The following is a 46163-nucleotide window of genomic DNA, read 5'->3' as shown; positions in this document are numbered from 1 at the left end:
ATCTCTCAGCCCTAGCCCGTCAGCTAACTTCGTAGGCATTGAGAGGAGACTGAAGAGACGGCATTTTTTTTATAATGTTCCGATCTCATCGGTGTCCAAGGCTGGTACTGCTCGGATTCTTTGTACCTGCACTTAAATCTGTTGAGGTTGTAAATGATATTCCAATTAAATTTAGCAGCGATCGCTGCGATCGCTGGACAAGCTGCTTGGAAAAAGACAAAACCTGTCGTCGTTAGAGATGTCTTCTTTCTACCTGTGTTGGGGTTCTTGGGAATAATTGTGCTGTGGTGGATTGTTGCACTTGCCAACCATGAATTGATGCCCACCCCACCAGAAGCGTTAATTGCTAATCTAGACTACATCTTAAATCCCTTCTACCAGCGAGGCCCAGGGAACTTGGGAATTGGTTGGTTGTTAATAGCAAGTCTGCGCCGGGTATTAGTAGGCTTTTTGTTGGGTGCGGTAGTAGCGATTCCTCTGGGGTTTCTAATTGGGATGTCCAGACCGGCAATGCTAGCGCTCAATCCGATCATTCAAATTTTTAAACCTGTATCGCCCCTAGCTTGGCTACCCATCGCCTTAGCAATTTTCAATTTAGCAGATCCTTCAGCCATTTTTGTCATCTTTATTACTTCCTTATGGCCAACAATTATTAATACCGCTTTAGGAGTTTCTAGCGTTCCCAAAGATTATTTAGATGTGGCACGAGTGTTGGAAATGCCACGTTGGCGGCGGATTACAAAAATCATTTGGCCTGCAAGTTTGCCGTATATTTTTACAGGTTTACGAATTAGTTTAGGCATAGCTTGGCTGGTAATCGTCGCCGTGGAAATGCTCACAGGCGGTATTGGTATCGGCTTCTTTGTCTGGGATGAATGGAGTCGCTTAAACTTGAGTTCAGTCTTTTTAGCTGTGTTGGTAATTGGTGTAACTGGGTTAATTCTAGATTTTGCCGTGGACAAAATCCAAGAATTAGTAACCCATCGCCCTAAAACTTCCAACTAACAAAATTCGGCTGCTATCAAAACAGCAAGATGTAACATGACTCTGTGCCTGGAACGTGATAATTCATCACCAATGGAGCTACAAGAATGGGTGATATTAATTGGACTCGACGAGATATTATTAAAGGAATAGGAGCAACAACGGCGGGAATGGCGCTGTCCTCCTGTGGGATTTCAGGAGATAGATCAGCTAAAGGATTGACAGAAGAAGCCTTAGCTGTGCAACCAGTAGTTAAAAGCGGCGACCTAGAAAAAGCCGATCTGACAGTTGGTTACGTTCCCGTTAATGATTGTGCGCCATTTGCGATCGCCTGGAAAAAAGGCTTCTTCCGCAAGTATGGTTTGAACGTTACACTCAACCGCGAAGCCAGTTGGGCCACCTCCCGCGATGGTGTAATTTTTGGTCGCCTAGATGCTTCACCTGTGGTATCTGGTGCAGTTACTAATGCCAGAATTGGTGCTGAAGGCGCACGCCATGCCCCCTTGTGTGCAGCCATGACCATCCACCGCCACGGTAACGCCATGACCATGAACAAAGCCATGTGGGATTTTGGGCTACGTCCGTGGTACGAGTATCAAGAAAAATATGGCGATGGTGCTTTAGAAGCCTTTGGGCGCGATTTCCGAGGTTACTTTGACAAGCAACCGCCAGAAAACAGAGTTTGGGCAGTAGTATTAAGTTCCTCCATTTACGAATACTTTATCCGTTACTTATCCGCTGCCGCAGGTGTTGATCCCCTTAAAGAGTTTCGCGTCATCATCGTTCCACCCCCCCAAATGGTGACAAATGTGCGGATTGGTGCAATGCAAGCTTACATGGTTGCAGAACCTTGGAACACAAGGGCAATAACAGGTAACGAAAACATCGGCTTCACCTTTGCACAAGGCAAAGAAGTCTGGTTGGGACATCCAGATCGGCTTTTGGGCGTGATGGAATCTTTCATCAAGAAATATCCCAAAACCTATCGTTCTTTAGTCAAGGCGATGATTGAAGCCTGTCAGTATTGCAGCAAAGCAGAAAACCGCCAAGAAGTCGCCGAACTGATAACAGACCGTTCCTTTACAGGTGCTAGACCTAAAAAGAAAAATGCCCCAATTGCGAAATTTACAGGTCCGGCAATTCTCGGCGATTACAACTATGGCGGCTTTGACGGTAAAGACCGCACCATCAAAGCTGCTGACACCACGATTTTCTTCGATATTCCTGACAACATTCCCAAACAGCCAGGAGAACACTCCACATTCTTATGGAGATCCAGAAGTATGTGGTTGATGACACAAGCAGCGCGGTGGGGACAAATAAAGGAATTCCCCAAAAATGCCGATAAACTAGCAGAACTTGGCTGGAGAGCAGATTTATATCGGGAGATAGCATCTGAAATGGGCATTCAGTGTCCCAAGGATGATTACAAGGTCGAACCACCAGAAGTATTTATAGATAAGAAAAGCTTCGACCCCAGCGATCCGGTGGGCTATCTAAATAGTTTTGCCATCAGGGCTAATGCTCCTACTAAGTTTTTCATGTCTTAAATTCCAAGTTCAAATATTGACTGATGACTAAATTATTTCTGGAGCATTTTGATGATGGAATATACCTCATTACCTATTAATACTCAGACCAAAGTTATGCCCCGCCGCGGATTTTTAGAAATTGAAAATTTAGTCAAGTCTTATCCGACACCTGATAAAGATAACTTTGTCGTTTTAGATGGCGTTAATCTAACGATTGATGAAGATGAATATATTTCTGTAATTGGTCACTCTGGTTGTGGAAAATCAACTCTACTAAAGATAGTAGCGGGTTTAGAAAAAGCGACTTCCGGCTCAGTGCGGCTAGATGGAAAAGAAATCCGTGAGCCAGGAGCCGAACGGATGATGGTATTTCAGAATTATTCGCTGTTACCTTGGTTAACAGTGCGAGAAAATATCCGTTTAGCTGTCGATGAAGTGTTAAAAAATGCTAATCGATCTGAGAAAATTAGCATTGTAAATGAACACTTGGCAATGGTAAACTTGACGGCGGCGGCTGACAAATATCCCGATGAAATTTCTGGAGGTATGAAACAACGAGTAGGTATTGCCAGAGCTTTAGCAATTCGTCCCAAAATGTTGCTAATGGATGAACCTTTTGGGGCACTAGATGCGCTAACTCGTGGTAAATTGCAGCGGCAGGTATTGGATATTTGGGAAAATAATCGTCAGGCAGTGATGATGATTACCCACGATGTAGATGAAGCAATTTATATGTCCGATCGCATCGTCTTGATGACTAATGGTCCAGCTGCTAGTATAGGAGAGATATTAGAAGTTCCTTTTGAGCATCCACGCGATCGCGCCGCCATGCGAAACTCAAAAGAGTATTTTGAACTCCGCAACCACGCCCTAAATTTCCTCGATCGATATTTTGCCCAAGACGAGTAAATTAGATTATCATTTTTTTAGTGGGTAGCCTAATTCAAATTCATGAAAGCTGAATTTGGAACGGAGGAACCAATGTTTGGGGCTAATCTTGCAGAGAGCGGCAATTTAAGAGTAAAAAGTTTTAACTCAGCACTCACCACTCAGCACTCAGCACTCCTAAGAGAGAGACACCTTCCAGTCTTAGCCCGTCAGCTAACTCCGTAGGCAATGGAAGGAACCCCCAAGACTTTGGCTGTAATACAGTTATTATTGGGGTTTCCTTGACTGATTTAAGATTTGAAATTTTGGTTCTCGTCACTCAATCTAAAATCCAAAATCCTTCGACTGAGTGTAGCCGAAGCCCAAAATCTAAAATTGGTCGCCCTGCTTCTCATTACTAATTCATTTCATTGGGAGAAGTAAAGCTGTGCAAATTAAGCCAATGTTAGCGCGTCTGCAAAGTGCCACAGGTCGAGATGACTTAATTGAACAAATGGTACTGTTGCCAGAACCAAAAAAACCTTTTTCTCAAAAACCTCAAAGCTCAAAAGCAATTAACTTAATTGTTGCTTATGACGCATCTCCTAAAAGTCATACAGCATTAGATATTGCTTTTTGGATTGCCCATCAAACGCGTTTAGCCACTAATGCAGAAGTTACGGTTCAAGCCGTTTATGTAATAGAAGATAATCAAAGTAGTCAGTATCCAAATATCTTGACTTTTCCACAACAACAGCCTTCATTGGAATGTGAAGTTAATCTGGTATCAAAGTCTGTCACACAGGTATTAACTCAACCCAAGTTACAGACAGCTATCACTCCCCTACAACAAGCAGATATAATTCTCTGGCAAGCACGGAGTTTGGCTGAAGAATGGCAAGGTTCCTTTAAATCTCACCTGCGGTTTGGCTCCATTGCTATAGAACTTAACAAAGTTGTTGAATCAGAAGCTGCTGATATTCTATTTCTAGGTTGCAACTCTGTTAATCATCCCATGATTGAGGGTTTAGGTTCTAATTTCCCCTGTGCTGTTCTGGGTATTCCCAGTTGTATTGAGGAATAATTGCTGTTTGAAATTTAAGTAATTTTTATTATAGATAAGCCACCTAGTTTTAGGTGGCTTTTTCACTACTATGCAATAGACCTCTTGCAAAAATCCTTGAATCACCCCTCCCCAACCCTCCCCTTGTGAAGGCTACGGTGTACACAAAAGTCGAATTACCCCCCTTAATCCCCCCTTATAAATGGGGGGAAATCAGATATTTTGTTCCCTCCCCTTTATAAGGGGAGGGTTAGGGTGGGGTAAAACCTTGGTTAATCAACTATTTCAGACTTATGTATACACAAGGGGGGTCGATTCAACTTATGCAAGAGGTCTAATTAATTAAACTCAGGAAAGTAAGTGTAGAAGATTAACACTGTTATATTCTGCTGTAACATCTGGTAAATCATATCATGTTCGCATAATTAGTTATGATTTCCACAGTCATTGCACCCCACCCCTTAATCCCCTCCCCGCTTGCGGGGAGGGGAGACAAAGTGTAGTTTTGGCGGGGTGGGGTTCTTCGGGTTTAATAAGTAATCAAGCGAACATGATATCAGTACAAGAGCAAGTTGCTCCATATCTTGGTAAGTTCGTAATCAGAACTTAAGTCCTGACTACGAACTTAATTAACATGTCATAATCCGTGTGGCATACTAGTAGCCAATCAGATGTAAAACGTCGCGCAGGACGCTATAACCAGCTAAATCCCAAAGTAAATAAGCAAGGAATCCAATTGCCGCCAAGCGACCATTCCATATTTCCGCTTGAGGAGTCCAACCAAACAAAAATGCATTGCGGTCTATACCGTTGTATTCAGGTGCTACAACTGGTAAATCGGTAGAAGGACGAGTTTCTTGAGTTGCCATTTTTTTCTCCAAATTCTACTAACTTTTTAAGTCTTTAGTTTCTAGTAGCCAATCAGATGTAAAACGTCACGTAGGACGCTATAACCAGCTAAGTCCCAAAGTAAATAGGCAAGAAAGCCAATGGCTGCCAAGCGACCATTCCAAATTTCAGCTTGGGGAGTAAAACCAAACAGAAATTCATTGCGATCGCGGCCATTGTAAGCTTTAGCAATAGGTGGTAAATCAGTAGATGAACGAGTTTCCATTGTTTGTCCCTTCCAAATCAAGTTGGTTTGCTATTCTTTAAATGCTTTCCTAACTAATCAAGCGCAAAATTTCATGCAGAACCCTATAGTCAACTAAGCCCGAAAGTAAATACGCAATAAAGCGAATTATTGCCAAACGACGGTTCCATATCTCGGCTTGAGGAGTTTGGGCAAACAGAAAATCGTTGCGATCGCAACCATTGTATTCTGTTCAAATTATTGGCAAATGTCTGGAAAACCAAGTTGCCATTTTTTGACCTCAACGATTCGTTTGTTAACTTTAATGTAGCTATTCAGAACTAGAATTATTTCTGCCTGTAGGTAGAAACCACAAGCATTTCTTATGGACGACGAGCACAAAGGTATTGTTAAAAATAAATCCACCTAGAGAGGGTGATAAAAAATAGATATTTAAATAAGTTTAAACTATTATCTGAAAGCAAACTAGTATTTAAATAGAGTTACTCGCTACAAAGTAAGCAGTTAAAATTAAAAATTAGCCTTACATAGTAAATAATAATTGCTAATTTTATTAATTATTAATCCTGAGATACCTAAAAGTTATATCTTCCGCTGGATACGGTTTTCAGCCCTTGGAGAGATGCTTTAAGGAGCTAAATTCTACGATTCTGATCTAAAGAGTTAGGTATTGCCATAGGTAGAAACATAAATACTAAGAGTTGCTTCTCAAGAAATTCTTAATTCCCCCAAATTTAAACTTAGTAGGTAGAAGGAAATACAATGTTCCAAAGTACGGAAATCATGGTGGGACTCTATAAACCACTATTATGGTTAGCACAGGTTCAAGTAGACCCCTCAAACGTCACGCCAGCACAGGCCTCGGCTCTCATTTCTGGGCCGCGCTTTTTTGTGGCTTTAATCTCCGGTGTGATTCTAGCCTTTGCTTTCCAATTAGTTCTAACTAATCTCTCCCTTGCAGCCGGTATTTCCTACCTGGGGCACTCATCTGATTCGGATTCAGATAATGGGGAAAGTGAAAGTTTGGGCGGCAGCATTCGCAAAATTGGCACAGCAGTAGGTATTTGGACATTAGTTACTGTAACGATCGCCTTATTAATCGCTTCTTATCTAGCAGTAAAATTGAGCCTTGTCATCTCAGACCGAGGATTGGGAGCGACTCTCGGTTTGGTGATTTGGGGTGCTTACTTTTTGCTTTTAGTTTGGGTAAGTTCCACCACAGTCGGCTCCTTAGTTGGCTCGGTCGTAAATACGGCAACATCTGGGTTTCAGGCGATTATGGGGACTGCTACCGCCGCACTAGGCGCTAAAGCTGTGAATAACCAAGTGGTAGCCACAGCCGAAGCCGCCGCCGCCGCTGTTCGTCGAGAACTAGGAAGCGCCATCGACCCCGTGAGTATCCGGGAAAACATTGAAGATTACTTAGAAAAGATCCGTCCTCCAGAACTCGATGTGTCAAAGATTCGGAGTGATTTTGAAAATTTACTCAACGATCCACAATTAAAAGCGATCGCCGGGACTCCAGATATCCGCAACATCGACCGCCAAAAGTTTATCGAGTTAGTCAGCAGCCGCACCGATCTTTCCAAAAAAGATGTTAGCCGCATTGCTGATACCTTGTATAAAGTTTGGCAACAAGTGGTAAGTCAGCAACCACCCACAGAAGATCGGCTGGGTGAGTTAATGGATTATCTGAAATCACTCCCACCAGGACAAACCAAAACAGATGAACTCAACGCCAAACTGGATCGGTTATTAGCAGAAAAAGGTGGTTCCAAAGAAGCTGACCAAAACCAAAAGGCAGCCCCTGGCCCAATGCAAAGTACAATCCAGCAAGGACTATCCGCCTTAACCGCCACTGTGCTGGGACGGACAGATTTGCCTGATTTGGATGTAGAAAAAATCTTGGGTAGTCTCACTAGCGCTAAAGATAAAGTCACCCAACAAGCAGATAAGTTAGGCTTGCCAACCCCATCACAACCCTATAGCCCAATTCGGGCTGATGTCGAAAACTACCTGTACAATACTTATGCTTGGCAACTGAGTCCAGAAAGAATTGCCCAAGAATTTCATGATGTCATCTACGACCCAGCAGCTGACCCTGGAATCGTCCGCCGGGAACTAGAACGACTATCCCGCAATGATTTCGTCAAAATGTTGCAACAACGGGGATTGCTTACTCAAGGCCAAATTCAACGCATTGCAAATCAACTAGAAACTGTCCGCCAAGAAGTGCTAATAACAGTCAGAGCTATTGAAGAAAGAGAGATAGTTCAAGACTTGCAACGCGCAGTAGAAAGTTATCTGCTCGTTACTCCCAAGGCAGATTTGACAGCCGAAGGCATTGAGCGGAATTTTAAACCACTGTTGGAAGACTCAGAGGCAGATTACGAAACCCTGACATTGCGGCTGGCGCACATTGAACGCCAAGAAATTCGGGAGATATTGCTACAGCGTAATGATGTCCAGCTGTATGAAGTAGATAGCATTCTCGATGAGTTAGAAAAACAACGCGATCGCGTCTTGGTAGAATCCAAAGGATTAGCAGAACAAGCACAATATCAAGCAGAAACACTGTGGCTGAATGTAGAATCATATCTGCGTAACACAGGCAAATCAGAACTGAATCCTGATGCTATCCGTGCCGACTTCAAAAAGCTACTGGAAGATCCGCAAGCTGGAATTAGCTCAATTCGGGCGCGCTTGTCTCGCTTTGACCGCGATACCTTAGTACAATTGTTGAGTCAGCGGCAAGATTTGAGTGAAGATCAAGTTAATCAAATCATCAATGCTACTGAAGAGTCATGGCATAATATTCGCCACACACCCCAAGCTGTAGTAGATAAAGCTAAAGAGCAATACGACTCTGTGACAACAACGATCGCAGATTATCTCCGCAATACTGGGAAACAAGAACTGAATCCAGAAGGTATTCAGCGAGATTTGACCAAATTGTTTGAAAATCCCAAAGAAGGAGCCGTCGCATTGCGCCGTCGGTTGTCGCGGGTAGACAGAGATACACTGGTGAAATTGCTCAGTCAACGCCAAGACTTGAGTGAAGAACAAGTCAATGAAATCATTGATTCCACCCAAACTTCGATTCGTAACTTTGTGCGTGCGCCTCGTCGTCTAGCTAGCCGTACACAACAAAGAGTAGAATCATTCAAAGGTTATTTGGAAGAGTATCTGCGTCAAACGGGTAAAGAAGAACTCAACCCAGAAGGTATCAAACGCGACTTGCAATTATTGTTGCACGATCCGCGAGTTGGAGTAGAAAGTTTTGGCGATCGCCTTTCCCAGTTTGACCGTGATACCATCATTGCCCTGCTGAAAATTCGGGAAGATATTTCTGATGAAGAAGCTGCGCGGATTGCCGATAATATAGTGTCCGTAAGGGAGCAATTTGTCGAACAAGTACGGAGCATTCAACGGGGCATTCAAGATGCAATTGATGGGGTTTTTGCCCGCATTCGCAACTATCTTAACTCCCTGGATCGCCCAGAACTTAACTATGATAATATTAAGCGCGATATTCGCACAGTTTTTGACGATCCCCAAGCAGGATTCGATGCCCTGCGCGATCGCTTGTCCTCCTTTGACCGTGATACCCTAGTGGCAATTATGAGTTCTCGTGAGGACATCTCCGAAGAAGATGCCAACCGGATCATCGATCAAATTGAACGGGCACGCAACACAGTATTGCAACGTGCAGAACGTATACAGCATGAAGCCCAACGCCGTCTAGAACAGGTTAAGCATCAAGCACAGCGGCAAGCAGAAGAAACCCGCAAAGCCGCAGCTTCAGCAGCGTGGTGGCTATTTGCCACAGCATTCGTCTCCGCCATTTTCTCTGCATTAGGAGGAGCGATTGGTGTAGTAGCACCGTAGTTTAACAAGTTTTCTCCGCTAACTTTTCAGCCTCCCACAATGGGAGGCTTTTCTATTTTGGTGTTGCAATCATTAATTGAATTGTTAAAAGTATGTCTTTCAATATAGTCATATATGAATATCCTTTACTGCTCTAATCTCAGCAATTAGATAGGTGGAAATAGAATTGTTTTAATGTTTTAATTTTATTAAATAACTTGCAATCAAACCTCCCTCAGCCTATTATCAAAACATCACTCAGGAATTTTTGCAAGTTAATAACTATTACCTAAGTAGCAATCTCAAACAATGGAAAATACGTTAGTTGATAAAACCTTCCGTGATAGCAATGGTAAAATTGTTTTGGCTCAAATGCCAAACCCACCACTGATTCTTTGGATAGTAGCTAGTTTACTAACCCTAGTTTTTACAAGTGGCAAAATCAATACAGCGTTAGACTTTGTGGCATATGGCTCCTTGTTTACTTGGGCATGGATGGAGCTATTTCAAGGCGTTAATTATTTTCGCAGAGCGCTAGGTCTTGCCGTATTAATTGCTATGATTGTATATAAAATCCAGTAAAACTAAATATTTAAGTAAGAAATAATACTAATTAAAAAGGAGTTCCTAAACTCCCTTTTTTTGTCCAAAGTTCCAAATGTGAATAAAGTCATAATTTCAGTATGACTTTATTCAACTGTGTTTTCTGATTTAGTATCTTAAACTCCGAGCAATACCGCAAATCAATTAAATCGTGCAACAAACAAAGCTTACTGTAATTTTTCTGAAGATAAGGGACTTGTAAAAAATAAATTATCCCAAATTATTTATAAATTTGTAGGGGTGCAAGGCCTTGCGCCCCTACGACGGGATATTTTTTAACTGGAAGTCCCTTTCTTGGAATAATTTATTCTTTGGAAGTCCCTAAACAAATTTAATGCCAAGCTGGGGCTGAACGCCAGTGAAGCAATTTGGGACTTTGTTCAGCGTTACAGTTCATGAGTAGTTAATTTTTTAAACACCATTTTCCTTAAACCATGCCAAGAGGCGTTTCCAACCATCCTGAGCTTCTTTCTCACGGTAGGAGGGGCGATAATCGGCAAAAAATGCGTGGGGTGCATTGGGATAGACGAAAATTTCAGATTTGCTGCTACTGGATTGTAAACGATCGCGCATCTGCTCTATTGTATCAAGAGGAATACCTGTATCCTTCCCACCATAGAGTCCGAGAATCGGGACTGTCAGTTTTGATGCAACATCGACGGGATACTGGGGCTGAAGTTTGGTAGCATCGCCCACAAGTCGCCCGTACCAAGCTACACCTGCCTTCACCTGGGGATTATGCGCAGCATATAACCAGGTAATACGACCGCCCCAACAGAAACCTGTAATTCCCAACTTCTCGCCATTACCCTTAGCTGACTTCTTTGCCCACTCAACTGTGGAATCAAGATCGGATAACACTTGGGCATCTGGTACTTTGGCAACAATTGGACGAATTTCGTCTATATTGCTTAACTTCGAGACATCGCCTTGACGCACAAATAATTCTGGTGCGATCGCTAAATATCCCAACCGAGCAAAGCGACGAGTGATATCCTGAATATGCTCGTGTACGCCAAAAATTTCCTGGATTACCAGAATAATGGGGAAATTTTCACCAGTTGCTGGTGCTGCTCTATAGGCAGGAATTTCGCCATCTTTGACGGGAATTTTCACTGCACCAGCTACTAACCCCTTGGCATCAGTAGTGATGACTCCGGCAGAAATGGGTTGTACTGCAAGGGCAAAACCTGTCGCCACCGTAGCTGTTGCAATAAATTTGCGGCGCGTTATTTCTTTCATCATCTCTACGTTGAATTACTAAGTTCCCTTATATTTAGGTTACTGTATGGTGAAATGCGTGCAAGGGTAGGTGTACAAATTTCACACCCGAAAAAAAGTGCTTCTATCTCAACACCAGCAAGCGTTTCACCCCACTAATTGTCCAAATTCATCCGCGCAATCTCTGAAATGCTTACAATAATTGAGTTTCAGCCTTCAACCTTTCCCGACACTCTTTTCAAAGAAATTCTCTAATGCTATGATTGCTCTAGAATCGCGCAACCGCACCTTGAAAACTAAATATAGCTTGCCTTTCAGGCTCCCGCATTGCAATTAATCAAAATCCCTATTAGGGATTGAAACCTTAAATTCACCAAGACTACCATGCTCAATTGCATTGCAATTAATCAAAATCCCTATTAGGGATTGAAACGTTGCCAAGTTAAATCTGTGATTATTGCCATAGCTTGCAATTAATCAAAATCCCTATTAGGGATTGAAACACAAATCCGCTTAGTAATACTTTTCGGATATAAAAATTGCAATTTATCAAAATCCCTATTAGGGATTAAAAAATTTTACCGCCTACCTGTTTTCCAATCTTCTCCACCGGATAACTGAATTAAATTTTCAGCCACAACTGCGGTTAATTCCTTAGCTGAATAAGAATAAGTTAGCGCCAAAAACTTCAACGCAGTCTGAATAATTTGGTTCCTATCCACTATTTCAGACAGTTGGAATTGATTATATACTCCATTCATTACTTCATCACTAGCATCAGCGATCGCATCTTCAATCACTTCCTCTTTTATCAAGTTCTCCCACTCACCTAAATTAATATAGTAAGATTTTTTATTATCTTTGATATTAAGACTTTTAATTTCTCGGATTGAATTACGAATAGAATTTGCCCAAGAACCAGTTAATCGTTGTTCTACTTGGTTTTTAATCAAATGAATCAGTAGAATCCTTAAATAAGCTTGGATATTCCGCAGAATAGCTTGTTTACTCATGCCTTCTAATTCGTCTACAATTGCTAAGGCATCTGCATAACGTCCTTCCAAAATACTCTTTTTGAGGTCTATTAGTTCTTGCGTCATTTTTTCACAGCCTACTTGCTTAAGTACTATATAAAAACAACCTATACTCTATTAATAGCAGAGTCTCCTCACTGCCATTAATAAAGTAGTATTGTTCACTTCTTCGCCTGTATCACTTGCAAACTCCCACCCGCATATAAAGTAGACTTATTCACTTTAAAGCCAGTCTTAGCTAACAACTCAGCTAAATCAGTTTTCAGTAATTCCCAAGCTGTTTCCGTCTCAAACAGCAATAAAAACACCGATATCCCAGGCCAAAACATCGGATTTGTTGGAGCGTGAAAATCTACCAATGTAAACACTCCTCCTGGCTTCAGCACCCGATAAACTTCATTAATAATTTTTCGTAATTGCTGAGGCTGCATCTCGTGTAATGCAACGCTGGTATGTACCACATCAAACAAATTATCTGCAAATGGCATCTCTTCAGCAAAAGCTTCTATGTATGAAGCTTCCGGGACATTTAGCCGCGCCCGTTGCAAAGACTTGGGTGAAGCGTCTAATCCTGTTACATTTTGTGAAGTTTTTACTAAAAACTCCGTCGTTTGGCCACTACCGCAACATAAATCTAAAACCTGAGTATCTGAGTGAATTGTTAAGCCTTGCAAAGCAAGTTGCCGAAAACGCGCTTCACCACCTACACTTAAGGCTGCTAAACGAGAGATACCATCATATAACCACTGATAGCGGTAACTCCAATCTCTTAAAATTGTTGCCATTGCATATTTCCTTGCTATTAAGCTTTATATTTAATAAAGATATATTGTTAACATTAGTAAAAAACCTGAAAAGATTGGGGGAAAGTAACTGCTATGGGTCGTGTAGGCGTCTTATTACTCAATCTCGGTGGCCCTGATAAGCTAGAAGATGTCGGGCCGTTTTTGTACAATCTATTTTCCGATCCGGAAATTATTCGCCTACCATTTCGCTGGTTGCAAAAGCCCCTAGCCTGGTTTATTGCCACACGGCGAACCAGAACATCTCAAGAAAATTATAAGCAAATCGGTGGTGGTTCCCCATTGCGGCAGATTACAGAAGCCCAAGGTGAAGCTCTAAAAGAACAGTTAGGTTATTTGGGGCAAGAAGTTAATATCTACGTGGGAATGCGTTATTGGCATCCCTATACAGAAGAGGCGATCGCCCAAATTACCCAAGATAAGGTAGAACACCTGGTAATATTACCACTATATCCCCAGTTTTCTATCAGTACCAGTGGTTCCAGCTTCCGGCTTTTAGATAAACTTTGGCAAGAAGATCCAAAACTTCAACCGATTGATTACACCGTCATTCCTTCTTGGTATAAACAACCAGGCTATCTTCAAGCAATGGCGCAACTCATAGCCCAGGAACTTGAGCAATTCCCTAACCCGGATGACGTTCATATATTCTTCAGTGCTCATGGCGTTCCGAAAAGCTACGTTGAAGAAGCAGGCGACCCTTACCAGATAGAAATTGAAGAATGTACTGCGTTGATTATGCAGACTCTCAATCGACCCAATGCCCACACCTTAGCTTACCAAAGTCGTGTCGGCCCAGTAGAATGGCTCCAACCCTATACTGAAGATGCCCTCAAAGAACTAGGCGCAGAAGGCGTGAAAGATTTGGTTGTGGTGCCAATCAGTTTTGTCTCAGAGCATATCGAGACACTACAAGAAATTGATATTGAGTATCGAGAAGTAGCCGAAGAATCAGGAATTCACAACTTCCGCCGTGTACCGGCTCCCAATACCCATCCAGTGTTTATTAATGCACTAGCCGAATTAGTGATTGATGCACTGAAAAACCCCAGCTTCAAGCTTTCGCAAGCTGCCCAAATGAAAAAAATGGTAAAAATGTACCCCCAAGAGCGTTGGGAATGGGGTCTGACAACTAGTGCTGAAGTATGGAATGGTCGGATTGCGATGCTGGGTTTTATTGCCTTAATCGTAGAGCTGATTACCGGTCACGGCTTCTTGCACATGATTGGGCTTTTGCAGTAAATGAAAAGAGTTAGGAGTTAAGAGTTAGAAGTTTTAAATTTTTCTCGCTAACTTTTCACTCTTAATTTCTATCTTTATTGCTAACCCTTCTCTACGAGACGCTCCGCCTAGCTTGCTTCCCCGGAGGGGTACGGCAGGCTCAGAGCATCGCTTCTCACTTTTAACTCCTAACTTTTCTGCCGATACCAGTTATACCACTGCTTCGCACTACGAACTGCGAACCAAAGCAGTATTAAAGCAATTACTCCTCCTTGCCAAGGAGCATCAAAGGCAAATAGTACTAGAGCAATGCACAAGGTATCTTGAAGAAAGACTGCCCACAGTGGTAAGCCACGTAACCGATAGAACCAACCAATTTGGACGAGCTGGAGTACCAAAGCTAATAAACCTCCAATTATGGCAATCAGCCAGTTTGGAGTTGCTGTTGCTGTAGCTACTCCTAACCCCATAATTGCGCCTACAAGGGGAGACATGAATAACTGAATCACTTGGAGTAATCTTTGCCCCCAGAGCTTTTTTGAGCCTAATAATTCAATTAATGACCAACTGGTGAGGCAACATAATAATATTGGTGGAGAAATGTGAGATAAAATTGGAACTTGTGACCACAAGTTGCTACCCTGCAATAAGCCAATAATTAGCAAAGGTGTGCCTATTCTCATTCCTGCTGCTGCAGATGCAGAAAGTGTGGCTAGGATTTCAATCATCAAAGCACTCGTAATATTAATAAATAACTAAGTATTTGTTATGTATACTACCCAGTGCTGGCAATAATTCGAGCATCAAACAGATTGCAATATTAAATGTTGTTGGGATCTTTACACAGCAGAATTTAGAATTCAGGAGCGATGCCCTGAGCCTGCCAAAGGGTCAGAATGGGCTGTGCTAACAGAAGCAAGACAGGCTTTATACCTGACTTTGAGACTTACAGCTATTTTCAGGTAAATAGACCACGCGGTAGGAGCGTAAGGCCTTGCGCCCCTACGATGGGTGTGCTTCAAATATAGCCGTAGTCACACAGATTAGGACAGTGTTGATTGCTCAAAGTCTTGAAAAAACTGGATTTTTACTCAGCACTCAGAACTCAGCACTCAGAACTCAGCACTCAGCACTCAGCACTCAGAACTCAGCACTCAGCACTCAGCACTCAGCACTCAGCACTCAGAACTCAGCACTTAGCTATACATGAAAACTGCTGTAACTTTGATACCTCACTAACTTGAAATTCACTGTATATCTTTTTTGTGATATCTGCGTATTTTTGGGGTAACAGGTTTGTAGTAAGCGTTTAAACGCTTACTACAAGCAAATTAATCCTAAATACCTAATCGTTGGTAAACTTCTTCTAAATGCCGCAGATGTTGCTGGGGGTCGAAACAAACCTCTAGTTCTGCTGAAGACAACTTTTGGGTAACACGCGGATCTTTGCTAATCAAGTCTTGGAAGTCTCCTTCTGGCTGATTCCAAGCAGCGTGAGCGCTTTCTTGAACGATCGCATAAGCCTCTTCTCGGCTGCTTCCCTTGTCTATCAAAGCCAGTAACACTTTTTGGCTGAACACAACGCCGCCGTAACAGTTGAGATTGCGTTTCATATTCTCAGGATAAACCAACAGGTTTTTGACCAAATCGGTTATTTCTGACAACATAAAATGCGTCAAAGTACAAGCATCTGGCAAAATTACCCGTTCCACAGAACTGTGAGAAATGTCTCGTTCATGCCATAAAGCAACGTTTTCTAAAGCTGCACCAGCATGACTTCTGACGAGTCGTGCCATTCCCGTCAATCGTTCCGACCGGATGGGGTTACGCTTGTGTGGCATGGCTGAGGAGCCTTTTTGACCTTTGGCGAAAAATTCTTCAACTTCTAAAACGTCTGTTTTTTGGAGATTGCGAATTTCTACAGCAAAGCGTTCAATGGTTGCGGCTACCAAAGCTAATTGTTGCACGTAGTCAGCATGGCGATCGCGGGAAATAACTTGGGTTGAGGCTGCATCGGGTTCGAGTCCGAGTTTTTGACAAGCGATCGCTTCTACACGCGGTTCAATATTGGCATAGGTTCCGACTGCACCGGAAATTTTACCGACAGCGATCGTTTTGCGGAGTATTCTCAGACGTTCTTGGTGTCGCAACACTTCTGCTAACCAACCAGCTAGTTTAAAACCAAAAGTAATCGGTTCAGCATGAATACCGTGCGATCGGCCAGCCATCACTGTATGACGATGTTCCCGTGCTTTTTGGCGAATTACCTGAATCAAATCTTCCAAACGTTGCAATAATATATCCAGGCTAGCAACTAATTGCAGTGCTAAAGCTGTATCCAAAACATCCGAACTAGTTAAACCCAAGTGAATGTAGCGTCCGGCATCACCAACATATTCATTGACGTTTGTCAAAAAAGCAATGACATCGTGCCGGACTACAGCCTCAATTTCTAGCACCCGCTTTGGATCAAAATCTGCCTTGGCTTTAATTTCCTCAACCGCCTCAGATGGAATGTAACCAAGTTCAGCTTGAGCCTCACAAACAGCAATTTCGACTTGCAGCCAAGTTTTTAGTTTATAGGTTTCACTCCACAGATTAGCCATTTCGGGCAAAGTATAACGCTCAATCACAGTTCGGCACAGAATACAACCGTCATATTTTACAGTCTAATTAATGTACATCGCTTTTTAACGGTACTTTTTGCTCAGGGACGGAACTAGTTTTTGAATCCGACGTGATGATACTAATCCTGCCGTCAGCCTCCATATATGCCAACTTCACATCAGCCAAAAATTCCACACCTTGCTGACGTAACTTGCTCATCAACTCATCATCTGTAATTAACTCTCGTTGCAGATGGCGTTCAATCATCCGACCGTTTTTTACCAGTAGCAATGGTGGCGGATTCAAGAAACGTTGAAACTGGGGAAGTTTGTAGCCTAACCAGTTTAGCAAGTAACTCCAAAAAATTACTGTTCCGACCAGAATCGCCCCTTCAGTAATTGATGTGTAATTACTTGCCATAGCATTTTGAGCAGCTTCCGCAAATAGCACAACTACAAGTAAATCAGTAATTCCTAGTGTTCCTAATTGCCGACTAGGAAGTAGGCGTAGTACTGAGAATAGCGCTAAGTATACCAGCGATCCGCGGATAATCAATTCAAAGATGCTGATGCTAGGAATAAAAATTGCTTGCCAATTGATAAAAAACCATTTTTCCATTAGCACTAATTTTCTTCCTTTTTCAATACAATTCTGGAAAATTCAGTATAAAAATAATTCAGAATTGCTGAATTATTTACTCATCAGCTGTGGCAATAAGAACTAATTCACTGGGCTGGATATTAGATACTTCAATATCTATTAGATTTACAAATATAAATCTCCAAGAATGAAGGATTAAAATCGCTGATTTTTTCTTCTCTGCTTTAAGCGTTTGGGCTTTCTAAAATACTGAAAAAAGCGATTAATAAAGCGAGAGGATGGCTTTTTATTAGTTGATGCTTGTCTTGTTGGAGCCTTGCCATTATAGTTTGTATTATCAGATAGATGTACAGCATTTTTAGTTGGAACTATGCCGCTTCCATGCCTTCGGGAATAAACTTGAGTAAATTCTGCACCGAAGAAAAGAATCTGTGCGGCATAGTTAACCCAAGCTAAAATTACCACTAGTGAACCAGCAGCACCATAGGTCGATCCAAAACTGCCATTACCTAAATATTGTCCTAATAAGAATCTCCCAATAGAGAACAAACCTGAAGTAAGAGCAGCTCCAACTAAAACATCACTCCATGCAATTTTAACATCTGGTAGAACTTTAAAAATTAGTCCGAACAGCAGTGTCGTGATTGCAAAAGAGATGATTAAATTAGCAATTTGCCAGATGAAATCGAAACCTGGTAATAAGTTACTAAAGTATGTTACTAAGGTTGCTAGTATCGTACTAATTACTAGAGAAACTAAAAGTAAAAAGCCGATTCCGATCACCATTGCAAAAGACAAAACGCGGAGGCGAATCATATTATTTATGCCACGTCCAGGTTTGGGTTTCACTTCCCAAATCGTGTTCATGGCATCTTGCAACTCAGTAAATAAGCCTGTAGCACCTAATAGGAGAACTACAACACTAATAATCGAAGCGATCGCTCCTGTCTTTGGTTGGTTAGCATTTTGGATGGCTGTTTCGAGAAACTTTGCGCCATCTACCCCGACTAAACCTTGAATTTGTCCGACAATTTGACCTCTTGCCGCTTCCTCTCCAAATACCGCACCTGCGATCGCAATTACAATAATTAGCAATGGTGCAATAGAAAAAATTGTGTAATAAGCTAACGCCGCCGCTAACCGCGAGGCTTTATCGTCGCTCCATTCTTTGAACGTCTCTTGTAATAACTTCCAAATTTCTTGCAAATTCATCCAATCAGTCTCCTTGTAGGGGATGTTGCTTAGTCCCTGATATATTGGATACTGATTTACTGAGTTGCGGCATCCTCCCAAGGATATTTGTGAAGCGTTCTTGGGGAGTAATTTAGAATTTTATAGTCAGATGACAATGGGATGTCTACAACGGGCGTAGCTGCGGCGCTAATTGGCGATAATAAAGATGCGCTGATGTTGATCCTATAGCAAAGTAATTTTTACCTAGAAGCAATGACACAGACAGCAGCAATTACAGAAGTGATTACCACTCTAGAAGATGCAGAAAATCGATTTGGTTTTGTCCGTGTTGAAAACGAGCAATTTTTCCCAGAGTGGTATGAGGGATTGTCTGAAATTACAGAAGCGGAAAAAACCTCTGTGGATGTCGTGCGCCGCAGGTATCTTTATCACCGTGCTGGAGGTGATTTACTAGAAGGGACAGTCATATTATTGTTGGTGTCACCAATACTTGCACTCTCTGGATTTTACGATCCTCCTTTCAAGATTAAGGCTGAATCATCCGTGGAACTAATATTAGATGATGGCGAAGAGATACTACGCGGACGAATTGATGTTTTAGTCTTACAAGATCAGTTGTGGGTGATGGTATTGGAGTCGAAAAAAACCACACTCTCAGTTTGGTCAGCTGTACCGCAAGCCCTAGCTTATATGATGGCTAACCCCAACCCCAGTAAACCTGTGTTTGGGATGGTGACGAATGGAGACGATATTTTATTTGTCAAAGTGATGCAAACAAATACACCACAGTACGATTTGTCAAGAGTTTTTGCTCCCTTTGCATCCGCAAGAGAACTGTACGCAGTTTTGCAAATTCTCAAGCGCATTGGTCAGTTAATTTCTCCTACCTCTTAGCGTTCTCTTTTATTGCATTCTATCTATCGTGCGATACTGAATCGCCTCCGCTACATGATTGGTTTTTAACTCATCTTCTCCCGCTAAATCTGCAATAGTTCGTGCTACTTTGAGAATGCGATCGCTTGCTCTTGCCGATAAGCCTAATTTTCTAATTGCTGCTTCTAATAAATTGCGGCTAGCATCATCTAACTTACACCATTTCTGAAGATGACTACTTTGCAAATGAGCATTGCAACGCAGATTTGCTTCTCCTTGGAAACGGGTAATTGCGCGATCGCTTGCTTGTTGGACTCGTTCGCGTACTGATATTGATGTTTCTCCCGTCGGTTGTTGGGTAATTTCTTCTGGTTTCAAGCGATTCACTGCAACTTGTAAATCAATTCGATCCATCAAAGGCCCGGAAAGTTTTGCCCAATATTGCTCGCGTTGGCGGGGAGAACAAGTACATTGTTGGATAGTATCGCCATAGTAACCGCAAGGACAGGGATTAGTACTAGCAACTAAAGTAAACTGCGCGGGAAACATGACCGATAATTTGGTGCGAGAAATTGTCACATAGCCATCTTCTAGAGGTTGGCGCAGAAATTCCAATACATCTCGTTTAAACTCAGTTAATTCGTCTAGAAACAGCACACCTCTGTGAGATAATGATATTTCTCCAGGGCGAGGGAAGCTACCACCGCCAACTAGAGAAGGCCCAGATGCCGAGTGGTGGGGACTGCGAAAAGGGCGATCGCGTACCAATGTACCACGATTTTTCAATAAACCAGCTACCGAATGAATGCGAGTTACTTCCAAAGATTCGGCAAAACTCAACGGCGGTAAAATTCCCGGTAAGCGCCTTGCTAGCATCGTTTTCCCACTACCGGGCGGCCCGACAAAAATGAGTTATCTTTAGCTCTTAAAAACAATTCTTTAAAGTAAACAACAACAACTTGACAAGTACATTTGCACATTGTAGACTATTTAAAATTAAGCAATTCTACAAAGTCAATAAAGTCTACAAAGTAAATGAAAGTTCAAAGGGTACGCATCCCCAAGAGCGAGAAAGTAACCTGGATTGTGCTAGGGGATGATTATTTGCCCATAGAACCAATTCGGCAGTACCTAGCTTATTTAGAAAGTATTGAGCGATCGCCAAACACAATTAGGTCTTATGCCCACCACCTCAGTCTTTATTGGGAATACCTTCAAACCTACGATTTAGATTGGACACAAGTTAGCGTAATTGAGCTTGCCGAATTTATGGCATGGCTTAGAAGTCCTAATCCTCAAAAAGTTGCATCAATTCAAGAAGTAGTCGCCAAGCGTACAGAATCAACTGTAAATGTGATTCTGACTTCAGTCTGTATGCTTTATGATTTCCACGAAAAAACGGGCAAAGTACCACATATTCCTCTCTACCGCTCACAGATCATGCCAGGTAGGAAGTATAAAAACTTCTTGCATCATATAACTAAAAGCAAATCGATAAGAACCCGTTTACTAAAACTCAAAGAACCAAAGCATTATCCAAAAACACTTTCATCTGAGCAGGTCAAACAACTTATCGATAATTGCAAGCGAATTAGGGATAAATTTTTGATTTGTCTGTTGCATGAAAGCGGTATGAGAATTGGGCAAGCACTAGGTCTAAGGCATGAAGATATTCAGTCTTGGGATAATCTCATTAAAGTTATCCCTAGAAACGACAATGCTAATGGCGCTCGTGCTAAAGGTAACTCTCCCTACAATGTCGATGTCACAAAGGAATTGATGGGACTTTATAGCCAATATTTACAAGATGAATTCATGGAAATACTTGGTGATGACCTGAGTGACTATGTTTTTGTAAATCTTTGGGATGGAGAGATTGGCTCTGCTATGACATACAACAATGTTATGGATCTGTTCAATCGCCTCAAAAGGAAAACTGGGATTGCTGCTCATCCCCACGTGCTTAGACATACACACGCTACAGAACTAGTTCGCGAAGACGTGGGAATGGCTTATGTCCAAAAGCGACTAAACCACGCAAGTATTCAAACCACAATTGACACCTATGTTCATGTCAACGATGAAGACATGAAAAGAGAATATAACAAATATTTGAACAATAGATATGACGCAGAATCAGCCAGTAGTTCAGAAGCAGAATAAAGTCTATCAATTTATTAACTGTCCAAGGTGTAAAAGTACCAGTTTTAGAAAAAATGGAAAAAATTCATCAGGTACTCAAATTTATATATGTAAGCAGTGCTATAAAACTTTTACACCGGAGGCATTGCCTTTAATTCAAGAATCTAAGGAAGTAAGTGTTAATCCTAAACATGAGTATTCTAAAGATATTTGGGATTGTCGAGCATTGGGAGTTGAGGGTGGTGTAGGGAAATCCAGTTATAAACTAAATTTCGTTCCTATAAAGCAAGACTGGTTGAAAGAGACAGCGAAAACTTATTTAAAAGTTTGCTTGAGTTCCATCACATTTGCTTCTGTGCAAGAAAAACTTTACTCAATCAAAAGATTATCAAAGTTTTTTTCAGAAAACTATCCAGATATTACTCCAGAGAATATAAACCGCAATATCATCACTGAGTACACAATATATTTAGCAGGTCAAAAATTAGCATCAAGTACCCGATATAAGCTTATTAGTGATGCAAAATTGTTTTTTGATTCTGCTTATCAATATCAATGGCTTGATGTCCGAAGGTATTTGGTTCGTCCTGAAGATTTTCCTAAGATAGAAAAAAGACTCCCTCGCTACATTCCAGAAGAAGTTATGCAGCAACTTAATCAATACTTGGATGATTTGGCAGAGCCAATAATGCGAATGATATTAGTATTGCAAGAGTGTGGGATGCGAATTTCAGAGCTAGTAAACCTTAATTTTAATTGTTTATTACAGGATAAATCTGGAGATTGGTTTCTAAAATATTACCAATTCAAAATGAAAAAGGAAATTACTATACCTATATCGAGAGAGGTTGTAAGAGTAATTCAAGAACAACAAAGATACATCCGTAAACATTTTAATCAAGAAGAATTTAACTATTTATTCTGTGCAAATGCAGGGGCAGTTAGACCTAACTTTGTTCCGTCCCCTTATGTAATGTTGCGGGAAACATTACCTAGTCATCTCAACCGTTTAGCTAAAAAAAGAAATATTTGCGACAACTCTGGTAATATATGGCACTTTCAAACCCACCAGTTTCGTCATACAGTGGGAACACGGATGATAAATAATCGTGTTCCTCAGCACATTGTTCAGAGATATTTAGGTCATGAAAGTCCTAACATGACATCAGTTTATGCACATATTCACGACCAGACAATGAAAGAAGAAATTGCCAAGTTTCAAGGCAGAGTTGTGAATATTGCGGGGCAAGTTGTCGAACCACATAACATAGAAGCAGACATAGCTGATTTGCAATGGTTCAAGAAAAATATTCATGCACAGGCGTTGCCCAATGGATCTTGTGCCTTACCTACCATTTCTCAAGGATGTCCGCACGCAAATGCTTGTTTAGCCTGCGTCCACTTCCGAACAACTTCTGAGTATTTAGCAGAACACAAACAACAGCTAGAGCAGACTAATCAGATTATTCAGAAAGCGGAAGCAAATGGATGGGTGCGACAAGTTGAGATGAACCAGAAGGTGAAAACTAATCTAGAGAACATCATTTCCGTGTTGGAGGTGGATGCAAATGACGGTTGAGCGCAATATTGATGGACTACGTGGCAATGCTCAAAGGAAGCGCCAAGAAGCGTTTGAGAAAGTTGAGCAAGGAATTCAGAAGCTCATTAAAGAGCAACGAGTTATAAACTTTAATACTGTTGCCAAAGCTTCTGGACTGAGTAAGGCTTGGCTTTATAAAGAGCCTGAAATTAAAGCTCGGATAGAACATCTCAGGGAAAACAACTCAAAAATTAAGGGAATACCACCAAAACAAAGAAGCTCAGATGCTTCCAAAGATGCAATCATTAAAACACTTAAGGAAAGGATTAAAAGAGTTGAAGCCGAGAATAGGGGGTTGCGTGACCAGCATGAAGCAATTTATGGGCGCATTCTTCAAGCTTCTGAAATAGAGCAGCGATTGGAGAGACTGGAGGCAGAGAATGCTAGGTTAAAAAAAGAATTAGATGAATGTCTTTCTCGCTCACCTAAGCCTTCTGCGTCTAAAAAATCTAATGTTCCATCTCTCTCAAACAAAAAAATGCAAGATGGGATTAGCAATACCATTAAAGATGAATTAGATGCTTTAGGTATTGAGTTGAACACGACCCTTGCCCCGACGATAAAGAACGCTGAGGAAGAAGTAGTGTTAACTGCGATTGAGGCATTAAAAGAGCAATTACAGCATAAAGCCATTCCAAAACCTGGGGGTTGGCTGAACAAAGCAATTGAGGGTGCATGGCGACCTAACCAGCCCCTTGGCGAAGATAATCAGCCAGCAGACTTGTTTAGCCAATGGTATGGCTTGGCTAGAGAATTTGGAATTGTCATCGGCAATCGCAAGGAAGACGATGGCTCTATATGGGTTCAAGAGAATACTGGTCACTGGTTCTCGTTTGAGGAGTTTTCCTCGAAATGGACACTTCAATATTTGCGCTCAAAAATAGTGAGGTAAGCAGAAGGATTGTATTGATCTTTAAGCAAAGTAATAATTAGTAGTCGCTACTTTGTTAACTTTTAAGGAGCAAGTAACTCGAAAATAATTTATCGATAGCTCCAGAGCAAAAATTAGCAGATGCGCCAAAAAATCCAACTATCAAGCTTTAAAAAACTTTAAGATTGACTGAAGAGCTAATAAATCGCTTGAATTGATGGAAAAAAAAGATTTTATCTTCCATCGGTTATTTTTATATGGTAGCTTAGTTACAAAGCACACCTTGGTTTGCTTATCTCAAAAACTAAGCTTCTATATCTAGCGGCGTAAGCTGAGTGAATTTGGCAAGCCACGACACTTACACCGCATAGAAATGAAGCCAACACAAAACCCCAATGTTCAAGGAGGTTTATGTATGTCTAGACTAACACATAGTCTAGATGACGGTGTGCTGCGTAGTCAACTAGTTGATTTGAAGTACACTGCCGATGATTCTAGTAAGCAGCGAATAGACAAAATATTGAATTTACCTAAATTCAAGCTGCTTGCTTTGTTCATCGTCCATCTCTTAAAAAAGGCAAAAATTATACAAGTTGCTGAAGAACTTGACGTTAATCGACGTACAGCAGGCAGGTACTTGGAGGAACTTGACGAAAAAGATGATCTGCTTGGTTGTGAGCTTCACGGAACAGTAAAAATTTTTTTTGTTTTACATGAGTCAACTAAGGTCGTTCTTGATTGGGCAACTGAAGCAATCAAATTGGGCAAGTTATACAATCATGAACAAAATGGCATTCCAACAAAAGAATCTGTGAATTTTGACTTGGATAATACTAATAAGAATGAGACTGCCACTGAAAGGGAACTTTCAACCCTGTTAAAAATCCGTCAATTCTTTGAAAAAATTGAGTTTATACCAGTAACAGGTCGAAAAGTTTTATATCTGCTTGATGATATCCCAAAATCGACAAAAGACCTGTCTCAGCAGATTGGATGCGATAACTCAACCGCAAGTAAATACCTAAAAAAATTTTTTGATATAGGCATAGCAGGTCGAGAAACAACATCTCCATACGGCGCTGGCAGGGGGGAATATTTTTATTTCCTCAATCCTCTAGTCTCTAGAGTGTTATTGGAGGACAAAAATCAGCGTCAGACCGATGTACCTCCAATTGAGCTAGAGATGGAAGATAACAATCATGCCAATAAACAAAACACGGCAGTTTCCATTTCAAACGAAAAAGTATGCCAGGGCAGTGAAAGAATGAATACAGAGTCTTTTCAGCAGCAATCAGGTTCTCAGTCTGTCGATAAGAATGCCGATGAAGGGTTCGACCCACTAGCGTACAAGATAAAAGAGTTTATCAAGTTAACAGATCAAATTGAAAAAACTGAACAAGAATTACGCGACCTTCTTGGCCCCGGAAAAGAAACAGAGATTGCCATAACCAGACTAAAATTCAAAAAAATATAAACCAAAGCAGCAAGGTTTTACCCTCGCTGCTTGGTGAACTCATGGGCGGTGCGTGGCGCTGGACGTGACTCCTAATCCCGGCTCCAAGGGGTTCAACTCCCCTGCCGTCCACAAGCTTTGATAACCATATTAATACATTCACTATCTTTTTAAAAAACAATGAGCAAAATCCAAAAACCAGAATTTATAGACTACTTCTTCACTACAAGATTAAAACGAGTACCTACAGATATACTAAAAAAATTTGTTAAAAATTTAAAAAATAATAAATCAGATGAAAATATTGATAAAGTTACGCAAGCAGAACTTATTCAAGAAATCAAGTTATATTATGAGCTTATGCAAGGAAACAAAGAATTATTTACTATTTTTAATGAATTTATGAGAGACAATTTTTTTAGTGCAAAAGAATCTGAGTACTTACTTCAAATTCCTAACAAAGAAAAAGTCGTTACGTGGGTAAATACATGGGATAACAATAGATTTTTAGGACAACGCTACAGTTTTTCTAAACATGCTCACATCCAGTTAAAAGAAAAATTTCTAACATTAGATGGACAAAATATATCTTTGCCATCAGAGGTATTACTTATAATTGCTGCATCTCATAGTTCTAAATTAATTGCAAGTGGCTTAGAAATAAAAGAATACAATCCGACAAAAGAAATTGAGTTAATCTTTAGAAAAGATATGAATTTAATTGAAATAAGAGGGTCATTTGATATTATACGAGATTTTGTAAATACGGCTGTACTTGACTCCCATAATCCTTTGTCTATGGCACAAAGTTTATTTATTGGTGAACGAGAAGATGCTAAGTCCTACGCTGTAGTAAAAACATTGAGTAAAGTTGTAAAAATAGATGCTTTAAAAATAGCATTAAATGGAAAATACTTAAGTGCATCTGCCCCAGTCAATGGTATTAAAACATCAAGAATACAAGCTAGTTTTGAAGAATTAGATAATATTGAGGAAGAGACTCATCCTCTAATTAAACCCATGTTAGAAGAACTTCTAAAAGACTCAGATAAAAGTAAAATTTTATTTATATACGATAAAAAGAAATACACATTTGCTATAACTAAAAGTGGAGGGTTAAATTTCCTACGTTATGCTCCAGAAGAAGTCATCACATATGTAGTGTCAAAGATCAACAGTCTTGAGTGAGAAAATGTGTAAAGCTATTGCTGAGTGTATAAAAATGTATATTGAAACTCAGTATCGGGGAGGCTTAATTGGCATCTCTGATTTAGCTACTAACTGCAAAGTTGGGGAAGGAAATATATATGTAGCATTAGTAAAATTACAAAAGGAAGGGGATATTAAGATTATTAAAAGATACTTTTGTCCTGAATCTCACCAAATTCTCGTTGAAGATTTACCATTCTGCTTAGAATGCGATTATTTGTATGCGGAAGATTTTATCACTACATTGATATATGTTCAGCCATTGAAGTTAACTAGTACTGATTTAGTTAAAACATAAAAGAATGATAAACTTTATTATTAGGCATGGATAATAACCAGTTTTTAAATGAAATTAATTCTTATATATCCAAAGCAAGTTTTCGTAAAACAAATTCCATAAATTGTGAAAATATATTTGACATTACAGATTTGTATATTAAAGAAAAAGAATGTTTAGATAAGATTTTAAATAAAAAGTTCAAAAATACTACTGAACAAGGGAATTTGTTAGAAGAACTTGTAAAATTATTGTTTAAAAGAATAGACCTAATCCATAGTATAGAGATAACTAATAGAGATACTACTTTAGGACAAATAGATATACAGTTACTTCCAGTTGATGAAGTTATATATGATGTTTGGGGTATGATTAAAGAGAAACCAAAATTTATGATAGGTGAGTGCAAAAATTTTTCTAAAAAACAGGATAAGGTTGATAGGCCAGAAATAGAGAAAATCTGCTGGCGTAGTTGTAAAGGAGGGTGCTTAAGTTTTTTTATAGGTTATGGATATACACAAGATGCAATTGATGAAATAGCCTATTTCAACAATAATAAGGATTCTATTTGTTTCAAACATCAAGGTGCGTTTATCATACCATTAACTTTGTCAATGTTAGAAACTATTATTTTAAATAAAATAAATTTTTGTTATTTTATTAAATGGGCTATTTTTACATCTAGAATGATGAGTATTGCTAATTACCTTTAGTTAAAAAATTGTTTTTATATAGTAATACTAGTGTGCAAGTGGTTCATGCCAACGTTTTTGGCTCAACTTACTTCTGATGTCAACGTTATTGACATATCTACAATGTAAAAGCTTTATGTTATAAGCTTTATGGCAATTTAGCTATAGATAATTATAGATTATGCCCACCAGCCGCAGCAATTTCTAAAGCACGACGCGCATGAGCTTGTCCTTTGACATCATGCAAATCTGCACCAGGGTAGGATACTGTTGTTGTTTGTGTTATGCTATCTATCTGCATAGGTTTGTAACGCCGCGGATTATTTAAAAAATCCACCACCTCAGACAAATGCTTGCAGCCGTAAACAGCCAAATCTTCAACCACTGCCGCTTCTTGGGCATTATCAGCAGGGAGAACTAAACCTGCAATTCCCATCTTTTGGGCTGCTGCTGCGATCGGTAATACACCAGCCACAGGACGCAAACTGCCATCCAAAGAAACTTCGCCCAAAAATAGATAATCCCCCAACAAATCAGCGCTAACTTGCTCAGAAGCCGCCAAAATTCCCACACTAATAGGCAAATCGAAACAGGGGCCTTCTTTGCGTAAATCTGCCGGAGTTAAATTAATTACTATCTTTCGCATCGGAAAGGCAAAGCCAGTATTTTTCAAAGTTGCTTTGACTCTTTCTCTTGACTCTTGAATCGCTGAATCTGGCAATCCCAAGACAACAATTCCCGGTAATCCCCCTGACACATCGACTTCTACGCCGACTTTGACGGCATCGATGCCGACAATTGATGCACTCCAGACTCTAGCAAGCATTTCTTCTATAACAGTAAACCTTTAAAATCTCTAGCAGATGAGTTGGTAGATTGGCATTAGTGAAACCACATAGAGGATTTTTCGGAATTAAGGCTATTGAACAACAAGATTCCCGACTTCTAAGAGCTGAACCGGAAGGGCGCACAGAATGTTATAAACTAGCTCTATACATTTGGGATATAACATTTGTGGTTGTATCTAACCAACCAACAAAATCTAAGACAGCAGAGACAGCAGTTGGTGGCTGAGAAATGAGTGTATCTTGCTCGATCAAACGTTTAAAGTCAATTTGAATATCTTCTTTGCGTTCATTAACTCCATCAGGCTGGTAAAATTTTACGCCAGCTAGTTGCATGATTTTGATGATTTCCTGTGCCATAATTCCATAACCAATAGTGGTAGGATGAATCCCATCCAGGGAAAATAAACCACCTTGTAAGCGACCCTGTGAGTTGGACTTAAAAAACTGTGAGTCTGGTTTGGGCCGGAGTGCATCAATTGCTGGGGGTAAAGTATATTCAGTCCACCAATTGGGGCGTGCTTGTTTATCCTCAATATAACGTCTTACAGCTAAACGATCTAGCAAGGCAACAGTTTCAAATAAGTACCAGTCTTTCCCTTGCTCTCGACCTTCACGTACCGCATCTACAATATATTTGTTGTACCCATCGATAACGCTATCGATCGCTCTAGCCTGATTTGCAGTCAGGTGGGGATGCCGTTTTGAGTCGAAAGTTTCCTCATTAAACCAAAATGGGGCGTAGTAAGGGAAATAGCGAGAACCGACCTTTACTTTTTGACCATTTTTATCTTTGTTAATACCACGAGCAAAAGGAGCGATTGTCACATGGGGAACTGTTCCCCAAATTACGTGGCGGGCTTTAATTTGTTTAACTTTCTCCACAATCATGTCAAGTTCAGCTTTAAAATGACTGGGAAGCCATACAGTATATTTGTCATTCGTTGCCATGTCTTGAAAATCTTTACCAGACCACTCAATGTGAAAAGTCAAAATACTTCCCAGGGCATTGTTGGCACCGATCAAAATAATTAGCGTTTCAATGCCATCACCTTGGCCTGTCTCTATATTTCCTTCATGGCTTAACTTGATTGCAGCTTCTAGAGGAGTTAAGGCCTTTCCCAAAGAATCGCGTGCATTATTTAAAACCCTCAATGTTGCTATTTCATTAGCATTTTCTGGAGTTTGTTGAAGAAAATTAGTATTATCTTTAGGAGGAGTTGTTTGGATAACTTTTTTGGCGATATCTGCGGTGCGAGATAAAGTATTCCTCAGATCCCATCCATATACAGCTAGATTATGGTTGAATAACCCTGTTACTGGGGGCTGTTTTCCTTGACCACGTTCCCAATAATTCTCTATTTCATTAAGATAACGCGATAACCACGGTACAACAAAAGCTATATCTAAGGCATTAATGCCATCTGCGACCTGAAATCGATTACTTAGTTCTCTTACTAGCCTTTCCAAGTTCATTGGTAAACCATCTCCTGGACTGGCATAGGTTGGATAGCGAAAATTTTTATCCCATCCCATTTCACGGGCTATGAGCATGGGATAAGACAATTTGGTGTTAAAAATAGCTCCACTTTGAAATCCATGAGTTAAGGAGTCCCCAATTGTTACTAGTCGATGCCGAGGGCTACCTTCTCGATTGACAGAGACTGGAATTCCTAAAGTTGGGTCTTTTTCTGGTTGACGCGGTTCTGTACTCAAGACATTTTTTACTTCCTCTGGGGCGTTTTCTAGACCCACCAGCATGTCAGGCGTTACTGGATTGTTCATAATTATTCCTTAAAGTTCAAAAAATTGTTTTGAGTTTAAGCAGAGAAGTGTAAATATACGTTGATTATGCGCTTTTACAGGTTTTAGTGTAATATTCCTCTTGTAGAGGTAAATAATCTCAACAATTAGCATTTGGTAAGCAGTTTCGGGAAAAATAGCACCTCAAGCATTACTGATGCAGTATACATCTGGTAAAATTTTCTGCAACTCGCCGGGAAACTGTTTGAGCGTTGATAAAAGTACTCAAAGATTTGGGACAGCTAGTTGCCATTCGCCAACGAATATTCGGCAATCCTGCTTGCACGCTAGGGGATTTACCAGCTTGGCTACAGGAAACTAGACTAGCAGCAGTTGCAGTGGCGATCGCAGCTGCAATACGGTTCGGATAAGCATTTTGAACTCAGAATTACCTTTGGGGAAAAGGTTAAAGGTTAAGGGTTAAAAGTTTTTTCCCCCTTTCCCTTTCCCCTTTAACCGAACCGTATTGATCGCAGCTGTGTTAGAAACCTCTCGGTGTTTCATAATTGTTCGTGATTTAAATTGCCTCAAATTTAGACTGATAGAGAATATCTATCAGGTTTTTGGCAATTTTTTAGTTTTGAGTACTAAATTAAACACGATAGGGACGCACATTTGTGCGTCCCTATCGTGTAATCAAGTTTTAGATGTTGAAATTTTAGGTTTTTATTACCGCCAATGTTGAGGTATTTTCAGATTTTCCGGTAGGATGGTTGTGCGATCGCCAATTGCCTGTTCAATCTGCTGTGATTCTACATTTTCCGAGCCGCTCAAGTTTGCTCCACAGAGGTTAGCTTCTTGGAAATTAGCTTCTTGAAGGTTAGCTGTACTCAGTAATGCACTTTCTAGATTAGCGCCAGCCAGTTTTGCCCTTTGCAAGTTACTACCAATCAGGTTTGTATCCTGGAGATTACTACCTTCAAAGTTGGCTTCTTCCAAGTTGGCATCACAAAGGATTGCTCCTTCCAAGTTGGCATCACAAAGGATTGCTCCTGTTAAGTTGGCATCACAAAGAACTGTCCCTTCCAAGTTGGCATCAAAAAGAATTCCTTGGGAAAGGTTCGCTTTTCTAAGAACTGCGCCTTGGAGATTGGCTTCTGGAAGGATTGCTTTTTGCAGGTTGGCTTCATAAAAAATTGAGCCACAAAGGCAGGTAACAGATAAGTCTGCTTCAGAAAGGTTTACTTTGGTAAAATTGACCCATTGCAAGTTAGCTCCGACAAAAATTGCTCTAGAGAGGTTAGCTTCGGTTAAGTCTGCATTACACAGGTCTGTATTGCGTAAATCGAGTTTTTGATTGACTGGATCTTTAGATGAATCGCGTCTGCCAATGACAGTTAAGGCTGTTTGAATATCTGTAGGAAGTTTTGATGATTGCAGTGGCTCATCCTCATATTCTCTATTTACTGGGGCATTCTCGCGGATAAAAGCAGCAAGAATTTCCATAATTGTCCAATGATCTTTCGGAGAATCTTTGGCAATTCGTTCTAAAGCATAAATTGCCGCAAATCGCGTTTCAATCTTGTCATTTCCCAATTGTTCAATCGCTTTAGAAAAGCGTTCGGAAACAATTTCTTGGGGAGTTAGTTGTGTCTGATTGATGCAATTTATAATATTGTTATCCCAAGGTAGTGTTCCAGCTAGGAGTTGTGTTAACAAGCTGTGATTCTCATCCAGAGAGAGTCTGGAGGTATAGTAACCATTAAGAATTAATGCCAATCCTCCAATAATTATGGCAATCGTGGTTAATGCTTGAGTGATGTATTCAATTTTTTCTTGATTTGAAAATCCTTGAATATTTTCAAAAAATAATATAATTAAAGTAAATGATAAAATAAATATAACTGAGACAAATACCAACAAAGTTGTGAGTCCATTGGTCTTTATGAAAGACATGTCATAAGTCTTCATATCCGACTCCTTACGGAAGTAAATTTAGGTTGATTCTAAGAGTATCTGTAAAGTTATGATAGAGTACAAACACGGATAAAATTGGCGAACTATTAAATCTACTATATAAAAATTATCTATATAACAATCCTGAATCATTTGTGATCAACAAGATTATCGACTTTCTAGAGAAGTCAGGGATTCTGATTATTAGACTTCTTGCAAAAGTCGGGGTAAAGGGGAAGGGAAAAAGGGTAAAGAAACTCAAAATCCTTTCCCTTTAACCTTTTTCCTTTTCCCTAAGAGTGCAAAAATATATTTTTGCAAGAGACTCCATGAGCTGCGCTCACAAGGAACAATGAAAATGATCTTGGAACGATTTTGCGTTGTTTCAGCCTCTATTTTCAAGGCAGGTCTATTCATGAATGATTAGACATTTAATGAAATTAAATATGCGTTAAAGGCTTGCAAAAAATCAATTATCCCAAATTATTTGTAGATTAAGTAGATTGGACTAAGTTAGAAATTGCCATAAGCAATTCCTCTGGTGCTACAGGTTTAACAATGTGCTGTTGAAACCCTGCTTTTAGTGCGTACTGCTGATTGATTTCACCGGCATAAGCAGTCAGAGCGATCGCAGGTATCTTTTTTTTGCCCAGTTCTGCTTCTAGAGTTCGCACCTGTTGCATCAGCATATAGCCGTTCATTTCTGGCATTCCAATATCGCTGAGTAAGATATCTGGCTTTGACTGGGTTAGCGCTTGTAATGCTTCATATCCAGATGCTACTGCGGTGACGATCGCACCAAATTGTTCTAGTACAAAGCTGAAAAAGTCGCGGCTATCATCATTGTCATCCACAACCAGCACTTGTAAACCCATGAGGGGAGAGTAGGGAAAAGCGGCAGTTGAGGAATCAGTATTTGTATCATTCTTGATTGTTGCATTGTCCTTGATAAGCGGCAACCTAACTGTGAAAATCGCTCCCTTTTCCTCACCAGGGCTTTCCGCCCAAACTGTTCCCCCGTGCATCTCAATCAAGTGACGAGCGATCGCTAAACCTAACCCTAATCCCCCAAACTTTCTAGTTGTTGTGCTGTCACCCTGACGGAAATAATCAAATACATAAGGTAGAAAATTCGGGTGAATACCTTTACCTGTATCGCTGACAGTAATCTGCGCCTGAGCCTCGATGCGCTCCAATCGCACACTTACTTTTCCCTCAGTCTCAGTAAACTTGACGGCATTCGAGAGAAGGTTCCAGAAAACTTGCTGTAAGCGGGCTGGATCACCCAAAACTTTCCCTACAGATGGATCGAGCATTGTCTCAATCTGAATAGTTTTAGCCTCTGCTGCCAAATGCACTGTTTCCATTGCGGCTTCAATGGTAGATACCAGATCGACTGGAATCATGTTGAGGCTGAGTTTGCCTTGGAGGATGCGAGAAACATCTAGTAAGTCTTCAATTAGTTGAGCTTGTAATTTGGCATTGCGTTCAATAGTTTTCAGTGCTTTGTTGAGCGATGCTTCATCAAATTTCCGGCTCTGCAACAGTTTTGCCCAACCAAGAATCGGATTCAAGGGCGATCGCAATTCGTGGGAAAGTACCGCCAAAAACTCATCTTTGATGCGGTTAAGAGCTTCAGCTTCCGCCCTGGCTTTTTGCTCAAGTTGCAAAAGGCGATCGCGTTCTTCTTCAGTGCGTTTGCGATCGGTGATATCAGTGAGCATGGCGATCGCACCCAAGCACTCACCCTGTTGATTCAAAATCGCCCTTGCAGAAATCAGTGTCCAGATGTACGAACCATCCTGGCAGCGCAATCGCCCTTCTTTAAGCTCGCTCTCTTCTCCTTTGAACCACTCCAGTTTCTCTTTATCTGCAATATCATCAGCCAGATCCATAAAATCAAATATAGAACGACCGAGTATTTCTTCTGCTGGATAACCTAACATCTGCGATATCCGCTGATTCACAAACTCTGTTCGAGTTTGAGAGTCAATCATCCAGATTCCCTCATAAGAGGTATCTACAATTCGGCGATACTTGGCTTCACTCTTTTGTAAAGACTCCTCTGCTTGCTTGCGCTTGCGCCGCTCCTTAGCTTCCCGCAACGCTCGCTGCACCGAGGGAACTAACCGCCCTAGTCGTTGCTTTAATACATAATCGGTTGCACCGTTCTTCAAAGCTTCGATCGCTAATTCTTCGCCCAGCACAGCCGAAACAAAAATAAAAGGAACCTCTGGAGTGCGATTTCGGGCAATTTCCAGAGCCAAAATTCCATTAAAAGAGGGCAAGGCATAATCGGCAAGAATTAAATCGAAAGTCTCTGTTTCTAAAGCGGCAACGAAATCAGCATCAGTTTCAACTCGGATCAGTTCGCAATTAATTCCTCCTTCGGTTAATATCATTTGGGCTAGCTCTGCATCTAACACGCTGTCTTCCAAAAGAAGAAAACGGAGGACATTCATCACTTGCTCTCCTTTTGAAGATGAGGTGCCGGAGGTAAAGCACCAACCGGAGGCTGATTGATCACCGCCCAAAACAATCCCACACCTTTAATAGAATCAACAAAATCATGGTAGTCTACTGGCTTGACAACATAAGCATTGACCCCTAGCTCGTAGCATCGAACTAAATCCGGTTCCTCGCGGGAAGAAGTCAGTACCACCACTGGAATCACTCGCATTACTGGGTCAGATTTGAGTTGTGCCAATACTTCTAATCCATCAACTTTAGGCAGTTTCAAATCGAGCAACACTACCACAGGATACCCTTCCATTCGCAACCGGAACAATCCCCGGCGATAAAGATAATCTAGTGCTTCTTCGCCATCACGTACCACCACTACTTCATTGGCGAGATGGTTTTCTGACAAGGCAGCTAGGATTAACTCTGCATCGTTGGCACTGTCTTCAATTAGCAGAATTCGCTTGAGTTCTTTCATCACTCTCCTTCTTGGACAATTTAGGCAGCGAGAAATAAAAGGTGGAGCCACTGTCAACTACAGCCTCTGCCCAAACTCGACCATTATGCCGATGAATAATGCGTTGCACGTTTGCCAATCCAACACCAGTACCTTCAAATTGCGGGTCGCTATGTAGACGTTGAAATACTCCGAATAGCTTGTGTACATATTGCATATTAAAGCCTACGCCGTTATCTTGTACAAAAAAGATAACTTCGTTTTCATTGTCAATACTTCCAACAGTAATTTCTGCTGGGTTTCGAGTCTGGCTATATTTTACGGCATTGCCCATCAGGTTGCGAAGCACGAGCCGCAGCATGGAGGGATCGCCTTGCACTTCTAACAGTGATTCGATGTGCCAATGGATTGTGCGTCCTGGAGTTTCTGCAATCAAATCGCGTTTTACCTCATGTACCAATTCCTCCATATTGAGGTTGATGTAGCGCATTTCGGTGCGCCCCATGCGAGAAAATGTTAGCAATTCATCGATCAGTATTCCTGCTTGTTTGGCAGTGTCGGCAATTATTTTTAAATAGCGCTGACTCGTTTCATCTAAGGTTGTTGAGTTATGCCGTTTCTGAAGCAATTCTACAAATCCGGCGATGTGGCGCAGCGGTGCCCGCAAGTCGTGAGAAACTGAATAGGAGAAGGATTCAAGTTCTTTATTGGCGGCTTCAAGTTGGATAGTGCGTTCTTGAATCCGTTGCTCTAGCATTTCGTTGAGTTGTTGCAGAGCGGCTTCGGCAATTTTGCGATCGTGAATGTCGCTGGCGATACCCACCCATTTGGTAATCTGTCCGCTTGGATCTCGAAATGGTAAACCCCGGACAATATGCCAACGATAGCTACCATCAGAAACTTGACGAAAGCGAATTTCTATTTCGTAGTCTGTTGCATTAGCAACAGCCTGCATCGAAGTTTTCAAGACGCGATCGCGATCGTTGGGGTGAATGACATAAATCCAGCCATAGCCAGCTGTCTGCTCCATTGTCAGTCCGGTATAGTCTAACCAGTATTGATTGCAATAGGTAATACCACCATCGCGATCGCCCATCCAAATAGCCTGTGGTGAGACTTCCGTTAAAATTCGGTATCGCTCCTCGCTGTCACGTAGCGCTTTTTCTGCCAAGTTGCGATCGCGTAGCGCAGCTTGCTGTTCGCTGATGTCGGTGACTAACGCCGCATACCCTTCAACGATTCCCTGTCTATTAAACTGGGGAACGTAAATGGCATTAATGTAACGTGTGCCACCATCTTTATAAGGAACTTGACTTTCAAATGTTACCTGCTCTCCTGCCAGTACTTGTTCCACATAAGGACGAAGCACTTCATAAGCGGATTTACCCAAAACTTCCCAAAGATGCTTGCCATAAACTTCTGCCGTCGAATGCCCAAACCACTCTTGATACGCTCGGTTGTTGAAGCGGTAGCGTTGTTCTGAATCTACAAAAGTAATCAGAACTGGCAGCGTATCTGTAATTAAACGAAGTTCTGTTTCTCGTTGCCGCAGTGCTTCCTCCATCAGCTTACGGTTGGTGATATCGCGCCAGCAATCTATTGCACCGATAATTTCACCTTGGGAATCGCGAATCGGCACTACATTGGCGATCGCTGTAATTGTAGTTCCATCTGGACGTTCAATGATGCATTCTTCGTCATGGATCGTTTCACCATAGCGCGTAGCACGGTATAAAGGTAGTTGCTCTAAAGTGAGGGGCGTGACACCATCAGCCAAGAACAGATTGTAGGACTGAACATAAGATTCACAAGATATACCAACGAGAGATTCATTCGGTCTGCCCAAAAGCTCTTGCGTGAGTTTGCTGTTAGCGATGATTGGGAAATCAGGAGGGCCGCCAGCGATCGTAATTCCTTCTGGGACTTGTTCTAAAAGCATTTGCAAAATGCTCTGGGCTTCTTCTGCTTGACGGGAGCGATGCTGGGCTTCTGCTTGGGCTTGTTTGCGTTCGCTTAAGTCAAGAACAAACCCAATGATTGTCCGATCTCCCTGTTTAGCAAAGCCAAGTAGAACAGGAATTAGAGAGCCGTCTTTGCAGATGTATTCCTGCTCAAAAGGCTTACAACTCCCAGTCATTGTCAGTTCTTGAATCGCTCGCTCGCTCACCTCAATATATTCGAGTGGAACGATCTCGCCCCAGCGGATTCGGCCAGAGCACAAATCCTCGCGGGTATAATTGAGCATTTTTAGAAAGGCATCATTGGCTTCAACGATTAAGCCGTTGAGATTGGCCACAATTACCCCAATAATATTGGACTCTGTTAAGCGACCAAACCGGGCCTCGCTTTCGTGTAGTGACTTCAAGTTTGCCTCAGCTTGCCGTTGAGCGGTGCGGCGTGATTCGTTGAGCCAGCTGATTAACCCTGCTGTCAGCATGAACACTATCAAGGGAACTACAATATTCGGATTTGTAATGTTCTGCGGATGGAGTGGCTTAAAAAAGAAGTAATTGACTGCAAAAGTAGACAAAACGGTTGCAAGTAAACCTGGCCCTAAGCCTCCGTACCAGGCACTCACCATCACTGCACCAAAAAACAGTGCCGCAGGCGTGGAAGTGAGATATGGATTGAGCAGCAGAGTTGCCCACAGTGCTAAGGCAACGGATAGGAAAGCAACACCATAGTGCAGCAGTTTCTCCCGGATGAATGCGCCCTTGTCTCTATTGCCAAAAAAGATGTTTTGGGATTCCGATGCCCTTGCCTTACGACTCATAACCCTACTCTGCTTCTGGAAAATACTGATTTAGCAGTCTTTTCCCAGGTTCACCCATCTTCCGTAACATTTCTTCTATTAGTTTTAGTGCTATATGTGAAGGGACTGTATGCCCATTCTCCCAACGGTTGACTGTTTTGAAAGAAACTCCTACTTTAGCAGCAAACTGTTTCTGAGAAAGATTGAGCTGTTGACGAAGTTCCCGAATTAAATCTAAAATTTCCACTTGCTTGGTTACAGACATATCTGTATTTTTTTTCCATAGAATAATTACATTAGGACAGATGTCCTAACATTTATCTCCTGCTTAGGGAATATCTTCTTTGTTTTTGTCTCTAACTGAACTGTTTAAGTTAATAGGTTCAATAGACCTGCCTTGAAAATAAGGCAGAAGGCAGGAGGCAGGAGGAAAAGACATTTTCATTGTTCCTTGTGAGCGTAGCTCATGGAGTCTCTTGCAAAAGTGCTTTTTGCAAGAGAGGGAAAAGGGGTTCATGTTAAAGGGGAAGGGGACAATACAGAACCTTTCCCCCTTCCCCCTTACCCTTTTCCCGACAAATGTCCAGAAGTCTAATGATGAACTTCGTTGATGAATTGACTGCGATCGCTTACCTTTTAATATTTAAGCATTTGCGCCCAGAATAGAAGAGTCATAGTGTTGTAGCAAATCTTTTGGGTGATCGTAAATTGCCAGATTACCTAATCTCCCATAAAGAGTCCTTTTTACTTCATCATTCCATGAGAGGAGAAGGGAGTTAGAGAAGAGATGGCGATCGCTTATAATTCAATACGCTTAGGTTAAGCATTTCTTCCTTTTTTATCTTTGCATCCTTCTCTAACGAGACGCTACACGTTGGCGAAAGCCTCTTGTAGAGATGGCGGTTCGTTAAAAAAAAGAGTTTTAGCCTTAACCCAAGCGTATTGGCTTATAATTATCTGCAATTGCGATCGCGTTCGAGACGCTTGGGCGATCGCACAGTGCCGGAGGCGGACACTAAGAAAGCTTGTAGAATTTGTTAGTTAATAGGGTATGCATCATTTACCGAATCCCTATTGGTAAGAGGTCAAGATGGTACAAACCCCCGCTAGTCCAGAAACCGAAACTCTATTAATTGAGTTGCCTAAGTCCATTGGGCTGTATGTTACCCAATGGTGCGACTCGCTCCCCCGATGCCTCTTGGGTGAGTGGAGAACGATGGCAGGTGCTTACTTCGGCACAAAAAGGAACGTTTGCTAATATCTGCCCCGATTTTGTGGTTGAGTTACGCTCTAGTTCAGATACCCTCAAGTCCCTGCAAGATAAATTGAGGGAGTATATCGACAATGGCGCGAAACTTAGTTGGTTAATCGATGCGCAGCAGCGACGGGTGGAAATTTATCGACTGGCTAAAGATGTGGAAGTGTTAGAGAATCCTGCTGAGTTGTCGGGTGAAGCGGTGTTACCAGGTTTTGTCTTTAATTTGCGACGGGTTTGGGATTGAAAGCATCTTGCTCGCTACGCGTTAATTAAATAGTTTTTATATAAGAAAATAATAGGGAAAATCCTGATGCCTTATAGTAAATTTACTCTCAGTAAAGCTGTAGAGGATTTTCAACTTACTATCATTGAAGGCGATGCCTACGGCGGTAAACTACGCTTTCTGCTTGAAATTTCCCCAGTCAATCCAAGTTCTTTACTCAAAGATACACTCAAAGAAACGCTGCCTTGGGCGATCGCAGTCAGTACTGAAAAAGCGCGTTCTGAAGGTATTATCAATCCAGTTTTGTTAGAAGTCAAACGTCAGTTCAAAGGACAAATTAGTGTCTTTTCGGGTGAAGAGTTCAGCGTGCAGCCAGAGGTTGATTTGACGGGTTATGTCGATTTTTTAATTAGTCGCTCTCCAGAGCAGTTGTTTATTAAGGCTCCTGCGGTAGTTTTGGTGTCAGCGAAGAAAGAAGACCTTAAACCAGCACTGGGAGAATGTTTAGCCGAGATGGTGGCAGCTCAACGCTTTAATCAACAGAAGCAGCAGCCGATTTCAACCATCTACGGAACGGTAACGAGTGGTACAGTTTGGCGGTTTCTTAAACTAGAAGGGCAAACTGTTACGATTGACCTGACCGATTATCCACTGCCACCAGTTGAGCAAATTTTGGGCAAACTGGTTTGGATGGTGCAAAATGCCTGATGCAGGCGATCGCATCTAAGCTTTGGGAGTAGATGAGACTGCAAGTAAACCCCAATTGCACAATTGGGGAAGCAGTTAAAATCGAGTTACTCTGGCTACTAGAAAAAGCGATCGCTCTTTTGCTTGGTGTGATAGGTTTAAATTGCACCTCTAGATCGGATCGTCTGTTGTGGCTAAGGATCGTTTTCATCAAGTTGTTAAGACGGCTCTTGCTAAGGATGGGTGGAATGTTACTCACGATCCGCTTCAGATTAAAGTAGGTGGTGTAGATATGGAAATTGACTTGGGGGCAGAACGATTACTGGCGGCGGAGCGAGGAGATAAAAAAATTGCGGTTGAAGTCAAAAGTTTTTTGGCTAGTGCATCGGCAATTTCAGAGTTTCATACAGCACTGGGGCAGTTTATTAACTATCGGGCTGCATTGCGTCGTCAAGAACCCGATCGCATTCTCTATCTAGCCGTCCCCGATCTAATCTATAACAGCTTCTTTCAACTTGATTTTCCAGCCTCAATGCTACAAGAAAATACCGTAAAAATGATTGTTTACGACATTGAATTGGAGCAAATTTCCCAATGGAAGAACTGATGGATAAATTAAAGAACTATCAGCAAATCGTGCAGCAATTGTTGATGGGTTACGCAGAAGTTAAGCCAGCTTATGGTGATATTGAGGTTGAGACTATCTTTGATACGCTGCGAGATCGCTATCAAATTGTGCATCTGGGTTGGCAGCATAAGCGCTGGGTACATCATTGTGTAATGCATCTGGATATTCGGAATGAGAAAATCTGGATTTTTTACAATTCAACCGAGCATGATATTGCGGCAGATTTAGTCGATTTGGGCGTGCCAAAACAAGATATTGTGCTAGGTTTTCATCCTCCTTTCATGCGTGAAATGAGTGACTATGCAGTGGGCTAAAAGCCAATACAGTTCAGATAAGACCAAAACACTTGTAGAGACGGCGATTTACCGCGTCTCAAAACCCAATATTTTGTACCAATAACCCTTAACCCAACCGTATTGGGCTATAAAAGCAGAAGAATTAAAGAAGCGATCGCCTAATGGACAAGTAGAAGTAGTGCCATCGCGCTTTAGTTAAAATCGCTTTGATTCACTATGAAAGGGCGATCGCAAAATATTGCTTGAGCTACATCGAATAGATAGAGGCGATCGCCTATCCTACAATGAAAATCTGTTTTCAGGCGATCGCATTGCTACCGGATGGAGCTTGTGATTGCTTCTCTTTCCTTCGGAACGCTACGCGAACGAGACGCTTTGTGATCGTTGCACTCGTAATGACGTTTTATCTGGCTAGCTGATATTAATCCGGCGATGCATAATTTTTCACTTGGTTTTTACTTGATATCGTCGCACAGATAGCGATCGCTCTTACTCACTGTGGAGCTATTCTTCAGATAACTATGCAATCAGTTACAACCTTGCGAAACTCGTGAAAGGGTTATTTCTTCATTTCCTAACCCTATCATTTAAGATTGCTAACCAACGTTCGGCAATATTTCTAAAAGTCGCAGAATTGGAACTTAAGTTTTCTGAGGCTAAGTTTGCTGAGAGAAAACGTAAGGTAGTTACTGACTGTTCAAGCAATTGGCGCTGGTGGTATACTGATGTCTCATCCAAAGCAGTTTTTACTCCTTGGCTAATTCGCAAAAATACCAACAGTAGGGAGCTAAAAGGTTTTGGCAGCTGAGAAGGCATCCAAGCTATTTGATTCGCAAAGGCAGCTATGCTTTCAAGAGTCTGACAAGAGTTGAGTGCATCTATTGCAACACTAACCAGTCCTTCTGTAGTAGTTCTTTTGGAGGGATTAGAGTAGATCAGATATTCAACAGCTATGCGAGCATCAGCTAGATTTTCATTATAAGCTTCTAAGATCAACTCTAAAGTCCGCTGAAAGCGCAGTTTATCTAAAGGATAGCTGGGTACTAATGGCGTAGGAATTATAGAGCATAATAGGGTTACGATTGCAGGAATTAGAGGTAACCACCAACCTAGTATAAAAGCCATGTAACAACCCCCAGCAAGGCAAGTCATTGCTATGAATATAATAAGGGCTGGCAGTTGCAAAGAACGCAATCTCCATAACATTAAACTAATACTGGCTCCTACCACAGACCAACCGAAGATCCATAACGATTCCATTGATTCAGACCAAGTTTTAATTAAAGGTCGCCCATCCAACACTGTACTAATCAGTTGACTTGCCATCTGTGCATGAATAAACAGAGCAGGCATTCTAGCTGGTTGATCTGGTAAAGCGCTGTAGGGCGTATAAAAGCCACTTGGAGGGATATTAGCTGCTGTAGTGCCAATAATTACCAGACGGTCTTTGAATAAATTGGGGTTGACTCGATCACTAAGAACATCTGTGAGGTTTACTTGGTCGGCGAGGCTATTGGGGTGATGGTAATTTAATAATATTTGATAGCCCCCTGCATCCAAATTTTGGTAGCCACCAGAATTAGTTTGTAAACGTGGAAACAAAGTTTTACCTAAGATAAAATCTCCTTTTTTAGTAAAATCGTATGCAATACCTTGTTTTTCTAGATAATTAATTGCAATTAATGCACCAAATGCAAATGATGTTGTACATTTCTTGTCTGTAGAGTTGGCAAATAATAAGGTACGGCGGAGAATTTGGTCGTTTTCATGATCAGCAACTACATCGCTAAACCCAACATTATCTATAGGGACATTCGGCGGCGGGGGAATTTCATCTCTATCCAAGCTGCTGAACAAACAGGTAGTGACAATGTTATCTTGATTTTGGAGATTAGCCGCCAAATTATTGTCTTCTGGGCGGAAAAGATATAAACCAACAATTCGCGGTTGATAAGACTCTATTTTCTTTAATAGCTGATTAATTATCCGATCTGATAGAGGCCATTTCTCTCGTTTGAGATCCTCATCAGTAATTTTTACTAGCACAATCCGCCGATCGGGTGCTTCTGCTGGACGCGATCGCAACATCTGGTCATAAACTCTTAACTCTAAAGGTTGCAGCAAGCCATAAAGACGCACAATAGAAACAAAGCCTGCAATGCTTATAGCTTTAATCAAGCTCATTAATATTACCCACCTAATGTTAATTTTTTGCTCCAACGGTTCCCGCTTCGCTTGCTGTTGAGCGGTTGTCAATATCTCATTTGCATTTACTACACGAATGAGTCTATCTTCACTAAGTTTGCGTCGTGTTCTTTCCTTTTCAAGCTCTGTAATTAATTTATCTCCCTGCTGTTGACGAATAAGAGATACTAAATAATCATGCACCAATTGATAACGGTCAGCAGGCGATTCTGGTAATAGCAATACTAACCTTGATGCCACAAAAATCTCTAACACCAAATCTAATTTTTCAACTTCTGCGACCAAATCTGCGGCTAACTCAGCACGAGTCTTCAGGGGACGAGTACCATTTTCATCTGTGAGTAAATATAAAACCAGTCGTGCAACCTGTTCATTCTCCGCGCCACAATCTTGAATAACTTCTTCTAAAAATCGCTCAACCAGTTTTTCTTTAGTGCCAAACTGACGATACTTTTCTAAAGTTGTAATTTTCTCAGTTTGCAATTGCGTCCCCACAATTTGCAACTCAATTGGGCGTACTTCCCCCAACTCACCTGCTAAATCCAGCACTAATTCATCAATCAGTGCAGGTTCGAGATAAAATTGAGAGCGTTCTGTTAAACTCTGCACAACAGCCTTCGCATCGGCTGGCGAAAAGTTACCCAAATAATAGCGAATATTTTTATCGAGAATATTATTATTAATTGCAGTTAAATTAAACAGACGGTCTAATTCTAATAAATAATGTAAATAATCTTCTCGCAAAGACAGAATTATCTTGACAAAAGGAATATCTAGACAAACTCGCAAAAACTCATAAAATGCTCGTCGTTGGACTTGGTCTGGATAAACAAAGAAAAACTCCTCAAACTGGTCAAATATTAAAACCGTCAACAAATTTCGGTCAGCATTTCTCCGTAATTGTTCTAAAATAGCTGCTGAAGAATCAAGATTAGCAAATAATTTATTACCTCTGATTTCCTCAAAAGCCTTAGCTAAACACTGCCCCAACATTCCCACCCAATCTGTATAAACTCGTAACAAAATAGGTAAAGCATCTCGCTCACCAATTGCTTGCTGTTGCAACGCAGGGATTAATCCACCCTGTAAAATTGAACTTTTACCCACTCCTGACTGACCATGAATTACAGTTAATTTATGCTCAGTCCCACCAATTCTTTCTCGCAACCGTTTAACATCTTGTCCCCGACCAGAAGTAGCAATCTCTTCAGCAATTGTTTCAGGATTTTCAGCTTGGAACTGTGCAGAATTAATTGCCTGTCGCTGCGGGTTGAGATAAGATGCACCAACAAAAGCGCGGAAACCATACTGTTGTTCAATTTGTAATTGTTCTTGCTTAATATGAAAAGCTTTGAGATATTCACCTTGCTTAAAGTAGAGTAAGCATAATCTTTCTAATATAGATATATATAATTGTGGGTTATACTGATGATGACTTTCAATTTTCGCAGCTTCTAAATTAGTAATTGCTGCTTGAACTTGACCTAAACCCTGTTGTGATTTGGCTAAAATAAACCAATACAAACCAAATTCATTTGATTGTAAATTAGGTATCTCAGCCAATATTTCTAATGCTTGCCCTGCGAATTGATTAGCTTCATCCCAGCGTGACTGTTCTAAGGCTACTTCTGCCAAAAAACCATAATCTTTAGCCAATTGCAACGGTGTGCCATAATTTTGATGTAGCGGCAGAGATTTTTCTACAAGGATTTGCAACTCTGGCCATGCTTGCAAATCTCGCAGCACTTCACCCAGTTTAGTAATATGTTTGGCAACTAAATCTGAACGTTGTGCTTGTTCAAAAATCTCAATAGCTTGCTGAAAATAATTTCTCGACTCTTGCCAATAGCGTTGATTTTCTGTTGGAATTTTTTCAGATTGGCGGTTATAAGCTGAAGCAATATTAACGAGTAATATACCTTTTCGCTCTAAATAATTACTTTGTCGCCAGAACCCCAAGCTTTGTTGATAATGTGATAGAGCAGAATCTATCTGGTCATGTAGATAATCATTTAAACCAAGCAAAAACTCTAAACTTGCTTGAAGTGCTGCTTCTAATACTTCTCCTCGATTTTGCAAATCTTGACGGGCGGTTTCTAGTTCCCGGCACATTTGGGGATTGGGCGTGATATTACCAGCAAAGATTTCATCAGTTTTTTGCTGAAGGAAGTTGACTAACTCATCAGTAGGGTTTTCAAACTCGATGATAGTTGCCCAATTTTCTAAATCAGTAGCTAATCGAATAAATTTTTGCAGAACTGAATCATTAACCCACAACAATATCGGAAACGGGAAGTTCTTTCTAAACTCCTCCCGTACTTGGTTAGCTGAAGTCAGAACTGTATCAATATCTTTAACCGACTCCAAACCAAAAATCATCAATGCAGGTGGCTGTTCATCTCCCAGTTGTTCGCGTATATTTGTGTAAAGAGTTTTGACTGATGCAGGTAAGGTAATTTCGCATATTTCCACAGGAGAGACTTGGTGCAGCCGTTCTACCATGCGCTGACGTAAAGCAACATAATTACAGCGCAATATAATCAGCGAAAATTGCCCCTGCGAAAAGGTAATTGCTCTGACTAAAGTTTGTAATGAACCCTCATTGTCAAAGGCTAAATTTTCCGGTTCTTGCTGATTACTCATAACATACAGCAGTTTTGTTTTGCATGAAGTACAAAGTTATGGGTTTGGGGGCAGGGGGCAAGAAGGACGATTTCTGCTAGTTGTAAAAGCTGTAGTTGTGAAGATGACGACTGATCTAGCTCCCGCACTTGTTGAAACGGCTCCCGCAATTGTTGATCTAGCTGCCGCAGTTGTTGATCTAGCTGCCGCAGTTGTTGATCTAGC

At 41.1% G+C, this 46163-nt stretch carries 38 protein-coding genes, 3 pseudogenes and 1 riboswitch; of the genes and pseudogenes, 22 read left to right on the top strand and 19 right to left on the bottom strand.

Going from position 1 to position 46163, the window contains the following annotated elements; translation table 11 throughout:
• Positions 1–153: 153 nt before the first annotated feature.
• The 4 genes from ntrB (at position 154) to RMY16_RS23540 (ending at position 4467) form a co-directional block, all read left to right on the top strand.
• Positions 154–1005: a nitrate ABC transporter permease gene (ntrB, locus tag RMY16_RS23555; protein ID WP_322668007.1), complete on the top strand. Its 852-nt coding sequence runs from the start codon at positions 154–156 to the stop codon at positions 1003–1005.
• A gap of 86 nt (positions 1006–1091) precedes the next feature.
• Positions 1092–2534, top strand: coding sequence for an ABC transporter substrate-binding protein (locus RMY16_RS23550; protein ID WP_322738378.1), 1443 nt, complete (start codon positions 1092–1094; stop codon positions 2532–2534).
• 54 nt (positions 2535–2588) lie between these two features.
• The gene (locus RMY16_RS23545; protein ID WP_322668030.1) at positions 2589–3425 is read left to right on the top strand and encodes an ABC transporter ATP-binding protein; all 837 of its coding nucleotides are present in this window, start codon (positions 2589–2591) and stop codon (positions 3423–3425) included.
• A gap of 37 nt (positions 3426–3462) precedes the next feature.
• Positions 3463–3644, top strand: a riboswitch (cyclic di-AMP (ydaO/yuaA leader).
• A 202-nt stretch (positions 3645–3846) separates the two neighbouring features.
• Positions 3847–4467, top strand: a complete 621-nt coding sequence (locus RMY16_RS23540) for a universal stress protein (protein WP_322738382.1) — start codon at positions 3847–3849, stop codon at positions 4465–4467.
• Between the two features lie 635 nt (positions 4468–5102).
• On the opposite strand, the gene RMY16_RS23535 is transcribed toward RMY16_RS23540, so the two are convergent.
• Positions 5103–5315: a high light inducible protein gene (locus tag RMY16_RS23535; protein WP_094350426.1), complete on the bottom strand. Its 213-nt coding sequence runs from the start codon at positions 5313–5315 to the stop codon at positions 5103–5105.
• A gap of 41 nt (positions 5316–5356) precedes the next feature.
• Positions 5357–5560, bottom strand: coding sequence for a high light inducible protein (locus tag RMY16_RS23530; RefSeq protein WP_322668009.1), 204 nt, complete (start codon positions 5558–5560; stop codon positions 5357–5359).
• Between the two features lie 129 nt (positions 5561–5689).
• Here RMY16_RS23530 and RMY16_RS33110 point away from each other — a divergent pair, with 129 nt between their 5' ends.
• From RMY16_RS33110 to RMY16_RS23515, 3 genes are all read left to right on the top strand, one after another.
• A complete protein-coding gene (locus RMY16_RS33110; RefSeq protein ID WP_416211692.1) occupies positions 5690–5863 on the top strand; it encodes a hypothetical protein in 174 nt (57 codons plus the stop codon).
• A gap of 438 nt (positions 5864–6301) precedes the next feature.
• The gene (locus RMY16_RS23520) at positions 6302–9427 is read left to right on the top strand and encodes an MFS transporter (protein ID WP_322738377.1); all 3126 of its coding nucleotides are present in this window, start codon (positions 6302–6304) and stop codon (positions 9425–9427) included.
• Between the two features lie 288 nt (positions 9428–9715).
• Positions 9716–9988, top strand: coding sequence for a hypothetical protein (locus tag RMY16_RS23515; protein ID WP_322668011.1), 273 nt, complete (start codon positions 9716–9718; stop codon positions 9986–9988).
• 432 nt (positions 9989–10420) lie between these two features.
• Here RMY16_RS23515 and RMY16_RS23510 read toward each other — a convergent pair whose 3' ends face one another.
• The 3 genes from RMY16_RS23510 to RMY16_RS23500 all read right to left on the bottom strand — a co-directional run bounded on the left by RMY16_RS23510 (position 10421) and on the right by RMY16_RS23500 (position 13049).
• The gene (locus RMY16_RS23510; protein ID WP_322668032.1) at positions 10421–11251 is read right to left on the bottom strand and encodes a dienelactone hydrolase family protein; all 831 of its coding nucleotides are present in this window, start codon (positions 11249–11251) and stop codon (positions 10421–10423) included.
• Between the two features lie 557 nt (positions 11252–11808).
• Positions 11809–12330, bottom strand: coding sequence for a DUF29 family protein (locus RMY16_RS23505; RefSeq protein ID WP_322738376.1), 522 nt, complete (start codon positions 12328–12330; stop codon positions 11809–11811).
• 95 nt (positions 12331–12425) lie between these two features.
• On the bottom strand, positions 12426–13049 hold the full coding sequence (locus RMY16_RS23500; protein WP_322738375.1) for a class I SAM-dependent methyltransferase: 624 nt from the start codon (positions 13047–13049) through the stop codon (positions 12426–12428).
• Between the two features lie 93 nt (positions 13050–13142).
• On the opposite strand from RMY16_RS23500, the gene hemH reads away from it, so the two are divergent.
• Positions 13143–14309, top strand: coding sequence for a ferrochelatase (hemH, locus tag RMY16_RS23495; RefSeq protein ID WP_322738374.1), 1167 nt, complete (start codon positions 13143–13145; stop codon positions 14307–14309).
• 167 nt (positions 14310–14476) lie between these two features.
• Here the strand turns inward: hemH and RMY16_RS23490 are convergent, their stop codons facing one another.
• Positions 14477–15016, bottom strand: coding sequence for a DUF4126 domain-containing protein (locus RMY16_RS23490; protein WP_322668015.1), 540 nt, complete (start codon positions 15014–15016; stop codon positions 14477–14479).
• Positions 15017–15339: 323 nt separating this feature from the next.
• Between RMY16_RS23490 and RMY16_RS23485 the strand changes: the two genes are divergently transcribed.
• Positions 15340–15498: a hypothetical protein gene (locus RMY16_RS23485; protein WP_322738373.1), complete on the top strand. Its 159-nt coding sequence runs from the start codon at positions 15340–15342 to the stop codon at positions 15496–15498.
• A gap of 127 nt (positions 15499–15625) precedes the next feature.
• Here the strand turns inward: RMY16_RS23485 and purB are convergent, their stop codons facing one another.
• The 3 genes from purB to RMY16_RS23470 form a co-directional block, all read right to left on the bottom strand.
• Positions 15626–16921, bottom strand: coding sequence for an adenylosuccinate lyase (purB, locus tag RMY16_RS23480; protein ID WP_322668016.1), 1296 nt, complete (start codon positions 16919–16921; stop codon positions 15626–15628).
• Between the two features lie 40 nt (positions 16922–16961).
• Positions 16962–17513 (bottom strand): DUF421 domain-containing protein, encoded by a 552-nt coding sequence (locus RMY16_RS23475; RefSeq protein WP_322738372.1) that lies wholly within the window; start codon positions 17511–17513, stop codon positions 16962–16964.
• Positions 17514–17690: 177 nt separating this feature from the next.
• On the bottom strand, positions 17691–18707 hold the full coding sequence (locus RMY16_RS23470; RefSeq protein WP_322738371.1) for a YihY/virulence factor BrkB family protein: 1017 nt from the start codon (positions 18705–18707) through the stop codon (positions 17691–17693).
• Positions 18708–18941: 234 nt separating this feature from the next.
• Here RMY16_RS23470 and RMY16_RS23465 point away from each other — a divergent pair, with 234 nt between their 5' ends.
• The gene (locus RMY16_RS23465; protein ID WP_322738370.1) at positions 18942–19583 is read left to right on the top strand and encodes a type I restriction endonuclease; all 642 of its coding nucleotides are present in this window, start codon (positions 18942–18944) and stop codon (positions 19581–19583) included.
• Between the two features lie 9 nt (positions 19584–19592).
• Here RMY16_RS23465 and RMY16_RS23460 read toward each other — a convergent pair.
• Positions 19593–20474: pseudogene (locus tag RMY16_RS23460) on the bottom strand (YifB family Mg chelatase-like AAA ATPase); the annotation flags it as partial.
• A 123-nt stretch (positions 20475–20597) separates the two neighbouring features.
• Between RMY16_RS23460 and RMY16_RS23455 the strand changes: the two are divergent.
• The 7 genes from RMY16_RS23455 (at position 20598) to RMY16_RS23420 (ending at position 27827) form a co-directional block, all read left to right on the top strand.
• The gene (locus RMY16_RS23455; protein ID WP_322738369.1) at positions 20598–21725 is read left to right on the top strand and encodes a tyrosine-type recombinase/integrase; all 1128 of its coding nucleotides are present in this window, start codon (positions 20598–20600) and stop codon (positions 21723–21725) included.
• Entirely contained in the window at positions 21688–23283 is a 1596-nt protein-coding gene (locus RMY16_RS23445) for a tyrosine-type recombinase/integrase (RefSeq protein ID WP_416211691.1), read from the top strand. The genes RMY16_RS23455 and RMY16_RS23445 overlap by 38 nt, the downstream gene beginning before the upstream one ends.
• Positions 23273–24196 carry a DUF6262 family protein gene (locus RMY16_RS23440; protein WP_322738368.1) on the top strand — a complete coding sequence of 308 codons (924 nt, stop codon included), beginning with the start codon at positions 23273–23275 and terminating at the stop codon, positions 24194–24196. The genes RMY16_RS23445 and RMY16_RS23440 overlap by 11 nt, the downstream gene beginning before the upstream one ends.
• A 352-nt stretch (positions 24197–24548) precedes the next feature.
• A complete protein-coding gene (locus tag RMY16_RS23435) occupies positions 24549–25649 on the top strand; it encodes a hypothetical protein (RefSeq protein ID WP_322738367.1) in 1101 nt (366 codons plus the stop codon).
• Positions 25650–25808: 159 nt separating this feature from the next.
• Positions 25809–26816 (top strand): hypothetical protein, encoded by a 1008-nt coding sequence (locus RMY16_RS23430; protein ID WP_322738366.1) that lies wholly within the window; start codon positions 25809–25811, stop codon positions 26814–26816.
• A gap of 4 nt (positions 26817–26820) precedes the next feature.
• On the top strand, positions 26821–27135 hold the full coding sequence (locus RMY16_RS23425; RefSeq protein ID WP_322738365.1) for a hypothetical protein: 315 nt from the start codon (positions 26821–26823) through the stop codon (positions 27133–27135).
• A 26-nt stretch (positions 27136–27161) separates the two neighbouring features.
• Complete coding sequence (locus RMY16_RS23420) at positions 27162–27827, top strand: hypothetical protein (protein ID WP_322738364.1); 666 nt, start codon at positions 27162–27164, stop codon at positions 27825–27827.
• 154 nt (positions 27828–27981) lie between these two features.
• Here RMY16_RS23420 and RMY16_RS23415 read toward each other — a convergent pair.
• Positions 27982–28632: pseudogene (locus tag RMY16_RS23415) on the bottom strand (magnesium chelatase domain-containing protein); the annotation flags it as partial.
• 151 nt (positions 28633–28783) lie between these two features.
• The gene (locus RMY16_RS23410; protein WP_322738363.1) at positions 28784–30436 is read right to left on the bottom strand and encodes a hypothetical protein; all 1653 of its coding nucleotides are present in this window, start codon (positions 30434–30436) and stop codon (positions 28784–28786) included.
• Positions 30437–30666: 230 nt separating this feature from the next.
• On the opposite strand from RMY16_RS23410, the gene RMY16_RS23405 reads away from it, so the two are divergent.
• Positions 30667–30825, top strand: a complete 159-nt coding sequence (locus tag RMY16_RS23405) for a hypothetical protein (protein ID WP_322738362.1) — start codon at positions 30667–30669, stop codon at positions 30823–30825.
• 298 nt (positions 30826–31123) lie between these two features.
• On the opposite strand, the gene RMY16_RS23400 is transcribed toward RMY16_RS23405, so the two are convergent.
• The 5 genes from RMY16_RS23400 to RMY16_RS23380 form a co-directional block, all read right to left on the bottom strand.
• The gene (locus RMY16_RS23400; RefSeq protein ID WP_322738361.1) at positions 31124–32350 is read right to left on the bottom strand and encodes a pentapeptide repeat-containing protein; all 1227 of its coding nucleotides are present in this window, start codon (positions 32348–32350) and stop codon (positions 31124–31126) included.
• A gap of 494 nt (positions 32351–32844) precedes the next feature.
• Positions 32845–34812, bottom strand: coding sequence for a response regulator (locus RMY16_RS23395; protein WP_322738360.1), 1968 nt, complete (start codon positions 34810–34812; stop codon positions 32845–32847).
• Positions 34812–35288: a response regulator gene (locus tag RMY16_RS23390; protein WP_322738359.1), complete on the bottom strand. Its 477-nt coding sequence runs from the start codon at positions 35286–35288 to the stop codon at positions 34812–34814. The genes RMY16_RS23395 and RMY16_RS23390 overlap by 1 nt, the downstream gene beginning before the upstream one ends.
• Positions 35257–38040 (bottom strand): PAS domain S-box protein, encoded by a 2784-nt coding sequence (locus tag RMY16_RS23385; RefSeq protein WP_322738358.1) that lies wholly within the window; start codon positions 38038–38040, stop codon positions 35257–35259. The genes RMY16_RS23390 and RMY16_RS23385 overlap by 32 nt, the downstream gene beginning before the upstream one ends.
• Positions 38041–38044: 4 nt before the next feature.
• A complete protein-coding gene (locus tag RMY16_RS23380; RefSeq protein ID WP_322668026.1) occupies positions 38045–38284 on the bottom strand; it encodes a helix-turn-helix transcriptional regulator in 240 nt (79 codons plus the stop codon).
• A gap of 880 nt (positions 38285–39164) precedes the next feature.
• Here RMY16_RS23380 and RMY16_RS23375 point away from each other — a divergent pair.
• The 4 genes and pseudogenes from RMY16_RS23375 to RMY16_RS23360 all read left to right on the top strand — a co-directional run.
• Positions 39165–39521, top strand: a pseudogene (locus RMY16_RS23375) (Uma2 family endonuclease); the annotation flags it as partial.
• 66 nt (positions 39522–39587) lie between these two features.
• Positions 39588–40208, top strand: coding sequence for a hypothetical protein (locus tag RMY16_RS23370; RefSeq protein ID WP_322738356.1), 621 nt, complete (start codon positions 39588–39590; stop codon positions 40206–40208).
• Positions 40209–40377: 169 nt separating this feature from the next.
• Positions 40378–40794: an element excision factor XisH family protein gene (locus RMY16_RS23365; protein WP_322682842.1), complete on the top strand. Its 417-nt coding sequence runs from the start codon at positions 40378–40380 to the stop codon at positions 40792–40794.
• A complete protein-coding gene (locus RMY16_RS23360) occupies positions 40794–41129 on the top strand; it encodes a XisI protein (RefSeq protein ID WP_322738379.1) in 336 nt (111 codons plus the stop codon). The genes RMY16_RS23365 and RMY16_RS23360 overlap by 1 nt, the downstream gene beginning before the upstream one ends.
• A gap of 549 nt (positions 41130–41678) precedes the next feature.
• Here RMY16_RS23360 and RMY16_RS23355 read toward each other — a convergent pair.
• Together RMY16_RS23355 and RMY16_RS23350 are read right to left on the bottom strand one after the other, a co-directional pair.
• Positions 41679–45959, bottom strand: coding sequence for a CHASE2 domain-containing protein (locus tag RMY16_RS23355; protein WP_322738355.1), 4281 nt, complete (start codon positions 45957–45959; stop codon positions 41679–41681).
• Positions 45956–46163: hypothetical protein (locus RMY16_RS23350; protein ID WP_322738354.1), on the bottom strand; the 208-nt coding region annotated here is incomplete at its 5' end. The genes RMY16_RS23355 and RMY16_RS23350, both read right to left, overlap by 4 nt.

It is taken from the genome of Nostoc sp. DedQUE12b (assembly GCF_034530835.1).
GTDB lineage: Bacteria > Cyanobacteriota > Cyanobacteriia > Cyanobacteriales > Nostocaceae > Nostoc.
The sequence above is the reverse complement of the archived record's forward strand: the minus strand, read 5'-3'. Positions and strand labels throughout refer to the sequence as shown.

Bases quoted from the DNA above. Each gene is read 5' to 3' on its own strand.
- RMY16_RS23440 (WP_322738368.1), top strand. From the start codon at position 23,273: ATGACGGTTGAGCGCAATATTGATGGACTACGTGGCAATGCTCAAAGG.
- RMY16_RS23395 (WP_322738360.1), bottom strand. From the start codon at position 34,812: ATGAATGTCCTCCGTTTTCTTCTTTTGGAAGACAGCGTGTTAGATGCA.
- RMY16_RS23475 (WP_322738372.1), bottom strand. From the start codon at position 17,513: ATGGAAAAATGGTTTTTTATCAATTGGCAAGCAATTTTTATTCCTAGC.
- RMY16_RS23435 (WP_322738367.1), top strand. From the start codon at position 24,549: ATGAAGCCAACACAAAACCCCAATGTTCAAGGAGGTTTATGTATGTCT.
- ntrB (WP_322668007.1), top strand. From the start codon at position 154: ATGATATTCCAATTAAATTTAGCAGCGATCGCTGCGATCGCTGGACAA.
- RMY16_RS23455 (WP_322738369.1), top strand. From the start codon at position 20,598: ATGAAAGTTCAAAGGGTACGCATCCCCAAGAGCGAGAAAGTAACCTGG.
- RMY16_RS23520 (WP_322738377.1), top strand. From the start codon at position 6,302: ATGTTCCAAAGTACGGAAATCATGGTGGGACTCTATAAACCACTATTA.
- RMY16_RS23430 (WP_322738366.1), top strand. From the start codon at position 25,809: ATGAGCAAAATCCAAAAACCAGAATTTATAGACTACTTCTTCACTACA.
- RMY16_RS23465 (WP_322738370.1), top strand. From the start codon at position 18,942: ATGACACAGACAGCAGCAATTACAGAAGTGATTACCACTCTAGAAGAT.
- RMY16_RS23490 (WP_322668015.1), bottom strand. From the start codon at position 15,016: ATGATTGAAATCCTAGCCACACTTTCTGCATCTGCAGCAGCAGGAATG.
- RMY16_RS23545 (WP_322668030.1), top strand. From the start codon at position 2,589: ATGGAATATACCTCATTACCTATTAATACTCAGACCAAAGTTATGCCC.
- RMY16_RS23445 (WP_416211691.1), top strand. From the start codon at position 21,688: ATGACGCAGAATCAGCCAGTAGTTCAGAAGCAGAATAAAGTCTATCAA.
- RMY16_RS23515 (WP_322668011.1), top strand. From the start codon at position 9,716: ATGGAAAATACGTTAGTTGATAAAACCTTCCGTGATAGCAATGGTAAA.
- RMY16_RS23385 (WP_322738358.1), bottom strand. From the start codon at position 38,040: ATGAGTCGTAAGGCAAGGGCATCGGAATCCCAAAACATCTTTTTTGGC.
- RMY16_RS23500 (WP_322738375.1), bottom strand. From the start codon at position 13,049: ATGGCAACAATTTTAAGAGATTGGAGTTACCGCTATCAGTGGTTATAT.
- RMY16_RS23390 (WP_322738359.1), bottom strand. From the start codon at position 35,288: ATGAAAGAACTCAAGCGAATTCTGCTAATTGAAGACAGTGCCAACGAT.
- RMY16_RS23470 (WP_322738371.1), bottom strand. From the start codon at position 18,707: ATGAATTTGCAAGAAATTTGGAAGTTATTACAAGAGACGTTCAAAGAA.
- RMY16_RS23400 (WP_322738361.1), bottom strand. From the start codon at position 32,350: ATGTCTTTCATAAAGACCAATGGACTCACAACTTTGTTGGTATTTGTC.
- RMY16_RS23540 (WP_322738382.1), top strand. From the start codon at position 3,847: ATGTTAGCGCGTCTGCAAAGTGCCACAGGTCGAGATGACTTAATTGAA.
- RMY16_RS23380 (WP_322668026.1), bottom strand. From the start codon at position 38,284: ATGTCTGTAACCAAGCAAGTGGAAATTTTAGATTTAATTCGGGAACTT.
- RMY16_RS23355 (WP_322738355.1), bottom strand. From the start codon at position 45,959: ATGAGTAATCAGCAAGAACCGGAAAATTTAGCCTTTGACAATGAGGGT.
- RMY16_RS23410 (WP_322738363.1), bottom strand. From the start codon at position 30,436: ATGAACAATCCAGTAACGCCTGACATGCTGGTGGGTCTAGAAAACGCC.
- RMY16_RS23550 (WP_322738378.1), top strand. From the start codon at position 1,092: ATGGGTGATATTAATTGGACTCGACGAGATATTATTAAAGGAATAGGA.
- RMY16_RS23535 (WP_094350426.1), bottom strand. From the start codon at position 5,315: ATGGCAACTCAAGAAACTCGTCCTTCTACCGATTTACCAGTTGTAGCA.
- RMY16_RS23530 (WP_322668009.1), bottom strand. From the start codon at position 5,560: ATGGAAACTCGTTCATCTACTGATTTACCACCTATTGCTAAAGCTTAC.
- RMY16_RS23425 (WP_322738365.1), top strand. From the start codon at position 26,821: ATGTGTAAAGCTATTGCTGAGTGTATAAAAATGTATATTGAAACTCAG.
- hemH (WP_322738374.1), top strand. From the start codon at position 13,143: ATGGGTCGTGTAGGCGTCTTATTACTCAATCTCGGTGGCCCTGATAAG.
- RMY16_RS23505 (WP_322738376.1), bottom strand. From the start codon at position 12,330: ATGACGCAAGAACTAATAGACCTCAAAAAGAGTATTTTGGAAGGACGT.
- RMY16_RS23360 (WP_322738379.1), top strand. From the start codon at position 40,794: ATGGATAAATTAAAGAACTATCAGCAAATCGTGCAGCAATTGTTGATG.
- RMY16_RS23510 (WP_322668032.1), bottom strand. From the start codon at position 11,251: ATGAAAGAAATAACGCGCCGCAAATTTATTGCAACAGCTACGGTGGCG.
- RMY16_RS23420 (WP_322738364.1), top strand. From the start codon at position 27,162: ATGGATAATAACCAGTTTTTAAATGAAATTAATTCTTATATATCCAAA.
- RMY16_RS23370 (WP_322738356.1), top strand. From the start codon at position 39,588: ATGCCTTATAGTAAATTTACTCTCAGTAAAGCTGTAGAGGATTTTCAA.